A 57,671-nucleotide genomic window follows, 5' to 3' on the forward strand; every position below is an offset into this window, starting at 1 on the left:
TTTATTCCCTTCGAAGATTACCCGTTGCTGCGCCATCGCATGCTGGAACCGCAGCGACTTGGTTGGAAATACAACCAACAGTGGGTCGAGGAACATCAACAGGAAATCACTGACCTGCTGCAACACATCTCCGCCAATGGTCCGGTGCGAGCCGCTGATTTCAGTAATGATAAACAGACCAAACCGGGCTGGTGGGCGTGGAAACCGCATAAGCGTCATCTAGAGAATTTGTTCAGCGCCGGTCAGTTGATGGTGGTGGAGCGGCGTAACTTCCAGCGGGTTTACGATCTGCACAGCCGTGTAATGCCAGAATGGATTGATGAACAGCATGCGCTGAGTGAAGACGAAGCGGTGATACAGATGTTGAGTCACAGCGCGCGCAGCCTCGGCATTTTCCGTGGCAGTTGGTTAGCCGATTATTACCGGCTCAAACGCGCACCGCTCAAGTCATGGCTTGAGGATGCGGCTGCGCGCGGAGAAATTGTGCGTGTTGAGGTCGAGCAACTGGGCGAAATGTGGTTACACCACGCATTATTGCCGCTGCTGGAAAAGCCACTCTCGGCCACGCATACCGTGCTGTTGTCACCCTTTGATCCGGTGGTATGGGATCGTCGTCGCGCGCTGGAGCTGTTTAATTTTGATTATCGTATTGAGTGCTACACGCCAGCGGAGAAGCGCAAATATGGTTACTTTGTCCTGCCTGTCCTACATCGCGGCTTATTGAAAGCGCGCATCGACGCCAAAATGGAGCGTCAGGCGCAGCAATTAGTGATTCGTGCATTCTGGCTGGAAGAAAGCACACGCGTCAGTAACGCTTTCCTTAGTGACGTTCAAAAAGCCATTAATCGCTTTGCTGCGTGGCAAGGTGCCAATGAAGTGATTATCGAAAATGCGCCGGCAGAACTGCTGGCTGCCTGGTCAAATCGCTGGTCGATTGGTGAATAAAGCCGCCATTTTTCTGGCTTGAGTGCGCCATTCACGCGCACGCTATTATGATATGCTAACCGCCTGAAGCGGTCCTGAATGGAGAAGATTATGGATCACCGTTTACTCGAAATCGTTGCCTGCCCGGTATGCAACGGAAAACTCTATTTCAACAAAGAGCAGCAAGAGCTGATCTGTAAACCGGATGGCCTGGCTTACCCGGTACGTGACGGTATTCCAGTGCTGCTGGAAGTGGAAGCGCGTACGCTGTCTGTTGAAGAGATCCATCCATGAGTTTTGTTGCCATTATTCCTGCACGTTATGCTTCAACCCGTCTGCCCGGCAAACCGCTGGTGGATATTCAGGGTAAACCGATGGTGCTGCACGTTATGGAACGCGCCCGTGAATCGGGTGCCGATCGCGTAATTGTCGCCACCGATCATCCGGATGTGGCTGCGGCGGTAACGGCGGCTGGCGGCGAAGTGTGCATGACGCGGGTCGATCATCAGTCCGGTACTGAGCGTTTGGCCGAAGTGATCGAAAAGTATCAGTTTGCCGACGACACCATCATCGTTAACGTGCAGGGCGACGAGCCGATGATCCCGGCGGAGATTGTACGTCAGGTGGCAGGTAATCTGGCGCAATCTGAAGCCGGGATGGCGACGCTGGCGGTGCCGATCACCGATGCAGAAGAAGCCTTTAACCCGAACGCGGTGAAAGTGGTGATGGACGCCAAAGGTTATGCGCTCTACTTCTCACGCGCCACCATTCCCTGGGATCGCGAGCGTTATGCGCGTTCGCGCGAGCAGATTGGCGACACGCTGCTCCGCCACATTGGTATCTACGCCTATCGCGCCGGTTTCATCCGTCGCTACATTGCGTGGGAACCTTGCCCGCTGGAGCACATTGAGTTGCTCGAACAGCTGCGCGTGCTGTGGTACGGTGAAAAGATTCACGTCGCGGTGGCAAAAACTATCCCAAGTGTTGGGGTGGATACGCCGGAAGACCTTGAGCGGGTTCGTCTCGCTATGCAGGGTTAATCTCCGACCGGCCAGCGGCTCTCGCTGGCCTTAAAGTTTGATCTGGCGCTAAGCTTTGCGCCGCCATCACCTCCAGCATATTCCAGCCCTTTGACTTCGGAGGATATTGCATGGAACAGCTCCGTTCAGAACTCGCGTTGGTGCTTGGTGAAAGCATCAGTCGTCTCGAAACCATTAGCGAGCAGGCGCACACGCGGCTGTATGCGCTTTACGATAACGCCGGTAAACCGATGCCGCTGGTGGCGAAATATTTTCGCCATCAGGGACGCGCTGCGCTGGAAGCCAAAAAACTTACCATGCTCGGTCATGATGGCTTGATCGCCGTGCCCGCCGTGTTTGGTCTGGTGCTTAGCCAGCAAAAGCCGGTACATGAAATGTTGCTGATGGCACGCTTTAACGGTGTTTCTGCGGAAGCTCCGGCCCGCAGCGCAGCACGCTGGGAACAGCTGTGCGAACAGATCGTCGAAGGCGTGCTAGCGTGGCATCGTATCGACAGCCATGGCTTAGTCGGCAGCGTGGACAGCGTGCAGGAAAATAACTGGCCCGCATGGTATCGCCAGCGAGTGGATGTGTTGTGGTCAACGCTGGGTTATTTGTCACCGCCGTTTTTTACACTGGAAGATCGTCAGATTCTGTTTCGCAGCCGTCAGCTATTACCGCGTCTGTTCAACGGATTTGAAGATCCCTGCGTATTGATGCACGGCAACCTGCGCTTAGCCAGTATGTTAAAAGATGCGCACAGCGATCAGCTTATTGCCATGATGCAGCCGGGTAACATTCTCTGGGCTCCGCGCGAATACGATCTGATGCGCCTGGCGGATAGCGGCGCAGAAGCTTCACTGCTGCAGCACTATCTACAGCGCGCGCCCGTGGCGGAAGGTTTCCTCTGGCGGCGCTGGTTGTATCAGCTGTGGGATTGCGTCGACACGTTGGTCAGCAGCGGACAGTTTGACCGTCCGCGCTTCGATCACGCCCGCGCGCAATTACTCCCCTGGCTGGGTTGAGGTGAGATCGTCACCGCGCAGCTTCTGCCAGGTTTGTCCCAGCGTTTCATAGATCGCGCGCTCACTGTGTGCCAGCCACAGCGGTGACGGAATAGCGCGTTCCCACCAGTTTAGCGGCGAGGTCACCGCCAACTGATTCGCCGGTGCGGCCAGCGGATTCATGCCGGCACTTTGAAAGAAATGCATGGCCCGCGGCAGATGGTTGGCGGAAGTCACCAGTAAAAACGGATGTTCGCCAATCGTCTGTTTCACCGCGCGAGCTTCGCCAATCGTATCCCTTGGTTGATCCAACTGAATAATCGCTGCTGATGGCACGCCCAGACTTTCCGCCACTTCGGCCGCCACGCTGGCGCTGCTGCGTGGGTTTTCGCCGGCTGCTGCGCCAGTAAAGATCATTTTGGCCTGCGGATAGCGCCGCCACTGACGCACACCTTCGGCCACGCGCGGCAGACTGTTATTAATCAAGTTTGAACTCGGTGCCCAATTCGGATTGAAGGTATAGCCGCCGCCGAGCACCACGATATAATCGACCGGCTCGTTACCGCTCCAGGTGGGATAATGATTTTCCAGCGGTGACAGCAGGCGATCGGCAACCGGCTGCAGGCTCAAAATCAGCAGCAGCAGCCAGCTGCAAGAGATGAGGATTTTGCCGCTTTTTTGCCAGCGGCTGAACCAGAGCAGCAAAAGTCCTGCCGCCATCAGTAATAACAGCAGCGGCAAGGGAAGCAACATCCCGCCAATGACTTTTTTAAATGCGAAAAACATCGAATATGGCCTCTTTTGTCCAAAAAAACAGCTGCCAGACGGTTACTGCGGCATGAAAGGTTCATTCTTGTTGAGCCTGTGACAAAATAGCACAAGTTGAATGCAGCAAAGCGGAGCCATCATCATGCAGGATCGTAACTTTGACGATCTGGCGGACAAATTCTCACAGAACATTTATGGCACGCGCAAAGGGCAAGTGCGCCAGGCAATTGTCTGGGACGAACTGGAAGCTCTGTTACCGACATTGCCTGCCGGATCCTTGAAGGTGCTGGATGCCGGCGGCGGCGTGGGACAAGTCTCAAGCGGCCTGGCGGCGCGCGGTCATCAGGTTGTGCTGTGCGATCTCTCTACTGAGATGCTGAAGCTGGCGGAAGCCCATGCGCTTGCCGCGGGTGTGAGCCACAACATGCAATTCAAACAAATTAGCGCCCAGCAGGTGGGCGAACATTTGGATACGCAGGTTGATCTGGTATTGTTTCACGCGGTGTTGGAATGGGTCGCGCATCCGGAAGAGGTGCTGCAAGCGCTGTGGCACACGCTCAAGCCCGGCGGCGTGCTGTCGTTGATGTTTTACAACGCGCACGGCTTAACCTTCCGCACCCTGACGCTTGGCAACTTCGGCTATATGCGCGCCAATATGAGCAAACGTAAAAAGCGCACGCTGTCGCCCGATTTCCCGCGTGATCCGGATGATGTGACGCGTTGGCTGACAAACTGCGGATTTGAAATTGAACGGCGTGCGGGTATTCGCGTCTTCTGTGATTACATGAAGCCGCAACCCGGCGCAGGGAAGAGCGTTGAGGAAATCATTGAGATGGAACGGCGTTTCTGTCGCCAGGAGCCCTTTTTAAGCTTAGGGCGCTATATCCACGTGACCGCGCGCAAACCCAGCCAGAAGGATCAACTATGAGCGAATTTTCCCAGACGGTCCCCGAATTGGTGGCATGGGCGCGCAAGAACGATTTTTCGCTTGCGCTGCCGGTAGAACGTCTGGCCTTTTTGCTGGCCATCGCCACCTTAAACGGTGAGCGCATGGACGGCGAGATGAGTGAAGGCGAGCTGATTGACGCGTTTCGTCACGTTAGCAAAGCATTCGAACAAACCCACGAAACCGTGCAGGTCCGTGCCAATAACGCCATTAATGACATGGTGCGTCAGCGCTTGCTGAACCGCTTTACCAGCGAGCTGACGGAAGGGCACGCCATCTATCGCCTGACGCCACTCGCCATCGGCATTACCGACTATTACATCCGCCAGCGCGAGTTCTCCACGCTGCGCCTGTCGATGCAGCTGTCGATTGTGGCGCAGGAGTTGAAACGTGCCGCAGATGCCGCCGAAGAAGACGGTGACGAATTCCACTGGCATCGCAACGTGTTTGCGCCACTGAAATATTCGGTAGCGGAAATCTTCGATAGCATCGACATGACGCAGCGTCTGATGGATGAGCAGCAGCAAGCGGTGAAAACCGATATTGCCGATCTGCTTAACAAAGACTGGCGCGCGGCGATCTCCAGCTGTGAAATGTTGCTGTCGGAAACGTCCGGTACGCTGCGTGAACTGCAGGATACGCTGGAGGCGGCCGGCGATAAGCTGCAGGCCAACCTGCTGCGCATCCAGGATGCGACGCTGAGCAGCCCGGATCTGGGCTTTGTCGATAAGCTGGTGTTTGACCTGCAAAACAAGCTCGATCGCATCATCAGCTGGGGCCAGCAGGCTATCGATCTGTGGATCGGCTACGACCGCCACGTACACAAGTTTATTCGTACCGCCATCGACATGGATAAGAACCGCGTGTTTGCGCAGCGTTTACGCCTGTCGGTGCAAAACTATTTCGATCAGCCGTGGGCGCTGACCTACGCCAATGCCGATCGTCTTTACGATATGCGCGATGAAGAGATGACGCTGCGTAATGACGAGGTGATGGGCGAGCTGCCGCCGGAAATGGAATACGAAGAGTTTAATGAGATTCGCGAGCAGCTGGCCGCGATGATCGAAGAGGCGCTGCAGATTTATAAGCAGGAGCAGAAGCCGCTCCATCTGGCCACGGTGATGCGCGAATATCTGTCGCAGTATCCGCGCGCGCGCCACTTTGATCTGGCGCGTATCGTCATCGATCAAGCGGTGCGACTCGGCGTGGCCGAAGCTGATTTAGCCGGTCTGCCTGCGCAATGGCAGGCCATTAATGATTACGGAGCCAAGGTGCAGGCACATGTCATCGACAAATATTGAACAAGTGATGCCAGTCAAACTGGCATTGGCTCTGGCAAACCCGATTTTCCCGGCGCTCGATAGCCAGTTACGCGCGGGTCGCCACGTTGGCATTGAAGAGCTGGATAATCACGCCTTCCTGATGGATTACCAGGAATATCTCGAAGAGTTTTACGCGCGCTACAACGTTGAGCTGATCCGCGCGCCGGAAGGCTTCTTCTATCTGCGTCCGCGTTCAACCACTTTGATTCCGCGCTCGGTGTTGTCCGAGCTGGATATGATGGTGGGCAAAATTCTTTGCTATCTCTATCTCAGCCCGGAACGTCTGGCGAATGAAGGGATTTTTACCCAGCAAGAGCTGTACGACGAACTGCTGTCGCTGGCCGATGAGAGCAAGCTGCTCAAGCTGGTCAATCAGCGTTCCACCGGTTCCGATCTTGATCGCGCCAAGCTGCAGGAAAAAATGCGTGCGTCGCTGAGCCGCCTGCGCCGTCTCGGCATGGTGTGGTTTATGGGCAACGACAGCAGCAAATTCCGCATCACCGAATCAGTGTTCCGCTTTGGCGCCGACGTGCGCAGCGGTGACGATGCGCGTGAAGCGCAGCTGCGCCTGATACGTGACGGTGAAGCGATGACGCTGGAAAGTGCGCCGGCTGCGACTGAGAACGATGAAGCAGATAACGATATTGACGCTGAAAGCGACGCGAGTGATAACGCGGAGGATGAACAAGCATGATTGAACGCGGTAAATTTCGTTCGCTAACGCTGATCAACTGGAACGGCTTCTTTGCCCGTACTTTTGATCTTGATGAACTGGTCACCACGCTTTCGGGCGGTAACGGTGCGGGTAAATCCACCACCATGGCCGCCTTCGTGACGGCGATGATCCCTGACTTAACCTTGCTGCACTTCCGTAACACCACCGAAGCCGGTGCAACTTCCGGTTCGCGTGATAAAGGTTTGCACGGCAAGCTACGCGCCGGCGTCTGTTATTCGGTGCTGGATGTGGTCAACTCACGCCATCAGCGCGTGATCGTTGGTGTACGTCTGCAGCAGGTGGCGGGACGCGATAAAAAGGTCGATATCAAACCATTCAGTATTCACGGCTTGCCGAGCGATTCACAGGCGACCGATATGCTGACCGAAATCCTTAATAACCGTCAGGCGCGCGTGTTGCCGCTGACGGAAGTGAAGGAGCGTGTGGAAGCGCAGGAAGGCGTGCAATTCAAACAGTACAACTCGGTCACCGATTACCATGCGGTGCTGTTCGAGCTCGGCGTGGTGCCGCGTCGTCTGCGTAACGCCAGCGATCGCAGTAAGTTTTATCGCCTGATTGAAGCTTCGCTGTACGGCGGTATCTCTAGCGCTATCACCCGTTCACTGCGCGATTACCTGCTGCCAGAAAACGGCGGTGTGCGTAAAGCCTTCCAGGATATGGAAGCCGCGCTGCGGGAAAACCGCATGACGCTGGAAGCGATTCGCGTCACCCAATCCGATCGCGACCTGTTTAAGCATCTGATCTCGGAAGCTACCAACTACGTTTCCGCTGACTACATGCGCCACGCCAACGAGCGTCGTATTCACCTCGACGGCGCGCTGCAGCTGCGTAATGAGCTGTTTACCAGCCGCAACCAACTGATTTCCGAACAGTATCGCCACATTGAAATGGCGCGCGAGTTGTCCGAGCACAGCGGTGCTGAGAGCGATCTGGAAAGCGATTATCAGGGCGCCAGCGACCATCTGAATCTGGTGCAAACCGCCATGCGCCAGCAGGAAAAAATCGAGCGTTACGATGCCGATCTGGAAGAGCTGACCTATCGCCTCGAAGAGCAGAACGAAGTGGTTGCCGAAGCGCGCGAAGTGCAGGAAGAGAATGAAGCACGTGCCGAAGCAGCTGAGGTGGAAGTCGATGAGCTGAAAAGCCAACTCGCCGATTTCCAGCAGGCGCTCGACGTGCAACAGACGCGGGCAATCCAGTATCAGCAAGCCTTGCAGGCGTTGGAAAAGGCGCGTACGCAGTGTCAGCTGCCTGATTTAACTATCGATAACGCGGCCGAATGGCAGGAAACCTTCCAGGCGCGTGAAGAGGAAGCCACCGAGCGCCTGCTGCGTCTGGAACAGAAACTGAGCGTCGCCGAAGCGGCACACAGCCAGTTTGAGCAAGCGTTAGCGTTAGTTACCAGCATCGCCGGTGACGTCAGTCGTCAGGATGCGTGGCAAGTGGGGCGCGAATTACTGCGCGACGCTGGCAATCAGCGCCACCAGGCCGAACAGCTTTCCTCGCTGCGTCTGCGCCTCAATGAATTAGAAACCCGTCTGCGTGAGCAGCATGATGCTGAGCGTTTGCTGGCGGATTTCTGCAAACGTCAGGGCCAGCAATACGATGCGGATGCGCTGGACGGCTTGCAGCGAGAACTCGAAGCGCAGATTGAGCAACTGAATAGCAGCGTTGCCGATGCCGGTGAACGCCGCATGTTGATGCGTCAGGAGCTGGAGCAGCTGCGTGAACGCATTACTGCGCTGACCGCGCGTGCGCCACACTGGCTGGCGGCGCAGGAAATCCTGACGCAGCTGAGCGAGCAAACTGGTCAGGCGCTGACCAGCAGCCAGCAAATCACCGAATTTATGCAGCAACTGCTGGAGCGCGAGCGTGAAACCACCGTTGAGCGCGACGAGCTGGCCGCGCGTAAACGCGAAGTTGAGCAGCAGATTGAACGTCTGAGCCAACCGGGCGGCGCGGAAGATGCGCGCCTGACGCAGCTGGCGGAACGTTTTGGCGGCGTGCTGCTGTCGGAAATTTATGATGACGTTACGCTGGATGACGCGCCGTACTTCTCAGCGTTATACGGTCCATCGCGTCACGCCATCGTGGTGCCGGATCTGTCGCTGGTGCGCGACCTGCTCGACGGTTTAGACGAGTGCCCGGAAGATCTCTATCTGATTGAAGGCGATCCGCAAGCCTTTGACGACAGCGTATTTAGCGTTGAAGAGCTGGAAAAAGCGGTGGTGGTGAAAGTGGCTGAGCGTCAGTGGCGCTACTCCCGCTTCCCAAAAGTGCCGCTGTTTGGTCGCGCGGCGCGTGAAAACCAGCTTGAGTTGCTGAACAACGAACGTGAACAGCTGGCTGAACGTTATGCCACGCTGTCGTTTGATGTGCAGAAAACTCAGCGTCTGCATCAATCCTTTAGCCGCTTCATCGGCAGCCATTTAGCGGTGGCGTTTGATGAAGATCCAGAAGCGCAGATTCGTCAGCTTAATAGCCGTCGTGGCGAGCTTGAGCGGGAGCTGGCGCAGCATGAGAATGACAATCAGCAGCAGCGCGCGCAGTTTGAGCAGGCAAAAGAGGGCGTCAGCCAGCTGAACCGCCTGTTGCCACGCGTTAATCTGCTGCTCGACGACACGCTCGGCGATCGCTGTGAAGAGATCCGCGAGCGCGTTGAAGAAGCACAGGAAGCCGCGCGTTTCCTGCATCAGCACGGCAGCAAACTCAGCAAGCTGGAACCGCTGATTGCGGTACTGCAAAGCGATCCGCAGCAGCACGATCAGCTGCAGCGCGACTATCAGCAGGCACAGCAGCAGCAGCGTGATGCGCGTCAGCAAGCCTTTGCACTGACCGAAGTGGTGCAGCGCCGCGCGCACTTCAACTATGAAAGTTCGGCTGGCATGTTGGGTGGCAACAGCGATCTCAATGAGCAGTTGCGTCAGCGTCTGGAGCAGGCGGAAGGCGAGCGCAGCCGCGCGCGCGAACGTCTTCGTGGACATCAGGCGCAGCTGACGCAGTATTCGCAGGTGTTGGCTTCGCTGAAAAGTTCTTACGATGCCAAACGCGACATGCTGAAAGAGTTGCAGCAAGAGATGCAGGATATCGGCGTGCATGCCGATGCCAGCGCAGAAGAGCGCGCGCGCATTCGTCGTGACGAGCTGTATAGCGCGCTAAGCCACAACCGTGCGCGTCGCAACCAGCTGGAAAAACAGATCACCTTCTGTGAAGCCGAAATGGACAGCCTGCAGAAGAAACTGCGCAAGCTGGAGCGCGATTATCATCAGATTCGTGAGCAGGTGGTCAGCGCGAAAGCGGGCTGGTGCACGGTGTTGCGCCTGGTTAGAGAGAATGGCGTCGAGCGTCGTCTGCATCGTCGCGAGCTGGCCTATCTCAGCGGCGATGAGCTGCGTTCCATGTCGGATAAGGCGCTGGGTGCGCTGCGTCTGGCGGTAGCGGATAACGAGCATCTGCGCGATGTGCTGCGTATGTCCGAAGATCCGAAACGTCCGGAACGTAAGATTCAGTTCTTTATCGCGGTGTATCAGCATCTGCGCGAACGTATCCGCCAGGACATCATTCGTACCGACGATCCGGTTGAAGCCATCGAACAGATGGAGATTGAGCTGAATCGTCTGACCGAAGAGCTGACGGCGCGTGAACAGACGCTGGCAATCAGCTCGCGCAGTGCGGCGAACATCATTCGCAAAACCATCCAGCGCGAGCAGAACCGTATTCGCCAGCTGAACCAGGGTTTGCAGGCGGTGAGCTTTGGTCAGGTGCGCAGCGTGCGCCTTAACGTGAACGTGCGTGAAGCGCACTCAACGCTGCTGGATACGCTGTCGGAAGAGCATGAACAGCATCAGGATCTGTTTACCAGCAACCGCTTAACCTTCTCGGAAGCGCTGGCGAAACTCTATCAGCGCCTGAATCCGCAGATCGATATGGGCCAGCGCACGCCGCAAACCATCGGTGAAGAGCTGCTCGACTACCGCAACTATCTTGAGATGGAAGTGGAAGTGAACCGTGGTACTGACGGCTGGCTGCGTGCGGAGAGTGGCGCGCTTTCGACGGGTGAAGCGATCGGTACCGGGATGTCGATTCTGGTGATGGTGGTACAGAGCTGGGAAGAGGAATCACGTCGTCTGCGCGGCAAAGATATTTCGCCGTGTCGTCTGCTGTTCCTTGATGAAGCGGCACGTCTTGATGCGCGTTCGATCGCCACACTGTTTGAGCTGTGCGAACGTCTGGAGATGCAGCTGATCATCGCGGCGCCAGAGAACATCAGCCCGGAAAAAGGCACCACCTACAAACTGGTGCGTAAAATGTTCAATAACACCGAACATGTGCATGTGGTTGGGCTGCGCGGCTTCTCGGCAGATCCTGCACCGAGCAAGGATCAAAGTCCTAAGGTCGGTCTTGAATATGAGAATTCATAGCGCTTAATCTGGTTAAAAAACAGCACTACGTTTAATCTGTATGCGGCATCTGCACTGAGAGGCAGATGCCGTTTTTTATTCGTATACTCAACATTATGAGTATGGCTGTACATGGCGATCACAGGGCGCTATGTCATTGGTGAGAAGGGGGCAGGGATGTTGCTAAACAATAAGAGCAAAATGAGTCGTGCTGCAGTAGCACTCGGTTTGTCACTGGTACTATCGCCGCTGGCTGTGAGCCATGCGGCCATCACCTCCACGCTACCCAATTCAACGCACCACAGTTCGATGTCGGTTGCTGCCAGCCAGCAGCAGATTCAGCAGGCGTTCAGCGCCACTGAACAACCTTTCTATTTGCCCGGTTTAGCCGGTATTTATGCGTCGCGCGATATGGCTCCGCTATGGCAAGACCCGCAAGCGGTGCAGGCTTTCCAGCAGCAATTGGCGGAAGTGGCGCTCTCTGGCGTGCAGCCGCAATTCACCCGCTGGGTTGAGCGTCTGACCAATCCGAACATCAAAGGCCTGGCGCGCGACATCGTGCTCAGTGATGCGATGCTTGGCTATCTGCAGTTTGTTGCCAATGTGCCGACACAGGGCGAAACCTGGCTCTACAGCAATGTGCCTTACAAGCTGACCATGCCATCTCTCACGGCCATCAATCAGTGGCAAAATGCGGTGAACGGCGGCGGCAGCCGGACTTTTGTGGTCTCGTTGCAACCGCAGCATCCGCAATATGCGCCAATGCATAATGCGCTGAAAACGCTACTCACCGACGATCGCCCGTGGCCACAGCTGCGTGATACCGTTACGCTACGCCCAGGGCAGATCAGTAATGATGTGCCTGCGCTGCGTGAGATTCTGCAACGCACCGGCATGTTGACCGCCAGCCATAGTACTACGCCAACGCCGGCGGAAGACGCGGTGCCAACTGCGCCGGTTCCGGTGAGCCAAAGCAATCAGCCGGTGGCGGTGAGCCCGTCTGCGGCAAACTTTGATGATATTGATGCGGCTCCGGCACTCGCTGCGACGCCTGAAGTGGCCAATAATGTGGCTGCTAATCCGACGGCAACCGGACCCAACGTGTATGACGCTGCGCTGGTGGAGGGCGTTAAACGCTTCCAGCACTGGCAGGGACTGGCCGATGACGGCGCAATTGGTCCGCGTACCCGTGAATGGCTGAATGTGCCACCGCAGATGCGTGCTTCGCTGCTGGCGCTCAACATACAGCGCCTGCGTCTGCTACCGGATGATATGCATAACGGCATCATGGTGAACATTCCCAACTATTCGCTGACTTACTACAACAACGGCGCAACCATTTTGTCATCACGCGTGATTGTGGGTCGTCCTGACCGCAAAACGCCGCTGATGCGTAGCGCGCTGAATAATGTGGTGCTCAATCCACCGTGGAACGTGCCAACCACGCTGGTGCGCCAGGATATTGTGCCGAAGGTGAAACAGGATCCGACTTATCTGTATAAGCACGGTTATACGCTGTTGTCGGGCTGGAGTGCGGATGCGGAAGTGATCGATCCTTCGATGATTGACTGGCGTATGGTGTCGGCCGCGAGCTTCCCGTATCGCATTCGACAGGCGCCGGGCGCAACCAACTCACTGGGTCGCTACAAATTCAACATGCCGAGTTCGGATGCGATTTATCTGCACGATACGCCGAACCATAACCTGTTCCAGCGCGATATTCGTGCGCTCAGTTCGGGCTGTGTGCGCGTGAATAAAGCCTCAGAACTGGCCGATCTGCTGTTGCAGGATGTGGGCTGGAACGACGGCCGTATCTCAGACACCTTGAAAGAGGGAAATACCCGTTACGTGCCGATTCGCCATCGTATTCCTGTGAACCTTTACTATTTAACCGCATGGGTCGCAGATGACGGCCAGCCGCAATATCGTACAGATATTTACAATTATGATAATCCCGCCCGTTCCGGTAGTCAGGTACTGCATAAAGCCGGTCAGTTGTTACTCTAGTAATTGATTTGGCTGTTTTCTCTTCACATGAATTTAACCAAGACCAGTCTCGAAAATTTGATTTTGAGCTGGTTTTGGTCTTCTGCAACATATTCTGGGTTGACTGAGTCTTAGGCGGACGTTAATGTTCGGCCTTGTGTACTTTTCGCACATATTTTATCCGCTTTAGATTAGGTAACCTCGCTTCATGGCTAATATTGATTCTCAACGTCGTCGATTACTCTTGATTGGAGGCGCAGCAGCAGGATTATCACTGCTTCCTGGCTCCGCTCTGGCTTCGCTTTCCACCGCCCGCCCACGAGTATTGACGCTTAGTAACCTTCACACCGGTGAAACCCTTAAAACAGAGTTTTTTAACGGTAAGCGTTATGACAAGGATGAGTTAGCCCGCTTAAATCACTTCTTCCGTGATTACCGCGCCAATCAGGTGAAGACCATCGATCCCCATCTTTTTGACCAGCTTTACCGCCTGCAAACATTGCTGGATACGCGTAAGCCGGTGCAGTTGATCTCGGGTTACCGCACCTTAGCCACCAACACCATGCTGCGTGAATCGGGCCCGGGCGTGGCGAAAAAAAGCTATCACACTAAAGGACAAGCGATGGATTTCCACATTGAGGGAATTTCGTTGAGCAATGTTCGCAAAGCGGCGTTATCTATGCGCGCCGGTGGTGTAGGATATTACCCGCGCAGCAACTTCGTACACATAGATACCGGGCCCGCAAGGCACTGGTCCTGATACCGGCAGCGCTGCGTGTGTCGGTCATGGAGCGCTATGAACTACCAAATTATTCCGGTTACGGCTTTTTCCCAAAACTGTTCAGTTATATGGGATGACGAAACCCAACAAGCCGCATTGGTCGATCCTGGCGGCGATGCGGAAACCATCAAAGCCGTACTGGCAGAGCGTGGTCTAACGCCGTCGCAGATCCTGCTCACGCATGGACATCTTGATCACGTTGGTGCCGCTGCGGAACTTGCGTCACATTATCAGGTGCCCATTGTCGGTCCGCATCCGCTCGATGCTTTCTGGTTAGATAATCTGCCCACACAAAGCCGTATGTTCGGTTTGCCCGAGTGTGCGCCGCTCACGCCCGATCGCTGGCTGGAAGAGGGTGAAACTGTGCAGGTTGGCAATGTCACGCTGGAAGTGCTGCTTTGTCCGGGCCATACGCCGGGACATATCGTGTTCTTTGATCGGGCTGGGCGTCTTCTGATTTCGGGAGATGTGATTTTCAACGGTGGCGTTGGACGCACCGATTTCCCGCAGGGCAGCCACAGCGACCTGATCGATGCGATTAAAACCAAGCTGTTGCCGCTAGGCGGTGATGTGACTTTCGTGCCGGGTCACGGTCCTATCTCTACGCTAGGCCGCGAACGCATCAGCAATCCGTTCCTGCAAGAATAAAAAAATGGGCCCTTTTGGCCCATTTGTCGTTATTTGCCGCCTGATTTATAAAACTGCGACAATCGCCTCACACAGCGCCGACATATTATCTGGCGTCATGCCTGCCACATTAACGCGACCCGAGTTCACCGCATATACGCCAAACTCCTCACGCAGACGCACTACCTGATCTTTGGTCAGGCCGCTGAATGAGAACATGCCGTTCTGCTTGATGATGAAGCTAAAGTCTTGATTAGCGCCTTTCTCCGCCAGTGTGTTCACAAACAGCTGACGCATGCGCTGGATGCGCTGACGCATATCGGCCAGCTCCTGAATCCAGATGGTGCGCAGCGCGTCATTGCTGAGGATGGTGGCGACGACCGCCGCGCCGTGTGACGGCGGGTTAGAGTAGTTGGCGCGAATGGTGTATTTCACCTGGCTAAACGCAGTTTTGGCCACGTCGCTGCTCGCTGCAACCAGCGTTAATGCACCTACACGCTCATTATACAAACCAAAGTTCTTCGAGTAAGAGCTGGCAACAATCAGTTCCTGATGTGAAGCGGCAAAAATACGCAGCCCTTGCGCATCTTCATCCAGACCGCGAGCAAAGCCTTGATAAGCGAAATCAAACAGCGGCAGCCATCCTTTCTCTAGCGACAGTTGCGCCAGCTGTTGCCATTGCTCTGCAGACGGATCAACGCCAGTTGGGTTGTGGCAGCAGCCGTGGAACAGCACTACATCGCCTGCTTTGGCTTCCTGCAGCGATGCCACCATGGCGTCGAAATCCAGGCTGTGGCTTGCGGCATCGTAATAATCGTAATCACACACTTCAAGGCCAGCAGCGTTGAAGACATTGTTATGGTTCGGCCAGCTTGGGTTGCTCACCCAAACGCGCTTGACGCTGGTCTGGTTTGCCAGAAAATCTGCTGCTACGCGCAGGGCGCCGGTGCCGCCTGGCGTTTGTGCGGTGCATGCGCGACCCGCAGAAATCAGCGCGCTCTCTTTGCCGAACAGCAACTCCTGCGTGCATCGTGCGAAATCCGCCAGACCATCAATGCTCAGGTAGTTCTTGGTGGTTTCATTTTCCAGCAAATACTGCTCAGCTTTTTTAACACTGGTGAGGACCGGCGTTTTACCGGTTTCATCTTTATAAACACCAATGCCAAGATTGATTTTATTCGGCCGGTCATCGGCACGAAAAAGGTCAGCCAGTCCCAGAATAGGATCGGCGGGTGCGGCAGAGATCGATTCAAACATGAGTCAGTTCCGTTTAGGTGAACTTTAGCGAAATGAGCTATCAGGTTAACGTCACTCGGCACGCTTGCCAACCGCTGATATAAAAAAGAAATATGTCGGTGAGATAAAGTAGAAAAGCTAATTGCGAAGCCGATCACTGAAATGCAAAACGGAGCCCGAGGGCTCCGTTTTTAGGTATTACGCAAATCTAATCGGGTGATTAGAACTGGTAAACCAGACCAACGCCAACGGTGTCATCAGTAGAGATGCCAGCCGCGCGGGTGAAGTCGTTTTCGTCCATCAGGTTGATTTGATAATCAACATAGGTAGACATGTTTTTGTTGAAATAGTAGTACGCACCAACAGAAACATATTTGTAGATGTCTTGATCACCCCAGGTCTCGATGTCCTTACCTTTAGACTGGACGTATGCCAGGGATGGACGCAGACCGAAGTCGAACTGGTACTGAGCAACTGCTTCAAACTTCTGCTCTTTGTTGATTGCGCCGCCTCGGGCTGGAGCAATATCGGTAGCATCAGTTGAAATCCAGGTTGAATTACGGGTTTCACCGTACATTGCTGCCAGGTACAGGTTGTTCGCATCATATTTCAGAGCGGTTGACCATGCGTCAGCTTTTTTGCTGCCGTTGCCATAGAAGGACGCTTCCTGGCCATTGGTACGGTCTGAAGAGGTGTATGCAGCAGAAACGCCAACACCGATGTCAGAGGTATAGGTCAGAGAAGAACCCCAACCGTCGCCATTGGCGCGACTCAGGCTGCGGCTGTTAGCGTTAGTGCCTTCTTCATTTTTACCCTGATACTGAACAGCAAACGCCAGTCCATCAACCAGACCGAAGAAATCGTTGTTACGATAAGTCGCCAGACCATTCGAACGACCAACCATGAAGTTATCAGAGTAACCAGAGTCACCACCGAATACTGGCAGAACGTCGGTCCATGCCAGCGGATCGTAACCTACACCGTAGTTACGGCCGTAGTCGAACGAACCGACATTGGCAATTTTCAGACCGGCAAAGCCCAGACGGGTTTTGTTGCCATTTTGAGCATCGCTAGCGCCTTCAGAGTTGTTAGCCTGAATGTTGTATTCCCACTGGCCGTAACCGGTCAGTTGGTCATTAATCTGAGTTTCACCCTTGAAGCCGAAACGCACATAAGTCTGGTCGCCGTCTGAACCTGAGTTATCAGAGAACTGATGACGCGCATCGACTTTACCGTACAGGTCCAGCTTGTTGCCGTCTTTATTATAAATTTCTGCTGCGTTTGCTGCACCAGCAGCCAACAGAGCTGGGATAACCACTGCAAGAATGTTGCGCTTCATCATTTTTTATTACCCTCATTGGAGTTATTTGGACATCTGCCACTGCTGCCAAGAAATCTTTACAGAACCTTGAAAGAAGTTTGATGTCTCCTGTGTCTGCACGCATCTTTCCATCACAGGGTTGCTAATTCTAGCCCGAAGATGATTCAAATCTCGCAATTAAGTATCAAAAGGAAAAATTGTATGACAATTTGTAAAAATTCGGGAACTTTGTGAGAGAACTCTAAATTTACAAAAATAAAAAAAGGCCGGCTAGGCCGACCTCTTTATATATATGAATTACTTATAATTAATCGCTAAATTTAGAAATTCGCGTTGCGAGGGGTACGTGGGAAGGGGATAACATCCCTTACATTTTGTACGCCGGTGACATAGGCGATTAATCGTTCGAAACCTAATCCAAAGCCGGCATGTGGCACGGTGCCGTAACGACGCAGGTCACGATACCACCAATAATCTTCTTTATTGAGGCCCATTTCTGCCAGACGTGCATCCAGCACATCCAGACGCTCTTCACGCTGTGACCCCCCGATGATTTCGCCGATGCCCGGCGCGAGAACATCCATCGCCGCTACGGTTTTGCCATCTTCGTTCATGCGCATATAGAAGGCTTTAATGTCTTTCGGGTAGTTTTTCACTACCACCGGCGCCTTGAAGTGCTGCTCTGCGAGATAACGCTCGTGTTCGGATGAGAGATCCACGCCCCAGGAAACCGGGTTCTCGAAGCTCTGGCCGCTTTTCAGCAGAATATCAACCGCATCGGTGTAATCCACCTGAGCAAAGTCGGTAGTCACGAAACGCTCGAGACGCGCAATCGCATCTTTATCCACGCGCTCAGCAAAGAAGGCCATGTCATCAGCACGCTCGTTGAGAACGGCCTGGAACACGTATTTCAGCATAGATTCTGCCAAAGCGGCCGCATCATCCAGCGTCGCGAACGCCACTTCCGGCTCCAGCATCCAGAATTCCGCCAGGTGACGGCTGGTGTTGGAATTTTCGGCGCGGAAAGTGGGACCAAAGGTGTATACCTTTGACAGCGCACAAGCGTAAGTCTCGGCGTTGAGCTGGCCGGATACGGTCAGGAAGGCTTCTTTACCGAAGAAGTCTTTATCGAAATCGATTTTGCCCTGCGGATCGCGCGGCAGGTTTTCCAGGTCCAGCGTCGAAACGCGGAACATCTCGCCGGCACCTTCAGTATCCGAAGCGGTGATCAGCGGAGTAGAGACCCAGAAATAGCCGTTTTCGTGGAAGAAGCGATGCAGCGCTTGCGCCAGCGTATGACGCACACGCGCCACGGCGCCTACAAGGTTGGTACGCGGACGCAGATGCGCCACTTCTCGCAAATATTCGATGCTGTGACGTTTCGCCGCCATCGGATAGGTATCCGGATCGTCAACCCAACCGGTAACTTCAACGTTAGTCGCCTGCAGCTCGAAAGCCTGGCCTTCGCCCGGCGATTCGACCACTTTACCGGTAATGATTACCGAGCAACCGGTGGTCAGACGCAGCACTTCATCCTGATAATTATTCAGAGAGTTATTGACGACGGCCTGAACGGGATTAAAGCAGGAACCGTCGTAAACGGCGATAAAGGAAAGACCAGCTTTGGAATCTCTTCGGGTACGCACCCAACCACGTACGGTGACTTCACTGTCAACCGCGACACGGCCGTGCAGTACATCCGCTACAGGCACAACGCTCATAAAGTTCTCTCTATATATAAAAGAAGGTGGATAAAAGCCCTTATTCAGGGTTTTGCTATGTTACTTGCGAGCCCACAGGAAACAAGCAAAATTGCCGGGTTAATCGGAGATTTGTTGCGTGAAAGCAGGGTGCAAGCACCCTGCAATAAGAATCAGCTGGCTCTTTTGACCAGCGGCAGATCGAAGGCTTTGCGTAAGGCGCGCACGAAGGCTTTATCCTGGCAAATGGTTTTGCCGGGACTGTCGGAAAGTTTTGCCACCGGTTTGCCATTGCAGCTCACCAGTTTGATCACGATATTCAGCGGCGTAACGCCCGGAATATCACAGGACAAGCGCGTTCCGATACCGAACACCACGTTGGCACGTTGGCCAAAGTGACGATAGAGCGCCAGCGCTTTGTCCAGATTGAGGTTATCCGAGAAAACCAGCGTTTTGCTTTTCGGATCGATATCCAGCCGCTGATAGTGCGCAATGGCTTTTTCACCCCATTCCAGCGGATCGCCGGAGTCATGACGCAGGCCTTGGTAACGATGCGCAAAGCCCGGACCAAAGTCGCGCAGGAAAGCATCCATGGTAATGCAGTCGGTTAAAGCAATACCTAACTGATTGTCATACTCGTCCAGCCAGGATTGCAGCGCCGCACGTTGGCTGTTCGCCAACACCGGGCTGATTTGCTGGTGCGCCTGGAACCATTCATGCGCTTGTGTACCCACCGGATTAAGCTGCAGGCGACGCGCCAAATCGTAGTTGCTGGTGCCCACCAGCCACGGAAACTCCGCTTTAAGCGTAGCGACAATTGCTTCCTGTACCGCTTTGGAGTAGCGGCGACGCGTGCCGAAATCCATTAGCTGGAAGCGCGACATATCCCAATCGCCGACCTGCTGACGGAAATTCGTAAGCTTGTGCTGCAAGTGCGCAACCGCCTGAGCCACCCCCATCTGCGGCGTGCGATGGCGATGCACCACTTCACTGATCAGCGCCAGCAACGGCACTTCCCACAAAATCACTTCACGCCACGGCCCGCTGATCTGAATGGTCAGATGGCCGTTGTTGTTACGCACGTTGACTTGTGAGGGATCGAGGCGGAACTGGCGCAGCCAGTCAAGGTAATCGCGTTGGAAGAAAGGCAGCCCGCTGAGGTAGTGATACTCATCGTCGCTCAGGGCGAGCGTTTGCAGGGTTTCAATTTGTGCGCGGATCTCGTCCGCATAAATACCGAGCAGTTCGTCGCCACGGCAGCGAAATTCCGCCGTAACCGGGACATCATAATAGCGATGATAGACGGCCTGCTGCATGTGAAGCTTATACGCATCGGTATCAAGCAGCGTGGTCAAAATCGGGGAAGCATGTCCAGTCATGGTGCGTTTCAGCATCCTCTTCCGCGGAGCAGAGCCCGGTGTTCAACAAAGTCATAAAGACGCAGGAGTATAAAACAGTAATGACCGCGATCACACCATAATTGCGGGTGGCAGGTCGAGGGTCATTTGTGCCATTGTTAATGAATTGTAGCCTTTTCAACGAACGCACGCATTGACCGTGGCAACAGAGGCGCAACCCGCTTAGACTTTGACGGGTCAACATATTAACGATTTAACGATGCGAGAAGGACTCATGACGCAACAGCCGCAAATTAAATATCGCCACGATTACCGTGCGCCGGACTACACCATTACCGATATCGACCTGACTTTTGATCTGGATGCGGCTTCGACGCGCGTCACGGCGGTCAGTCAGGTGAAGCGTCTGGGCGCTACCGATGCGGAACTGCGTTTAGATGGCGAAGATCTCACGCTGGTATCGCTGGCGGTGGATGGCAATCCGTGGTCGCATTACCGAGAAGAAGAGGGCGCGTTGTTCATCAGCCAGTTACCGGACAACTTCACTCTGACCATCATTAATGACATTCACCCGGATAAAAACACCGCGCTGGAAGGGTTATACCAATCCGGCGATGCGCTTTGTACCCAATGTGAAGCCGAAGGTTTCCGCCACATAACGTGGTATCTCGATCGCCCGGACGTGCTGGCGCGCTTCACCACCACCATTATTGCCGATGCCGCGCGTTATCCTTATTTACTCTCCAACGGTAACAAGCTGGAGAGCGGTCGCCACGAAGATGGTCGCCATTGGGTGAAGTGGCAAGATCCGTTCCCGAAACCCTGCTACCTGTTTGCGTTGGTGGCCGGTGATTTCGACGTATTACGTGATAGTTTTACCACGCGTTCTGGCCGCGATGTAGCGCTGGAAATCTTTGTCGATCGCGGCAACCTCGATCGTGCTGATTGGGCGATGACCTCGCTGAAAGCCAGCATGAAGTGGGATGAAGAGCGCTTTAACCTTGAGTACGACCTCGACATCTTTATGATCGTCGCGGTGGATTTCTTCAATATGGGCGCGATGGAGAACAAAGGCCTCAACGTCTTCAACTCCAAATATGTGCTGGCAAAAGCCGAAACCGCCACCGACAAAGATTACCTCGGCATTGAAGCGGTTATCGGTCACGAATATTTCCACAACTGGACCGGCAACCGCGTCACCTGCCGCGACTGGTTCCAGCTCAGCCTGAAAGAGGGTCTGACGGTGTTCCGCGATCAGGAGTTCAGCTCCGATCTCGGTTCGCGCGCGGTGAACCGTATCGATAACGTACGCGTGATGCGCGGCGCGCAGTTCGCGGAAGACGCCAGCCCAATGGCGCACCCGATCCGTCCGGATCAGGTGATCGAAATGAACAACTTCTACACCTTAACGGTGTATGAGAAAGGTTCAGAAGTGATCCGCATGATGCACACTTTGCTGGGCGAAGAGAATTTCCAGAAAGGCATGCAACTCTACTTCGAACGTCACGATGGCAGCGCCGCCACCTGCGATGATTTCGTGCAGGCGATGGAAGATGCCTCGAACGTCGATCTGTCGCAGTTCCGCCGCTGGTACAGCCAGGCGGGCACGCCGATCCTGACGGTGCGCGATGATTATAATCCAGAGCTGGAACAGTACACGCTGCACGTCACTCAGCGCACGCCGGCCACCGCCGAGCAGAAAGAGAAGCTGCCGCTGCACATTCCGCTGGATATCGAACTGTACGATAACGAAGGCAAGGTGATCCGGCTGCAGCATAACGGTCATCCGGTGCATCACGTGCTGAACGTCACCGAAGAGTTCCAGACCTTTATTTTCGATAACGTTTACTTCCAGCCGGTGCCATCGCTGCTGCGTGAATTCTCTGCGCCCGTGAAGCTCGACTACAAATGGAGCGATGCGCAACTCACCTTCCTGATGCGTCACGCACGTAATGACTTCGCGCGCTGGGATGCGGCACAAAGCCTGCTGGCAACCTACATTCGCCTCAACGTCGCACGTCATCAGCAGGGCCAGCCGCTGTCGCTGCCGCTGCATGTGGCTGATGCCTTCCGCGCAGTATTGCTGGATGAGCAGGGCGATCCGGCGCTGAAAGCGTTGATTCTCTCGCTGCCGTCTGAGAATGAAATCGCCGAACTGTTTGATGTTATCGATCCGCTGGCGATCTCAGCGGTGCGCGATGCGCTGGTACGTACGCTGGCTAAAGAGCTGAGTGATGAATTCTTCGCGCTCTATCTGGCCAACCAAAGCAGCGAATACAAAATTGAGCACGTGGAGATTGGCAAGCGCACGCTCAAAAACGTCTGCCTCGGTTATCTGGCCTTCGCCGATGCGGCACAGGCGGACAAGCTGGTGCAGGCGCAATATCAGCAGGCAAACAACATGACCGATGCGTTAGCGGCGCTGTCTGCAGCGGTGGCGGCGAACCTGCCATGTCGCGATACGCTGCTGGCGGCCTATGATGAGCGCTGGCATCAGGATGGTCTGGTGATGGATAAATGGTTTGTGCTGCAAGCCACCAGTCCAGCGGCGGACGTGCTGAGCAACGTGCGTAAGCTGCTGAATCACCGTTCGTTCACCATGGGCAACCCGAACCGTATCCGTTCACTGATTGGAGCGTTTGCCTCAGGCAATCCCGCGGCGTTCCACGCCAAAGATGGCAGCGGTTATCAGTTCCTGGTGGAGATGTTGACCGATCTCAACACGCGCAACCCGCAAGTGGCTGCACGCATCATCGAGCCGCTGATTCGCCTGAAACGTTACGATGCCGATCGTCAGGCGCTGATGCGTAAAGCGCTGGAATCGTTGAAAGGGCTGGATAAGCTGTCGGGCGATCTGTACGAGAAGATCACCAAGGCGTTGAACGCGTAAGAAAACCATGCGCAATAAATTGCGCCGCTACGAATAAATGTATGCATTCGTAGCGGCGCGATTTATCGCGCGTCTTTAATTAACTCTGCTGCGCAAACTTCAACGGCTGTTCTGACGAGCCGCGCTTCATCACCCGATCCAGCACTTCCGCTTCCAGCTCTGCCAGACGTGCCGATCCGCGACGGCGTGGGCGCGGTAAGTCGACGATCAAATCCAGGCCAATCTGGCCTTCCTCAATCAACAATACGCGATCGGCAATAGCCACCGCTTCGCTGACATCGTGCGTCACCAGCAGCACGGTGAAGTTATGCTGCTGCCACAGCGACTCAATCAATCCCTGCATTTCGATACGCGTCAACGCATCCAGCGCCCCGAGCGGCTCATCGAGCAGCAGCAAACCTGGGCGGTGAATCAGCGCACGCGCCAGCGCCACGCGCTGTTTCTGCCCGCCAGACAATGCGGCAGGCCACTCGTTGGCGCGATCTGCCAATCCCACCGCTTCGAGTGCTTCCAGCGCGGCGGCGCGCCATTCGCGGCCTTTCAGTCCCAGCCCGACGTTATCAATCACCTTTTTCCACGGCAGTAAGCGTGAATCCTGGAACATCAAACGCGTATCTTCGCGTGCCTCGGATAACGGCGCATTGCCTGCCAGCAACGCCCCGCGCGTGGTGGATTCCAGACCCGCCAGCAGACGCAGCAAGGTACTTTTCCCGCAACCGCTACGGCCGACCACGGCGACGAACTGCCCGGAAGGAATATGCAGATCGATATTATTCAGGATGGTGCGATCGCCATATTGCTTGCTGACGCCATTCACGCCAACCGGCGTACCGCGATTTAAGCGCGCCGGATTTAGGGTTGCGTTGCTCATGCGTTCTCCTTCAATTGGTAGGCCGGATGCCAGCGCAGCCAGACGCGCTCCAGCAGTTGTGCCGCGACGTCGGCGAGTTTGCCGAGCAGGGCATAGAGAATGATGGCCACCACTACCACGTCGGTTTGCAGGAATTCACGGGCGTTCATCGCCAGATAACCAATGCCAGAGTTAGCGGAAATGGTTTCGGCGACAATCAGCGTCAGCCACATCAGCCCAAGGGCAAAACGTACGCCAACCATAATCGAAGGCAGCGCACCCGGCAGAATCACCTGAATGAACAGGCTCCAGCCAGACAAGCCGTAGCTGCGCGCCATCTCGACTAAACCCCGATCAATGTTACGAATGCCGTGATAAGTATTCAGGTAAATCGGGAACAAGGTGCCCAGCGCCACGAGGAAAATCTTGGCGGATTCGTCGATGCCGAACCACAAAATCACCAGCGGAATCAGCGCCAGATGCGGCACGTTACGCAGCATCTGCACCGAGGTATCCAGCAAGCGTTCGCCGACGCGCGAGGTGCCGGTAATCAAACCCAGAATCAAACCAATCGAGCCACCAATAGAGAAACCGATGGCGGCACGCCAGCTGCTGATCGCCAGGTTTTGCCACAGTTCTCCGCTCACCGTCAGCTTCCAGAAGGTGATGAGGATGTTTTCCGGCGACGGCAAAATGCGCGTCGACAGCCAACCCACTTGCGATGCCAGTTGCCACAGCGCAATCAGCACCACCGGTAAAACCCACGGCAGTACAGCATTCGTTAGCTGTTTTTTAACGTTCGCCATCATCTGCTCCTTTAGCTCTGCGACACTTTTTGCGGCGTGAAATCGTTGGCCACCGCTTCACCGTGCGCTTGCACCACGCGCGGCTTCGGCACTTCCGGAATCGCCAAATCGAGGTGCGGGAACAGCAACTCACCTACGCGATAAGCCTCTTCCAGATGCGGATAGCCGGAGAGAATAAAGGTCTCGATGCCGAGATCCTGATACTCCTGCATACGTGCCGCCACGGTTGGGCCATCGCCCACTAACGCGGTGCCTGCACCGCCGCGAACCAGACCGACACCGGCCCACAGATTCGGGCTGATCTCCAGCTTGTCGCGACGTCCTCCGTGCAGTGCGGCCATACGCTGCTGGCCCACCGAATCGGTGCGCGCAAACGCGGCCTGCGCTTTGGCAATGGTGGCATCGTCGAGATGGGCAATCAGGCGATCCGCCGCTTGCCACGCTTCTTCATTGGTTTCGCGCACAATCACATGCAGACGAATCCCGAAGCGCACGGTGCGGCCTTGTGCCGCCGCTTTGGCGCGCACTTGCTCAATCTTCTCTTTAACTAACGCCGGCGGTTCGCCCCAGGTGAGATAGACATCGACCTGTTCAGCGGCCAGATCCTGCGCGGCATCTGATGATCCGCCAAACCACAGCGGCGGACGCGGTTCCTGCACCGCTTTAAACATCAGACGCGCACCGCGCACCTTCACATGCTTGCCTTCGTAATCGACGGTTTCGCCTTCGCTTACCCGCCGCCAGACGCGGGTAAACTCAGCGGACTCTTCATAGCGTTCACGGTGATCGAGGAACACGCCATCGCCAGCTAACTCTTCCGGATCGCCGCCGGTGACCAGATTAAACAGCGCACGACCATTCGACAGACGGTCCAGCGTGGCGGCCTGACGCGCCGCCTGCGTAGGCGAAATCACGCCCGGACGCAGTGCGACGAGGAAACGCAGACGCTGCGTAACCGGAATCAATGACGCCGCCACCAGCCAGGCATCTTCACAGGAGCGGCCGGTGGGGATCAGCACGCCGCCGAAGCCAAGGCGATCCGCTGCCTGTGCAATCTGTTGCAGGTAACCATGATCAACCGGGCGCGAACCTTCCGCCGTGCCGAGATAGTGACCATCGCCGTGCGTCGGGAGAAACCAAAATACGGATACGCTCATGATTAATTTCCTTTTGGCTGGGCGGATTGTGGATGCCAGATGCGGTCAGCGATATTCACTTTTACCGGCATCAGATGATTGGCATAAAACAGATCGGCCGTTTGCTGTTGGGCCTGCGCAGTATGGGCGCTGACCGGCGTAATGGTGGTCGGTGGACGATGGTCGAGATAGCTGGCAATCACCGGTTTCGGTAAGCCCATCGCGTTCGCCAGCAGATCGATACTCTGGTCACGCTGGCTGCGCGTTAACGCATCAGCGTCGCTGAAGGTGTTCAGTACCTGCTGCACAAATGCGCCGTTAGCCTCGGTGTATTTGCGCGTGGCTAAATAGAAGGAGCCGGTTTGATTGAGTTTGCTGCCGTCGGCCAGCACGCGCACGTTGCCTTGCAGCAGGGCGGCAGAGTAGTAAGGATCCCAAATCGCCCAGGCATCAACGTCACCTTGCTGGAACGCGGCGCGCGCATCGGCGGGCGTCAGATAGGTTGGCTGAATGTCTTTAAAACTCAGCCCGGCCTGTTCCAGCGCACGCAACAGCAAGTTGTGCGAGCTGGAGCCTTTCTGGAACGCCACTTTATGGCCTTTCAGTTCGGCCACGCTGTGAATCGGGCTGTCTTTCGGCACCAGAATCACTTCGGCTTGCGGCTTGGGTGGCTCCGAGCCGACATACAGCAGATCGGCCCCCGCGGCCTGCGCAAACAGCGGCGGGATGTCGCCGGTGCTGCCTAAATCGATGCTATCGACGTTAAGCGCTTCGAGCATCTGCGGGCCCGCCGGGAATTCCACCCACTTTATGTTGGTATGCGGGAAGCGCTGCTCCAGCAGCTTGTGGGTTTTCGCCAATACCATGCTCACCGAACCTTTCTGGTAACCGATACGCAACTGTTCTGGTGCGTCGGCGGCCTGCGCGCTCACGCTCAAGGTGAGCAGCGCCGCGACGGCTGGCATGAGTAAACCCGTCAATATCCTTTTCATCTCTCTTCCTTTATACCGCTTGAGCGTAAGGTGGGTGGCGACGATGCAGCGCGTGCCAGAAGGTATCCAGCGCTTCATCAATGCGTTGCGACAGCAGCGGATCGAGCAGCGGCTGGCGATCGTAATCCGTAATCTGGCCGTCAGTGGCGAACACGCCGTGCAACACTTCCTGCGCCTTCAGCGCGTTAAGTACCGGCTTCAACGCGTAATCCACCGCCAATAGATGTGAAGCGCTGCCGCCGCTGGCCAGTGGCAGCACCACTTTGTGTTCCAGCGCGCGCTCGGGCAGCAGATCGAGCAGGGTTTTCAGTGCGCCGGAAAACGAAGCCTTATAAATAGGTGTGGCGACAATCACGCCATCCGCCAGCGCCAAATCGGCTTTCAACGCGGCTAACGCGGGAGAATCGAAGCGTGCATAGAGCAAATCTTCAGGCTGGAAGTTGTGAATATTCCACGGAATCACTTCGACACCGCGTGCTTCCAGCGCGTGCTGGCACAGGCTCAGCAGCGCAGTAGAGCGTGAAGGGAAGCGAGGGCTGCCCGCCAGCGTAATAACCCGCATGGTCACTCCTTATAACTGAAAGTTATTGATTATCTGATATTCAGAACTGATGTGTTCAATACTGTCAGAGCAGGCAGCGAGGCTTAAATGATTTATCTGGTAATCCTAAGTCGCAAAATGGGATAGCCAGTGACATATAAAGGAAGGATGAGAAGGCAGGCTTTAGAAGCTTAGGCATAATCTGAAAAGCGCTGCTGCAAGGGTGCGGTTATATAAATCCTGAGGCCCATTTGAGTGGGGTTAATGATTAAAGCGCATTATGCATGGGTAAAACAGAGTGGTAACTAAAGAAATATATTTATACAGAGCGCGCCGTTACCGATTACATACCGTGCTTGGTATTGAAAATTATGGGGAAAAGATAAACCATTCCCCTCTATTCATTTCTCCATGAATCGGATTAAACTTAGCAAGTAGCGACTATTTCCTAATATAGCGTGGTTTTTATTTCACAAAATTCATGTCTAAACGCGAATAAAGGTTAATAAAATACGCGCTATTCATCTCGCTTGTTACAACTCATGCAAATTTTCGCTGATCAACTTCACACTTCATGCAGCCGCGCTGAACAATCAATCTCTTAAGTTACGTGGTAATGCTAATCGTGGTTGGAATTAGAATTCCAGGCCTGTTTATAATTGGTTGAGCTAATTTCCGCTAGAACACGATAACGATATTTCACTTATTTATTTACGCCCGCGTTTTGTGGCGTGAACTGCCGTTGCGGCAAGCCAATTTATTCTTAGGGAGATATATATGGGTAGTTCTTCATTTGCTCAGGATTTAACTGAGCAGCAGGTCGCGCCTGCCACCTTCAATCGCATCTCACCCTCGCCGAAAGCTGAAGAAGAGCTGGTCTGTTATTGGCTGCAACCCGATGCCGCGGGAGCGCATCTCACCTCATCATTGCTGCCGACCTTTCCGCACAGCACGCCGGCTGAAGATGATTTCCTGCTGTTCAGCGCCGAACGCAGCGCCTTGCCGGCCAGCCTGCTGCAGGACGTGGCGAAGCTCAGTGACCAGCGTCCCGAGCTGAACTGTTTTGTGGTCTCACTGGCGAAGCGCGAGCTGGCGAACGGTTTACACTCTTCTCTGCAGCTGTTTCAGCAACTGCATGCGCAGCGCTGGTGGCAGCAGGGCGGCTTTGCAGTGATCTTGCGGGCTGGCCTGGCCCGCGCGGGTGGGCCGCTGACGCGTATTCAGGATGTGATGCTGGCCGGATTACTGCATACACAAACGGCGTGGGTGCTCGATTACGCCAGTGAAGCGTCGCTGACCACTCGGGTAGAAGCCTCGCCGCGCTTAACCTATCAGCAATTTATTACCGATTATGAAAAACTCACGCGATTGTCACACTATATTCCGGAGCGAAACCGCTATCGGGAAAGTTATTTACGCAGCGGCTTATTACAATTAGTCCAGCACGAGTTAAGTGGTGCCGATAAATTCTCAGATAATACCCGCCATGCATTAACCTACTTTGCGGAAAACTTCCCGGCCAAAGGTGCAATGGAAAAACTTATGTTGAAACAACCTGACATCTATTTCTCCATGATGAAAATGAGAAAAAAGCTGGGCGCTTAGCACCAACGTTAATTTTAAGAATAACTCCGGTGTGCGCGTGAATACTTTTATGTCACGCTTAAGGCCACTGAGATAATCCCCAGATGCCAAAACACCTATGTCTATAAAACGTAACGCGATTGCCAACTATGTTGGTCAAATCTATCTGACGCTGTCAGGTATTTTGGTTGTACCACTTTATATTCAACACTTAGGTATGGAAGCCTACGGTTTAGTGGGCTTCTTTTCGATCTTATTAACCTGGCTGCAATTACTCGATGCCGGTGTTTCGACCACCTTGATGCGGGAAGCGGCGCGCTATCGTGCTAATCAGGCGGAATTTGTCTGGTTCCCGGCGCTGTTTGCCACGCTGACCAAATTCTTCTTGTTCTCCACGATTGTGCTGGTGGTGTTGGGTTGGCTGGCGACGCCGTGGATTGCCACGCACTGGCTGGATGCGCGTCATCTTCCGGCGGGCGATGTGGTGATTGCCGTGGCGATTATGGTGATCACTGCGGCGATACGCTGGCGCACCAGTCCGTATCGCAGCGTGATTGTGGGCTTCGAACATCAGGTGTGGCTGAACGGCGTCAACCTGATTATCACCACCTTGCGCACCTTTGGCGCGGTGCTGGTGATTCAATTCTTCTCTAATGCGGTATTGGCGTTCTTTGTCTGGCAGTTGCTGGTGTCGATTGCCGAAGCGGCCTGCTGTATCTACAAATCCTGTCAGCTGATCCCCAAAGCGGCGCGCAAAGAGAAGCGCGGCGATCTGAAAGAGGTGCTGAAACCCTTTATTCGTTTTGCGCTCAGCGCGGCATTTTCCAGTGCGGTGTGGACCTTTATTTCGCAAATTGACCGACTGGTGCTCTCCAAGACGCTGCCGCTGAGCGAATACGGTTCGTTTACCGTGGTGGCAACCGCCGCGACCGGCATTCTGCTGCTCAGCAGCCCAATCATGCAGGCGATTGTGCCACGTATGACCGGCATGAAAACCCGTAAAGAGGGCGATGCAGAGTCGCTGAAACTTTACCGCTACACCACGCAGGCGGTGGCGATCTTTATGGCGCCGCTCAGTATTACCATCGCCTGTTACGCCGGCCCGCTGCTGTGGGCGTGGACGCAGAAGAGCCAAATCGTTGATGAGATGTCATTTGTCCTCAGCCTGTATGCGTTGGGCAGCGGCATTCAGGCCATCTGCGGTTTGCTCTATCACCTGCAATACATCAACGGCAACCTCAAGCTGCACATGAAAGGCTTCACCTGTTTTGCCGTGCTGCTGGTGCCGCTCAACATCTGGTGTGCCATTCACTACGGCGCACTGGGCACCGGTTGGCTATGGCTGGGGCAGAACATCTTCTATCTGGTGGGCTGGGCGTGGCTGGTGCATCGCCGCTTTGCGCCGGGCATTCATTTCACCTGGTTAACCCGCGACGTGATGCTGATTTGGGCGGTTTCTGCGGCTGTCGCCTGGCTGAGCACCTTGCTGCCGATCGAGTGGAACCAAAATCGCTGGCTCAACCTGCTGTGGCTTGGCTTGATTGGCGCGTTCAATCTCGGCGTCTGCTGTCTGCTGCACAGTGTGGTGTTGAAGCGTCTCAGAATTCCGTTGTTTAACGTTGAGGAAAGAGGATGAGCATGATGTCATCTCACCGTATCCCTACGGTTTCGGTCATCATACCGAACTGGAATTGCGCGCCCTGGCTGCCAGAAGCGATGGGTTCATTGCTGCGTCAGTCATCGCCGCCGGAACAGATCATTGTTATCGACGATGGTTCCAGTGACAGCAGCGTAGCCTGGCTCACGGCGTTTGCGGCTCAGCATCCGCAGGTAATCCTGCTAAGCGGTGAGCGCGGCGGCGTCAGCGCCGCGCGTATGAAAGGGCTCTCTGTCGCAACCGGTGATTTTGTTTACTTCATGGATGCGGATGATTTTGTCTCCACCGATTTGTTCGCCGACTTCCGTCGCGTGCAGGCGCGCCATGAAGATATCGATCTGTTCTGCTTTGGCGCGAAAATGTTTTTTGATGTGCCTGCCGCGCAGCGCCACTATCAAACCATTCACCAGCGTCATGTCAGTGGATTGCTGCCCGGCGGCAGCACCAGTTTACGTACGCTGATGCAGCATCAGTCGGCGCATCGCGTCGTGTGGAGCAGCATCATTTCGCGTCGCTTGATTGATCAACTGGCGCTGCAGTTTCTGCCGATTCAAAACCATGAAGATGCGCCTTACATGTTTGCGCTCTATCTGCAGGCGCGTAACATTTATTGCACCAGCCAAAGCTACTACTACAAACGCTTTATGCTGACGTCGCTGTCGCAAAGCACGCGCGATTTTTCCTATGTGAAAAATTACTTTATTGCGCGTGAAAGCAGCGAACAGTTCCTGCGCGATCGGCAACTGCCAGTGGATGCGGCGTTGCTGGATAGCTATTACCAAACGGTGATGCACAGCTGCCTGGCGCAGATGCGCAAAAATCACATGGTGATCCCAACGGATTGGCAGCCGCAGGTGAATCAGCTGGTGCGCAATGTGTTGCAGCATAGCGCGCGTCTGAAGCTAATGTGGTATTGCCCGACGATTTACAGTGGCTTGCAGGCGTGTCGCGAACAGCTTGGCCGCTATTCTGCACGACGCTGATAACGATCAAATTGTGATGCAGTAGAACAATTTACTTTTGCGCCAGCGCACCTTACCATTCTGGCGCACATTTTCCCGTGCACCCCGACTTCCCTGGTTTCCGTCATTGAGGAGAGTGCATGTTATATCCTATCGTCCGGCCAGCGCTGTTTAAGCTTGATCCTGAGCGTGCGCACGAACTCACCTTTCAACAACTGCGTTTTATTAGCGGCACCCCGCTGGAAGGGCTGATTCGCCAGTCGCTGCCATCACGTCCGGTAACCTGCATGGGATTAACCTTCCCTAATGCGCTCGGCTTAGCGGCCGGTCTCGATAAGAATGCCGAGTGCATTGATGCCTTCGGCGCGATGGGCTTTGGTTTTGTCGAAGTGGGAACGGTAACGCCGCTGGCGCAACCGGGAAATGATAAACCGCGTATGTTCCGCTTAGTGCCTGCCGAAGGGATTATTAACCGCATGGGGTTTAATAATCTCGGCGTTGATCATCTGATTGCCAACGTTAAAAAGTCGCGCTTTAAGGGCATTCTCGGCATCAATATTGGCAAAAATAAAGATACGCCGGTCGAGAAAGGCAAAGACGATTATCTGATCTGCATGGAAAAGGTATATGCCCACGCCGGTTATATCGCCATCAATATTTCGTCACCCAACACGCCAGGATTACGCACGTTGCAATATGGCGAAGCGCTGGACGATCTTCTTTCTGCCATCAAATTAAAACAGCAAGAACTCCAGGCAAGGCACCTTAAATATGTGCCGGTGGCGGTAAAGATCGCGCCGGATCTGACTGAAGAAGAATTGATCCAGGTTGCCGACAGTTTGGTGCGTCACAATATTGATGGTGTGATTGCCACCAATACCACGCTTGATCGTTCGCTGGTGACCGGCCTTAAATATGCCGAAGAAATGGGCGGATTAAGTGGTCGTCCGGTGCAGTCACGCAGCACCGAAGTGATTCGCCGCCTGGCGCAAGAGCTGCAGGGCCGCTTACCTATTATCGGCGTCGGTGGTATTGATTCGCTGGTTTCTGCGCGTGAGAAAATTACCGCGGGCGCAACATTAGTGCAGATATACTCTGGATTTATTTATAAAGGCCCGGGCTTAATTAAAGATATCGTGACCCACCTCTAAGACATTTCCCACTTTACTGCGCCGAGGGGTTTATTTATCCCTTCGGCTCGTTTATATTTTGTCCTGCTGATGCATTTTTCAGCTTTTTCTCAGATTTATTTTTTTAATTAAGCGCCGTTTAGCGCAGCGATAAACCACAGGGCAGATCATGAAAATCAAACCTGATGACAACTGGCGTTGGTATTTCGACGCTGATCATGACCGCATGATGCTGGATTTAGCCGACGGCATGTTATTTCGCTCGCGCTTCTCGCGCAAAATGCTGACGCCTGATGCCTTTAATGTCAGCGGTTTTTGCGTTGATGACGCCGCGCTCTATTTTAGCTTTGAAGAACGTTGCCGTCAGAGTGGATTAAAAGGCGATCAGCGTGCGGAGTTAGTGTTAAACGCGCTGGTGGCCAGTCGTTTTCTCAAACCCCTGATGCCAAAAAGCTGGCACTTCACCAATCACGCGCACAGCTGGCAGCCCGCTGCGGGCGATATGGTGGCGGTGACGCTGGCTGATAGCGGCGAACAGGCGCAACTGTTTGTGGTTGAAAGCGGTGAAAATGCCGCGCTGTGCTTATTAGCGCAAAACGCGCTAACCGTGGCGGGTAAAGGTATGCAGTTGGGTGATGCGATTAAGATCATGAACGATCGTCTGCGTCCGCAGCAGCAGGAACAAACCGCCCACTTTGCGCGGGCGGTGTAATCGGCTTACGCCAGTTCGATATCGCCTGCCGGAATACAGCTGCAGCTTAAGATGGTACCATCGGCGCGCACCGCGCTTTTCTTCAGTGCTTTCACTTCACCCGCCACCAACGTCACTTTGCAGCTGCCACAAATCCCGGCACGGCACGAGTAGGGAATGCGGAAACCCTGCATTTCCAACTGTTCCAGCAGCACTTGCTGATTGTCGCCGCTAAAGCTCGTCCCCTGATAATCGATGCTCACCGCGCTGTGGCTGCTAGCGGCTGGCGCCAGCGTTTCGACCACGGCGCCCGCACCGTAAGCGCGTGGGGTTTGCTTCTCGAGAATGGTCACCGCATCGCCGACGCGAATAATGCCGCTATTAAGGGCGATCAAATTCAGGCCGAAATCGATATCGCCGCTGCCATCCTGCGCGCTGCGAAAACCCTGCAAGGTCGAGAGCGGTTCGCCATCAGGATGCTTACGGCCGCTTTCGGTACCGACGGTGGTAAACACGCAGCGGCTGCACGGTTTCGGCATCTCAAAGGTGATCTCGCCAATTTGCAGGCGTTTCCAGCTATCTTCTTCCCAGGCGGCCGCGCCGCTCACCACCAAATTGGGACGGAACTGCTCAACGCGCACGCTGGCTGGACAGCGCTGTTGCAGATCCTGCAACGAGGCCATATTCACCAGCAGGTAAGGAAAACCGTCGGCGAAACTCAGTGGCACATGATCAAAACGCTTCACGCGGCGCGTCGGTTGCAAGCCGGTCCAGCGCAGCTGCACCGGACGTGGGAAGAAGGTGCTTAACCAGCTGTTGATCGCGTCAGGTGCAACGCACGCGGTGAAATGGTTGCCCCAGACTTCGGTGGGTGACTGCTCAGCGGTGAAATCAGCGAAGCGGATCAGCGCCTGCGAACCATCCGGTGCCTGCAGAAACAGCCCGTCCGGCAGCAGCGCCGGGGTAAAGCGCACCATTTCCGGAAACTGGCGGGCGGTCACGAACGTGCCGTCCCGTTCGGTCACCATAAAGATGCGATCAAAGCCCAGACCGCTTTCCAGCACCTGCGCATGTGACAGTTGCAGACCGCGCATAGATTTAACGGGATGGATGTAAAGGCGTGAAAGCGTAATCATCACCACTCCAAAAAAGGGGTCATAAGTTTTAAAGAAGCTAACTTTATGACATAGCACGCTGATTCGCTATAATGCGCAGCAATTTAAGCAAGAGTAAAAAGTGACGATATGAATTCTCTGTTTGCCAGTACGGCGCGTGGGCTCGAAGAGCTGTTGAAAAGTGAGCTAGACGCGCTGGGTGCGCAGGATTTGCAGGTGGTGCAGGGCGGCGTCCACTTCCAGGCCGACGACCATGTAATGTACCAAAGCCTGCTGTGGAGCCGTCTGGCTTCGCGCATTTTGCTGCCGCTGGGAGAATTTGGCGTCTGGAGCGATCTCGATCTTTACGTGGGTGCGCAAAGTATCCCGTGGACCGAGATGTTCGACAGCAACACCAGTTTTGCCATCCATTTTAGCGGCACCAACGAGGTGATCCGCAACAGCCAGTTCGGTGCGCTGCGCATTAAAGATGCCATCGTCGATAGTTTTACCCGCCAGAATCTGGAGCGCCCGAACGTTGATCGTGAACAACCGGGCATCCGCATCAATGCGTGGCTCAACAAAGATCGCGTTAGCATCGCGCTGGATCTAAGCGGTGATTCACTGCATCAGCGCGGCTATCGCCAGCAAACCGGCGCAGCACCGCTAAAAGAAACCTTAGCGGCAGCCATCGTGATGCGTTCCGGTTGGCAGAGCAGTACGCCGCTGGTCGATCCGATGTGTGGTTCCGGTACGCTGCTGCTGGAAGCGGCGTTGATCGCCTGCGATCGCGCGCCTGGCCTGCTGCGTACCCATTGGGGCTTCAATCGCTGGAAGAAACACAATCAGGCTGCGTGGCAGGAAGTTTATGCTGCCGCGAAAGAGCGCGCGCGCGTGGGTACCGCCGCTGCGACCGCCCGTTTCTTTGGCTACGATAATGACAGCCGCGTGCTGGAATCAGCGCGCGCCAACGCCCGTCGTGCAGGCGTGTTCGAGCTGTTCACTTTTGCCCAGCAGGATGTGATTAAGCTGAAGAATCCGCTGGCGGGCAAAGAGATTACCGGCACGGTATTGAGCAATCCGCCGTACGGTGAGCGTCTGGAAAGCGAACCGGCGCTGATTGCGCTGCACAGCCAGCTGGGCCGCATCATGAAGCAGAACTTTGGCGGCTGGAATCTGTCGCTGTTCAGCGCCTCGCCAGAGCTGCTGAGCTGCTTGCAACTGCGTGCCGATCGCCAGTTCAAAGCTAAAAATGGTCCGCTGGAGTGCGTGCAGAAAAACTATCAGCTGGCTGCGACCAGCGCAGAAGGCGGCGCGCAGATCGCCGAAGATTTTGCTAACCGCCTGCGCAAGAATCTGAAGAAGCTGGAGAAATGGGCGCGTCAGTCGAATATCGATTGCTATCGTCTGTATGACGCCGATCTGCCTGAATACAACGTAGCGGTCGATCGTTACGCTGATTGGGTGGTGATTCAGGAGTATGCGCCGCCGAAAACCGTGGACGCTAACAAAGCGCGTCAGCGTCTGTTCGATGTGATCAGCGCTACGCTGAGCGTGCTGGAGATCCCGGCCAATCGTCTGGTAATGAAGACCCGCGAGCGCCAAAAAGGCAAAAGCCAGTATCAAAAGCTGGGCGAGAAGGGCGATTTCTTCGAAGTGCAGGAATTTGATGCGCGCCTGCTGGTGAATCTCACCGATTATCTGGATACTGGTTTGTTCCTCGATCACCGTATCGCGCGCCAGATGCTGGGCAAAATGAGCGCAGGCAAAGATTTCCTCAATCTGTTTGCGTATACCGGCACCGCCAGCGTACACGCCGGTTTGGGTGGCGCGAAAACTACCACCACGGTGGATATGTCGCGTACTTATCTGGAGTGGGCCGAGCGCAACCTGCGCCTTAACGGTTTAACCGGCCGTAATCATCGCCTGATGCACGCCGATTGCCTGAGCTGGTTGCGTGAGAGTGACGAACAGTTTGATTTGATCTTTATCGATCCGCCGACGTTCTCTAACTCTAAGCGCATGGAAGACGATTTCGACGTGCAGCGCGATCACATGATGCTGATGCAGAACCTGAAACGTTTGCTGCGTCGCGGTGGCACCATTATGTTCTCCAACAACAAGCGCGGCTTCAAAATGGATCTCGACGGCTTAGAACGTCTGGGTCTGCAGGCGCAGGAAATTACCCAAAAAACGCTGTCGCAGGATTTCGCGCGCAACCGTCAAATTCACAACTGCTGGCTGGTTAGCCACGCCGGTAAGGAATAAGTTTTATGTCACTGATTAGTATCCATGGCGCTTACCTCTCGTTCAGCGATGCGCCGCTGTTGGATAACACCGAACTGCATATCGAAGAGGGCGAACGCGTCTGTCTGGTTGGCCGTAACGGCGCCGGTAAATCGACGCTGATGAAAATCATCAACGGCGAACAGCCGCTGGATGACGGCCGCATCATTTATGAGCAGGATTTGGTGGTGGCGCGTCTGCAACAGGATCCGCCACGCAACATTACCGGTTCTGTTTATGACTTCGTTGCCGAAGGCGTGGCCGAGCAGGCGGAGCATCTCAAGGCTTATCACGCGATTTCCCATCTGGTGATGGAAGATCCGAGCGAGAAGAACCTGAACGAGATGGGTCGTTTGCAAACCATCCTTGACCATCAGAATCTGTGGCAGCTGGATAGCCGCATCAACGACGTGCTGCAGCAGATTGGTCTGGATGCGGATACCGAGTTGTCTTCGCTGTCTGGCGGCTGGCTGCGTAAAGCGGCGTTGGGCCGCGCGCTGGTGAGCAACCCGCGCGTACTGATGCTCGACGAACCGACCAACCACCTTGATATCGAAACCATTGATTGGCTGGAAACGTTCCTCAAGACATTCACCGGCAGCATCATCTTCATTTCGCATGACCGTTCGTTTATTCGCAACATGGCGACGCGCATTGTCGATCTTGATCGCGGCAAGCTGGTTTCCTGGCCGGGCAACTACGATTTGTTCCTGACCGGCAAAGAAGAAGCGCTGCGTGTCGAAGAGATGCAGAACGCCGAGTTTGACCGCAAGCTGGCGCAGGAAGAAGTGTGGATCCGTCAGGGCATCAAAGCGCGCCGCACGCGTAACGAAGGCCGTGTACGTGCCTTGAAAGCGCTGCGTAACGAGCGCTCTGCACGTCGTGAAGTGATGGGCAAAGCCAATATGCAAGTCGGCGAAGCGGCACGTTCAGGCAAAATCGTGTTTGAGATGGAAGATGTCAATTACAGCGTGGGTGGCAAAACCCTGGTGAAAGACTTCTCCACTCAGGTGCAGCGCGGCGACAAAATCGCCCTGATTGGCCCAAACGGTTGTGGTAAAACCACCTTGCTGCGTCTGATGCTGGATCAGCTAAAAGCCGACAGCGGCCGCGTGCATTGCGGTACCAAGCTGGAAATCGCTTACTTCGATCAGCACCGCGCTGAGCTGGATCCGGATCGTACCGTGATGGATAACCTCGCTGAAGGTAAACAGGAAGTGATGGTTAACGGCAAACCGCGCCACGTGCTCGGTTATCTGCAGGACTTCCTGTTCCATCCGAAACGCGCCATGACGCCGGTGCGCGCCTTGTCCGGCGGTGAGCGTAACCGCCTGCTGCTGGCGCGTCTGTTCCTCAAGCCAAGCAACCTGCTGATTCTCGATGAACCGACCAACGACCTCGACGTTGAAACGCTGGAATTGCTGGAAGAGCTGGTGGATGGTTATCAGGGCACTGTGATGCTGGTGAGCCACGACCGTCAATTCGTCGACAACACCGTGACCGAGTGCTGGATCTTTGAAGGCAACGGCGAAATCGGCACCTTTGTCGGTGGCTATCACGATGCTCAGCAGCAGCGCGCAGCCTATAAGCAGGGCAAAGCCTCGCAGGCTAAACCGGCTACACCAGTGAAAACCGCTGAGAAAAGTGACGCCGCCAAACGTCCGGCCAACAAGCTAAGCTATAACCTGGCACGTGAGCTGGAACTGCTGCCACAAAAACTGGAGCAGCTGGAAACCCGCATCGGTGAGTTGCAGGCTAAAATGAGTCATCCAGATTTCTTCAGCCAGCCACACGATAAAACCCAGCCGGTTCTGGATGCGTTAGCGCAAACCGAGCAGGAGCTGGAAGTGGCGTTCGAACGCTGGGAAGAGCTGGAAGCACTGAAAAACGGCGCGTAATCGGAAGGAGTCAGCATGTGTGCAGCGGATCAAGCGCATCAGTGGAGTCTTTGTCCACAGTGTGATTTAACAGTAAAGCTGCCCGCTGTACCGGTTGGCAGCCGTGCGCGTTGCCCGCGTTGTCACACCACGCTGCAAGCCAACTGGCAGGAGCCGCGTCGACGTCCGACCGGCTACGCCTTTTCGGCCCTGTTCATGCTGGTGCTGGCCAATCTGTTTCCTTTCATCAATATGCACGTCGCGGGATTGAGCAGCCAGATATCGCTGCTCGAAATCCCCCAGGTGATGGATCGCGAAGATTACCGCAGCCTGGCAACGCTGTTTCTGCTGTTTGTGCAGGGCATTCCTGCCTTCTGCATGATCACCATTATTCTGCTGGTCAATAACGTCCGCATGCCGCACAGCCTGCGGCTTGGGTTGGCGCGCGTGCTGTTTCAGCTGCGTAGCTGGGGCATGGCGGAAATTTTTATGGCTGGCGTGCTGGTCAGTTTCGTTAAGCTGATGGCGTATGGTGAGATTGGCCTCGGCAGCAGTTTCTGGCCGTGGTGTCTGTTCTGCGTGTTGCAATTGCGCGCATTTCAGTGTGTTGATCGCCGTTGGGTGTGGCACCGCATCAATCCGTTACCGCCGCTGCCGAAAACGCCGCTGGCCGGTGTTAGCGGCCTGAAGCAAGGTTTGCGTAGCTGTCCGTGTTGTACCGCGATTCTGCCCGCTGACCAACTGGCGTGCCCGCGTTGTGGTGTGAAGGCGCATGCGCGCCGCAAGCACAGTTTGCAATGGACGCTGGCGCTGCTGATCACCTCGGTGATGCTCTACATTCCCTCAAATATCATGCCGATCATGGTGACCGAAACGCTCGGTTCGCAATATCCTTCGAACATTATGGCCGGAGTAATTTTGCTATGGAGCGACGGTTCGTGGCCGGTGGCGCTGGTGATCTTCATCGCCAGTATCATGGTGCCTTCGCTGAAAATGCTGGCGATTGCCTGGCTGTGCTGGCACGGCAGCGGACGCGGTGGGCGCGATGATGAAAAGATGCACGTGGTTTATGAGGTGGTTGAATTTGTTGGCCGTTGGTCAATGATTGATGTGTTTGTAATCGCCGTTCTCTCTGCGCTGGTGCGGATGGGGCGGCTGATGAGTGTGTATCCTGCGCCGGGCGCGCTGCTGTTTGCCATGGTGGTCATCCTCACCATGTTTGCCGCAATGACCTTTGATCCGCGCCTGCTGTGGGATCGACAACGAGAAACTGAACGTAAGGAGCCGCGTCTTGACGGACAACCATCACGGGACTGCTAAGGTCGACCAGATTAAACGCTGGTCGCCGGTCTGGATTGTACCTATCGTCACGCTGTTAATCGGCGGATGGATTCTTTTTTATCACTTCAGCCATCAGGGCCCGGAAGTGACGCTGATTACCGAAAATGCGGAAGGCATCGAAGCCGGTAAAACCACCATTAAGAGCCGCAGCGTCAACGTCGGTGTGGTGGAAAGCGCGGTTCTGACCGACGATTTGCACCATGTAGAAATTAAAGCGCGTCTTAATTCGGGCATGGAAAAGTTGCTACAGGGCGACAGCGCATTTTGGGTGGTGAAACCGCAAATTGGTCGCGAAGGCATTACCGGATTGGGCACGCTGCTTTCCGGTGCCTATATCGAGCTGCAGCCGGGCGCGAAGGGCGATAAGCCGGAACGTTATCAACTGCTGGATGCACCGCCGCTGGCGCCGCCGGATGCCAAAGGCATTCGCATAACGCTCGACAGCAAAAAAGCCGGTCAGCTTAATGCGGGCGATCCGGTGCTGTTCCGCGGTTATCGCGTAGGTTCAGTGGAAACCAGCAACTTTGATACCGATAAACGCATGATGACTTATCAGCTGTTTATCTCGGCGCCTTACGATCGCCTGATCACCACCAACGTGCGTTTCTGGAAAGACAGCGGTATTGCTGTCGATATGTCTGCATCAGGCATGCGCGTAGAGATGGGATCGCTCACTACGCTCTTCAGCGGCGGCGTCAGCTTTGATGTGCCGGACGGCGCTGAGCTGGGCCGGGCGGCGGAGAACAAGGCGGAATACCATCTGTACGACGATCAGCGCAGCATCCAGGATTCGCTCTACAGTGCTCATACTGATTTCCTGCTGTTCTTCACCGATTCGATTCGCGGCTTGCAGGTTGGCGCACCGGTTGAGTTCCGCGGCATTCGTTTGGGTACGGTGTCACAAGTGCCTTATATGATTCCGGGCGTGAATCAGGCGCTGAATACGGATTATCGTGTGCCGGTGCTGATTCGCATTGAGCCGGATCGGTTTGTTAATCGCCTGGGCGGAGATTTCAATCTTGAGCAGCATCTGCAGGATGGCAAAAAACGCGGTCTGCGTGCGACGCTGAAAACCGGCAACCTGCTGTCTGGCGCGCTATTTATCGACCTCGATTTCTACGATAACGCACCGGCGTATCAAGGCCCGAATCAGGTGGCTGGCCTGGAAGTGATTCCAACCGTCAGCGGCGGCCTGGCGCAGATTCAGCAGAAACTGATGGCGGCGCTGGATAAGATCAACGGCTTGCCACTTAATCCAGTGCTGAATGAAGCCACAGGTACCTTGAAAGAGAGCCAGCGCACCCTGCAGCGGCTGCAGAAAACGCTGGATAACCTTAATCAGGTCACGGCGAATCCGGCGATGAAAAGCCTGCCTTCAGACATGCAGCAAACCCTGCGCGAACTGAACCGCAGCATGAAAGGGCTGCAGCCAGGTTCACCGGCTTACAGCAAGCTGGTGGGCGATATGCAGCGGCTTGATCAGGTATTGCGAGAACTGCAGCCAGTGCTGAAAACGCTGAATAGCAAAAGTAATGCGCTGGTGTTTGAGGCCAAGCCGGGCCAGGATCCACAGCCAAAGAGGGCGAAACAGTGAAAAAAGGGCTAATTATCGGGGCGCTGTTGCTGCTGGCAGGCTGCAGCAGCACCATTGAAAATACCTATTATCAGCTGCCTGCGGGCAGCAATGTGGCGCGCGTTGAAAGTGCCGCGGGCACTGGCCAACCGATGATTTGGGTTGAGCAAGTGACGGTACCGGATTACATGGCGGGCAACGGCCTGGTCTATCAGACCAGCGATGTGAAGTACGTGATTGCAGCTAATAACCTGTGGGCCAGTCCGCTCGATCAACAGTTGCAGCAAACGTTGATCAGTAATCTCAGTAAAGCGCTACCTGGCCGCCTGGTTGCCGGTGCGCCGCTGGGCGACACGCACGATACGCTGTCGGTAAACGTTACCGGTTTCCAGGGACGCTACGATGGACAAGTGGTGGTGAGTGGCGAATGGTTACTGCAGCATCAAGGACGCCTAATCAAACATGGCTTTAATCTGACGCTGCCGCAAACCGAAGATGGCTATGATGCGCTGGTACGTACTCTGGCTCTCGGTTGGCAGCAAACCGCACAACAAATCGCAAATAGTGTGGTTTCGCTAAATTAAGATTTGTTCGATGCTTATGCTAAGTCCTTGATTTACTGTAGTGTGATCGCAGTCAAATCAGGGGCTTTTTTTATTGCCTAATCAGCCAGATAGACAATCAACTGACAATTCTACATGGCACTTTAACGTCAAAAACATGACATTGGCGTGAATTTTGCGCATTGACCTTTCTTCTGCATCGGGTTAGAACATTACTGTGGTTGAACATTATATCGCCACTCTTTCTTTCCACCCAGATTCCACCAGACCTGAAATGAGGGAAACGAGGCATGAAGAGACAGAAGAGAGACCGCCTGGAACGAGCACATTCACGAGGCTACCAAGCCGGTATTACGGGCCGCTCGAAAGAGATATGCCCTTATCAATTGATCGATGCACGGTCTCACTGGTTGGGAGGTTGGCGTCAAGCCATGGAGGACAGGTCAGCGGTGGCCTAGCACTGCTGGATGTCTAACATTATGGAAGAAACCTCCGCTGCGTGCGGAGGTTTTCATTTGGAAGGATTAGAAAGCTGAGGTGTCTTTGAACAGACCCACTTTCAAATCGGTCGCAGAGTAAATCAGGTTCCCGTCAACGAAGACTTCGCCATCTGCCACGCCCATCACCAGTTTACGGTTAATCACACGTTTGAAGTGAATTTTATAGGTCACTTTTTTGGCGGTAGGCAGGACTTGTCCAGTGAACTTCACTTCACCCACGCCCAACGCGCGGCCTTTACCTTCTGCGCCCAGCCAGCCGAGGTAGAAACCTACCAGCTGCCACATCGCATCGAGGCCGAGGCAACCCGGCATTACCGGATCGCCAATGAAGTGGCAGTCAAAGAACCACAGGTCAGGGCGGATATCCAGTTCGGCTTCGACGAAACCTTTATCGAATTTACCGCCGTCTTCGGTCATTTTGACCACGCGGTCCATCATCAACATGTTGTTGGATGGAAGCGGCGGTCCATTTTCGCCAAACAGTTCGCCGCGACCCGAGGCAATCAGGTCTTCTTTACTATAGGATTCGCGTTTATCTACCATGTTCTCAATATGCCTTCTTTTAGTGAAGCCCGAATATTAGCGAACAGTTGTACGCTGAGCAATGTTATCAGCTGTGGTTGAACCAGTTGAGCCAACGTAGTGGCCACGGACGCAGGCGAGCTTCCTGCTGGTTCAGCTGGGTAATACGTTCCTGAATGGTGCTAAGCAGAGATTCGCCGCTTTCACTCTGCCAGGCAATGCCGGTCAGCAGCGGCAACGCTTCATCTACGCTCTCAATGGCCCAAAGATGGAATTGTCCGGCCTTAACCGCTTCCACAACATCCTGATTCAGACTGAGATGACGCGCGTTACTGGCAGGGAAAATGACACCTTGCTTGCCGGTCAATTCACGTGAATGACAGATTTGGAAGAAGCCTTCAATTTTTTCGTTCAGGCCGCCGACGGGCTGCACGTTACCAAACTGATCAACTGAGCCGGTCACCGCAATCTGCTGGTTAACCGGCTGATTAGCCAGCGCACTGATTAACGCACAGAGCTCGGCCAGCGAGGCGCTGTCGCCATCCACTTCGGAATAGGATTGTTCAAACACCAGTGAAGCGGAGAAGGGCAGCTGTTGCTCTAGCTCCAGCTCGGCAATCAGGTACGCTTGCATAATCATCATGCCTTTCGCATGGATGTTGCCACCTAATTCGGCTTTGCGCTCCACATCGGTGAACTCGCCATCGCCCGGATGTACCACACAGGTAATGCGCGAAGGTTCTCCCCACGGACGCGGATGGCCTGGGAACTCAACCACCGAAAGGCCGTTGATTTGCCCAACCACTTCGCCTTCGGTTTCAATCATGATCTGATTAAGCAGGATTTCATCACGCATGCGATCGGCGAGGAAGCCTTCACGCCATTGGCGCGCTTCCAGCGCTTCTTTCAACGCTTCGCCATTGATGCTGTCGCCATGCAGCGCCGCTTCTTGCAGCTGGCGACGAAGCCAGCGCGGGCAAAGCGGCAACGTGTCTTGATCACCGGTCATGCGTGCTGCTTCGGTGATCAACAATGGCCAGAAATCGGCTTCAGGCTGCGCTAATCCGGCTTGTTCGGCTTGCGTTAGCGTCCACTGGCACCATGACGTCATGTCATCTTCGTCGAGAATTTGTAAGCTCTCTTCGAATTCGCTATACAGCGCCATCTCATGAACTTCGACGTCCATTTCCTGGAAAGCGGCCAGTGCATCACGGTCGCCACACAGTACCAGACGCAGTTGCAGCGGTAGCGGGGGAATGGCGACAGGCAATGGTTGACGCTCATCCTGTGAATACCAATCGAAGCGACCTTGCTCAATACACTTACGCAAACGCAGCCACAGCAGCGGCTGTGCCAGTAAAGTGTTGACCGCAAGAATTAACGTACCGCCATTGGCGCGATGCAGTAAGCCCGGTTCAGGCTGCACACGGTCTTTATATTGACGTACGCAACCGAACAACTGTTCAGCTTCAATCCAGTCGGCGAAATGCACGCCGCCCTGGCTGGTGAAGGGGCGATTGATATCGGTTGGCGGTAGAAGACTGACGGTATCGCCCATCACATGATAGTCGCCACCGTAAAGAGAAATCTCATCCGGCTGGAAACGTTGCGCCGCATCGGCGATGCAGGCCAGGTAATCGCTGTTTTCCTGACTGCGTAACAGCAGCAGCGGAAAACCCAGGGTTTGATGATGCAAATGCGCCAGCGCATTCAGCAGACGCGGCTGAACCGCGGCAAGACTATCGCAATCTTCCAGTGAGACGTTCGAGAAAATGGATTGGTAGCGGTCGCTATCCGGCTGCAGGGCTTGCCACGTAATTTGAGTGCTGGTCAAAATATTCGCATTAGTCTGATTTAGGAAAAGCGCGATTATACAGGAATCAACCTGGTTAATCACGGCGGAGTTCCGGCCCGGATTGTGACGGCTGCAACATGTTTTTCCTTGCTGCATCCAGGAAAAAAGCTGTTATTCTTAGTTTGTTACGTGATCACGATGAGATTCCGATGAAATACCAGCAACTCGAAAATCTTGAAAGTGGATGGAAGTGGAAATACCTGGTGAAAAAGCATCGGGAGGGTGAACTGATCACCCGTCATCTTGAGCTTAGTGCGGCGCAAGCTGCGGTCGATACATTGTTGTCGATGGAAAACAGCCCGGTTGAGGTTAACGAGTGGATCGCCCAGCACATTCATCCCGATTTGGAGAATCGTCTCAAGCAGACGATACGTGCACGTCGTAAACGTCACTTTAATGCTGAGCATCAGCACACGCGTAAGAAATCGATCGATCTGGAATATCTGGTGTGGCAGCGTCTGGCAGGATTGGCGCAGCGTCGCAGTAATACGCTGTCAGAAACCATAGTTCAGTTAATTGAAGATGCTGAACGCAAAGAGAAGTACGCCAGCCAGATGTCTACGCTGAAGCAAGATCTGCAGGCGATCCTCGGAAATGGTGGCTCGGAAAAAGAGTAGAATCCTTTTCGTTCTCATTACATTCAGCCATAAAAAAACCCCGCCTTAGCGGGGTTTTTTACTGCGTGATAACTTAAGCCTGTGGCTGAGTTACAACGTCTTTGATACCTTTCACGTCGATTTCAACGCGACGGTCTGGCGCCAGGCAGTCGATCAGGGCATTGCGGCCTTTCACGCTGTCACAGGTGTTGCCAGTAACTGGGTTGGATTCGCCCATACCGCGTGCAGAGATCTTGTTAGAAGGGATACCTTTAGATACCAGGTAATCAACTACAGATTGCGCGCGCTTCTCAGACAGTTTCTGGTTGTACTGCTCTGAACCGATGCGATCGGTGAAGCCCAGTACTACAACAGAGCCGTCTTTCGGATCCATTGAGCTCAGCTGGCTGTACAGCTGATCAAGAGCCTGCTGACCTTCTGGCTTCAGAGTAGATTTGTTGAAGGTGAACAGAACGTCAGACTTCAGAGTGAAACGCTTGGTTTCAACAACTGGAGCTGGGGCCGGAGCCGGAGCTACAACTGGCGCTGCATCTTCATCCTGACCGAAACGGTAAGACAGGCCTACGCTCAGCATGCTGTTGTCTGGACGTGCACCAACGGTACCTGCGTCACCGATGTTGTTAACCCACTGGTAGTCCAGGCGAGTTGCCCAGTTTTTGGTCAGTGCGTATTCAACACCAACAGCAGCCAGCGGAGAAACGCCGGTGTCGTGGTCGCTGATGCGATTGCCAGTGTTGCTGTTAAACTGGGTAGAATCAGCACGCCATACCATACCACCCAGACGGGTGTAGACGTCGAAGTCTTCGGTAATTGGGTAGCTCAGTTTAGCAGCCAGCTGAACGCCTTGTGCTTTGAACGCGCCGTTTACTTCGTTGCCTTTGTTAGGCATACGGCCCAACCAGTCGTAGCCCAGCTCAAAGCCCAGATACGGGTTAGCCTGATAACCCAGGAAAGCACCAGCACCCAGCTGAGATTCGTGAGTTGGACCGTCGTTATTCACGTAGTCGTTACCGTAGTAACCAGTATCATGATACTGAGACCAGCCCAGTTTAGCACCGGTGTACCAGGTGTTATCTTTTGGTGCGGCCTGCGCTACGGTAGCGAAGCCAGCCAGTGCCACTGCAATTGCGATAGCTGTCTTTTTCATTTTTGCGCCTCGTTATCATCCAAATAGGCAATGAGCAAAAAGGTTGCTCTTTGTGTTAATCCTTCGCCGGGTCTAAACGCTCGCTTTTGACTCTACCGAAAAAACGGAGGTTATTGAGCACCCTGGCGAGCTAAAGTCTACAACGAGATTGGAAACTTACAAGTATGATGTGACGCCGGGCAGCAAAAAAACAGCGATTTATACACACATTTTAACAAATCATATGGCTAAATCTTCGGTATTAGAAAACAAAAAAGCGTCTAAGCCATTGTCATAGCTGGCGGGAAAAGAATCAGTAGCTTAGATGCAACTTTTGCAAAAAAAATGCTGAGAAAATTCCTGGATTTACTTAATGAAACAAATCTGAGGGAATTTTTGTCGCATTGGGTTGTCTGGAATGAGCATATTGACGTCCCTGCGGACGCAAAATCAGACCGAGCGCTTCACCTTCCGCCGCTGCTTGTTCTAATTCTAAACGCTCTTCATCGCTCAATTCGTACGGAATCCAGGCAAGAACGACGCTGTAATTACCTGTACGTAATGCCTTCACCATACTTTCAACGGTGTTAAAACGCTCAGATTCGGTGATATGCATACTCTTTTCTAACGGTAATCCCGACTGCTGCATCCAGCTACGATTGAGCTTATGAGCCGGAGTGAGCCACAGCTGCCAGCGCGATTGCTCGCTCAGCTGTTTTAGTACCGGGAGCAGCATAAGTTGCATCATTTCGGGTTGTTCGCTGGAGCGCAGTTCTGTGATTCCACCCAGCGAAGGTTGCGCTAAGCCAGGTGAAGCGAAACGATGTGAACGATCAGCAGGGCCAGAGAAATGAGTACGCATAATTTAATCACTCAGTAATGAACTGTATGGATGTACAGTAATGGCTTCCTGGATAAAGATCAACCTCAATTTCTGAAAACGCCTCGCAATTTCTGCACAAGATCCCGCACTCCTGCTTTTATTCATTGAACAGCTAAATCGTTTTTTTTATCTTCTAACCAGATGAATCTGCGAGCTTTTATAGGAAATTTCCCGCGCATGGAATCCATTGGAGGGGGCGTTATGAAGAGATATAACCCGGTAGTTGAGCAATCGAAAGCGCAGTTGGCGGCATTAGGTAAAATTGAATCACGCACGCAATTTGGGGGGTATGCGCTTACTATTGAGAAGGTGATTTTTGCTTATATCAATGAAGATGCGCTTTATCTCCGAGCCAGCGAGGCGCTTCACATCTATAACGCACAGCGTTCACTGGAACCGCTGATTTACCGCAAGCGTGGTGTGCCGGTGACCTTAAGCTACTTCAAAGTAGATACACAGTTATGGCAAAACCCTGATCAATTATTGCAGTTATCAGCCAGCTCATTGCGCGCCGCACAGGACGAAGCGGCTACCAGACTTGTCTCGCTGCGTTTGAAAGATCTGCCGAATTTAAGCCTGCGATTGGAGCTGATGCTGCATAAGGTGGGGATCAGTTCTGTGCGGCTGCTGTGTGAAACAGGATCGCGCCAAAGCTGGCTGAAACTGCGCGCGGTGAATAAGCACATTGGGTTAAAAACGCTGTTGGCGCTGGAAGGTGCAATAACAGGGCATCATGAAGCGGCGTTACCTAGCGCCATCAGGCAAGAGCTCTATGCCTGGTATCTAAAAATGCTCCGCCAGCATGCGGCGGCGGAGCATCAGCAGCCTTAATCGTTGACGAGGATGCGGCGTAGACGGGCAATTTCGGGCAGCAGCGCGACCAACAATCCCAATTGCTGAATCACTAATGGTGCGCGTGTATCCGGGCTGTTTTTCATCTCGCTCATGCGCTGCATTAGCGCCTGCTGCATCTCTGTGGCTTGCGTATCCGTAACCTGATCGATCTGCAGCACATCTTCTATGAAGCAGACCGCGTCATCCAGTAAGGTCAGCAAGGTACTATCTGCCAGCTGTTCGCGATGCGCTCCCAGCGCCGAGATATAGCTGAGGAAAGAGTGGTTCAGGCACAGTAGTCGAAACGCATTCTCACGCAGCGGTTGTTGTAGCTTGAGTTCGCCACTGATGTTGGACACCACCGACGCCAGCTCTGCATCGGCGTTGTGCGCATCGCGACGTGCCACGCGATAAGCTAGACGATTGTCCTTGCCTTGGTGGTATTGCTCCATAATCGCATCCAGATAGCGGCAGTTGGCATCCAGTGTTCGATCGGCAACAGCGGTGATTTTGCGAAAACGCCAGTCGGGCCAGACAAAAGCCACGGCTAGCCATGCCAGGCCACAGCCAAGCAAGGTATCCACCACGCGCGGTAGCGCCACTTCAAAGCCTTCGCCAAGCAAATTGAAGCACAGCAGAACCAGCAAGGTGATAAACAACGTGGCTTGCGCATATTGAATCTGGCGGAATGCGAAGAACAGCACGCCGCTCAGCACAATCAGCACCAGCTGACCTTCAATCGAGGGCACCAGCCACAAGACCGGCAGGCCGATGGCGATGCCGGCTAAGGTACCGCCGATACGCAAGGCGAGGCGGCGTCGAGTGGCGTTGTAATTGGGCTGGCAGACGAACAGGCTGGTCAGCAAGATCCAGTAACCGCGATCGACGCCGGTGATTTGAATAAAGGCGTAGCCAACGCACAGCACCAACGACATACGCACTGCATGGCGGAACAGGGCCGATTGTGGACTGAGATGGCGACTCAGGCGTAAGCGGATATCCGCCCAGCCGCTGAGCCCTTCGCGTGACAGATGGTGATCGCTCTGCGGGGACGGTTCGGCCAGCATCTGCTCTGACTCAATCGATGCCAGTTGCGCATCAATGGCACGCAGATTACGCAGCAGCCAAAACAGTGCATGAATGTGTGGATCCTGCGGCTCGTTCTGCTGAAGGCGTTGCAGCGCGGTTTCCAGCCGTTCAAAGGTACGTTCAAAATGGCTGTCGTGATGCCACGGCTGACGCAGCAAAATGGTCTCCGCCAGTTGCCGACACGCGCGCGCTTGCATGTTCATCAGACGCTGGAAACGGAACAGCACTTCGTTGTAACGCCAGTTATCACGCAGCAAATGGTATTGCAGATGCGAGGAGCTGGCGCGTTCATGGATATCCTGCGCGACAAAATAGTAGTGCAGGCTGCGACGCGTGCTGCGTGAACCGCGGTCGCCACGCAAACGACTTTGAATGGTGCTTTTAGTGAGATTGAGCTGGGCCACCAACTGGCTGTTGACCATCGCCGTGGCAACCAGCGTAGCGTCATCCTGATCGTCGCCATCGGGATCAAACAGGTTTGCTTTGGCTTCAAGATAGCGCGCCAGCTGGGAAAAACTGCCTGCCAGCTGTTCCTGCACCGGGCGCACCGGAAACATCAAATGACCAACAAAGGTCAGCAAGTTGTACCAAAGGGCACCGATCAACAGCAGCGCTGGCTGCATCCACCACTGTGGGAACAAGCCGATGCCCAGCATGGTGTAAACCGCAATCAGCAGCGCACCAAAGGCGATGGTAGCATAACGCTGTCCCAGCGCACCGAGCAAAATAAAGCCCCAGCTGGAAAGCGCCAGGCCCAAACCAAATCCCCACGGATGGGGGAACAACAGTTCAACCGACACCGACGCGATACAGAAACATACCAGCGTGATCAACAGGTTGCGCACGCGCCCAATCCAGCGATCGTCGAGATCCGCCAGCGCCGCGGCGACCACGCCAAGCGTCAGCGGAATGGTCCACTCGATTTGGTGCAGCCACCACGGCACCGCCGCGCATCCGGTTAAGGCAAAGAAGATGCGCAGCAAATAGCGTAGGCTGCTGTTAAACAGATAACGTCGCCAGCCTGGCAAGGCGTCATGAATCATTGAACGGCCTCAGTAGCGGCGACGCGTATTGGCTTCACGCGCGGCCTGCGCTTCTTCAACGGAGACCACGCGACGGCCGACCGGCCACAGCGCAATCGCGGCAATTTTGAAGTTGGCGATGCCAACAGGAATGCCGATGATGGTCAGACACTGCACGATACCGGCCGAGATATGCGCCAGACACAGCCACCAGCCGAACAGTATCAGCCAGAAGATGTTGAGGAAGGTGCCGCCGGTATTCATCACATGGCTTTTACTGTCGGGGCGCAGCACATCGACATGCACCGCTTCGTTGCCAAAGGGCAGCAGAGACAGTTTGGTGATTTCCCAGCAGGAGCGCGTTAACGGCAGCGTAAAAATCAGCACGATGCTCACCAGCGTGGCAAACAGCCAGCTGAGGGTGGTGAAAAATCCGCCGAGAATGAAATTCAGAATATTAAGTACGGTACGCATAAACGTGTTTTTCCTTTTGCAATCCGCAATATGTGGCGCCAAGTTTAGCTCTTTTTAAGGCTGGAGCGCCAAGAGTCTGACAGGTAAACTGCGCGATATCGAATTCCACATGACGGTGCGGACATGGAACTGAAAGCAACATCAATGGGTAAACGTCTGGCACAGCATCCCTATAATCGGGTGCGCTTGCTGGCCGCCGGCGTGGAAGTCAGTGGCGATCGCCATGAATATCTGATTCCGTTTAACCAGTTGCTCAACATTGCCTGTAAACGCGGCATGGTATGGGGCGAACTGGAGTTTCTGCTGCCAGACGAGAAAGTTGTGCGCTTGCATGGCACCGAATGGCAGGAAACGCAGCGCTTTTTCCACTATTTGCAGCACGCCTGGCAGCAGTGGAGCCAGGAGATGAGCGAGGTAAGCGCCGAGGTGCTGGTCGCGCTGGAGCAGGAAATCCTCGCCTTCACCCAGCAGGATCGCTGGTTGAAACGCAGTGAGCTGAGTGCGGTAAAAGAGAGTATTACACGCCAGTTTTCAGCCTTGCCGTTACCTCTCGCGCGTATTGCCGAGTTTGAAAACTGTCGTGAGCGCTGGGAATTCTGCCTGCAATGGCTGGAACAGGGCGAAGCGGCCATCCGCCAACGTAATCGCCAATGGACCAGCAAGATCCTTAGCGATTATCACGAATTCTTCTCCACGATTGAAACCACGCCGCTCAATCCATCGCAATGCGAAGCCGTAGTGAATGGCGAAGATGCGCTGCTGGTGCTGGCGGGTGCGGGTAGCGGCAAAACCTCGGTGCTGGTGGCGCGCGCGGGTTGGCTGCTGAAACGCAAGCTGGCGCAAGCGGATCAAATTCTGCTGCTGGCGTTTGGTCGTCAGGCGGCAGAAGAGATGAATGACCGCATTCAAACGCGTCTTGGCGAGAGCGCGATTCAGGCTCGTACCTTTCATGCGCTGGCGCTGCATATCATCCGCGAAGGCAGTAACAAACAGCCGGTGATCAGCAAACTGGAAAGCGACAGCAAGTCGCGGCGGCAGTTGCTGATTGAGACCTGGCGTGAGCAGTGCAATAGCAAGAAAGCGCAGGCCAGCGGCTGGCGTCAATGGTTGCAGGATGAGCTTGAGTGGGAGATTCCCGAAGGTCCGTTTTGGCAGGATGACAAATTGGCGCAGCGTATCGCATCGCGCATGGAGCGCTGGCTGGGTTTGATGCGCATGCACGGCGGCGCGCAGGCGGCAATGATCGCGGATGTGGCAGAAGCGCAGCGCGATAATTTCAGCAAGCGTGTCAAACTGATGGCGCCACTGTTAAAGGCATGGAAAAGCGCGCTGAAAGAGGAGGGCGCGGTCGATTTCTCCGGGCTGATTCATCAGGCGATTGCCATTCTGGAGAAAGGGCGTTTTATCAGCCCGTGGAAGCATATTCTGGTCGATGAGTTTCAGGACATATCACCGCAGCGAGCCGCACTGCTGACGGCGCTGCGTCAGCAAAACAAGCGAACCAGCCTGTACGCGGTGGGCGATGACTGGCAGGCAATTTATCGCTTCAGCGGTGCCGAAATGAGTTTGACCACCGCGTTCCATCACTATTTCGGCGATGGCGATCGATGCGTGCTGGATACCACCTATCGTTTTAACGATCGCATCGGTGAGATTGCCAATCGCTTTGTGCAGCAAAACCCGCATCAGCTGCGCAAGCCCTTGAACAGCTTGAGTAAAGGCAATAAAAAATCGGTGACTTTGCTGCCGCAGGATCAATTGGAAGCGTTGTTCGATAAACTGAGCGGCTATGCCAAACCCGATGAGCGCGTGCTGCTGCTGGCGCGTTACCACCATTTGCGGCCAGCAATCCTCGATAAAGCTAAAACGCGCTGGCCCAAGTTAAAGCTGGATTTCATGACGATTCATGCCAGTAAAGGACAGCAGGCGGATTTCGTGATTGTGTTGGGACTGCATCAGGGACGCGACGGTTTCCCGGCAGAAGCGCGGGAATCTATCATGGAAGAGGGTTTGCTGCCGCAGCCGGAAGATTTCCCGGATGCGGAGGAGCGACGGTTGGCATATGTGGCGATGACGCGCGCGCGCCAGCAGGTGTGGCTGATGTTCGATAAAGATCGGCCTTCGGTATTTGTCGAACACCTGCGCGAATTGGGTGTGCCGCAAAGCCGTAAGGCCTGATGATTAAGGTTTCAGGCGATCGGCGAGATAACGCTGATAATCTGGAATCTGAATCTCAATCTGCTGGGCAAACTTCGGTGACTGGATAATAAAATCTGCGGTGGTGCGGTTATTAGCCACCGGGATATTCCACACCGTGGCGAGGCGCAGCAGCGCTTTGACATCCGGATCGTGTGGCACCGCATTCAGCGGATCCCAGAAGAAAATCAGCACATCAATTTTACCTTCCGAAATCAACGCGCCCACTTGCTGATCGCCGCCCATCGGGCCGCTCAGCATGGCGTTAACATCCAATCCGGTATGACGATTAATGAGATTGCCGGTGGTGCCGGTAGCATACAGCACATGTTGTTGCAGCGTGCTTTGGTTGATTTGCACCCACTCCAGCAGCGAGGCTTTACAGTGGTCGTGTGCAACGAGGGCGATATGTTTCTGAACCTGAAGGGTACGAACGGTCTGCTCCATAGGGCTTCCTGTTTCTTCTCATGCATTATGTGTTAATGCAGGAGTTTACCCTTGGCGTTTCATCACTATCAACTTGTGCGTAAGGTTTTCATCCAGCTAATAAAACGCAGACGTGTGGCGGCATCAAAACGCTTGAACCAGCCTTGCAAAGAGGGGAGATCGCTAACATCCTGCCAGGCGTAATCCAGATTCAACTGCGCCTCGCTGGCGCTCAGCGAATGTAAGGCAAAGCGCGGAACCGAAGCGGCGTGGGCATCACGATTATAAGTCACCATCGCCTTTTCGAAATCGTTATCACCTGGCTTTGGCAAATGGTCGCGCAGACTGGTGATTTCGATTCCGCGCTCATCAATCAGTTGAAAGTTGAGGGTTTTGTCAAAGGTGGTACGTTCGCGACGATTAGTGAGCGCGGGCAAGCGAATCGCCACCGAATGAGCATTGGCGCTAAAAGTGACAATCATCGGCACCGATTGAAAGTGCGCGGCGTCAGCGCCCGGTTTTTCCACACGAAACAGAAATTGATGCTGCCCACGATCCAACTCAAGGCTGCCAGCGCCTTTCAGCAGTGAGCCAGAGATTTTACGCCCGTCCAGCACCAGCAGTTCGATCTCGGGATCGAGCTTGAGAGTGATGGCCTGGCATGAGGCTGATACGAGCAAAAGCAGTAAACCCGTAGCAGTTAAAGACAGCTTCATTTCAACTCCCGGTAGAAGGGGGTAAATCGATTATGTGTAGCAAAGTATTACATTATGGCAGTAAATTTACATTTTTACATATTTATTCGTGCTGCTGCGCAAAGTTCTGGTGCCCGGTAGTTGCAGCCTAATGCGCAATGCCATCTACACTTAAGCGAATGAACCAGGAGAAAAAAGATGAATGATCAAACGATTCGCGATGTGCTGACTAAAACCAAACGTATCGCGTTAGTGGGCGCCAGCGATCGTCCCGATCGCCCGAGCTATGGCGTAATGAAATACTTGCTCGATCAGGGATACGAGGTGATTCCGGTGAGTCCTAAATTGGCGGGACAGCAACTTCTTGGCCAAACCGCCTATGCCACGCTGGCGGATGTACCCGGAAAAGTGGATATGGTGGATGTGTTTCGCAACGCCGAAGCGGCGTGGGGCGTAGCGCAGGAAGCGATCGCCATTGGTGCGGATACGTTGTGGTTACAGCTGGGCGTGATTAATGAGCAGGCGGCGGTGCTGGCACAAGATGCGGGTATGACCGTGATAATGGATCGCTGTCCAAAAATTGAAATTCCTCGGCTGGGGATTAGGCACTAAAACAGAAACGGCGACCTGAGTCGCCGTTTGATTAATGTCTCAGGCTGGGTGCCTGCAGCTGTTGCCGAATTGACGCGGCCAGCTCATCCATTGAAGGTTGTTCGGGGTGTTCGAAGGAGGTTTCCCCCGCCAGCTGAACTTCAGCGACATAGGTATGTACCTGATCGCCTTCTTCATCTTCCATCACCACATGATACCAGGGCGCGGCGCGCAGCGTTTCGCTGGCAGCGACATCATCAACTTCTGGCTCATCAAGCGAAAACTCCGGATCGACATCCACGATAACGCCGAGCACCCCGGAGAGACGATGTCGGACCTGCTGTCCAATTCCAAATTTAGTCGTAATCATTGTGACCTCCCAAAAGACTGCCCTGCATCCAATATGGAGGCAGGGACAGCGTTTTCAAGTCACAGCACGCGGCAGGCAAAACCTTTCAGATAAAGCCCTTCAGGATAGCTGGCGATCACTGGATGGTCGGCTGCCTGACGGAACTGCTCTATAAATTGTACATCACGACCGGCATCCACGGCGGCATCAGCGATGATTTTCTGGAACAAATCGGTTGGCATCAGGCCAGAACAGGAGAAGGTCAGCAACACGCCGCCCGGATTCAACAGCTGAATGGCCAGCATATTGATATCTTTATAGCCGCGACACGCGCCCATCAACTGGTTCTTGTTCTCAACGAACTTCGGCGGATCCATGACGATCAGGTCGAACTTTTCGCCGCTGTCGCGATAACGACGCAGCAGTTTGAACACATCATCACGCACGAACTGGGCGCGCGACACATCAAGACCATTAAGCTCAACGTTCTGTTTCGCCACGTCGAGTGCGTCCTGCGAAGTATCAACGCTGATCACTTCACGGCAGCCGCCCATCAAGGCAGAAACCGCAAAACCACCAGTGTAAGAGAAGCAGTTCAGCACGCGTGCATTTTCTGAGTAGCCACGCGTGGCAAAACGGCTGTCACGCTGATCAAGGTAATAACCGGTTTTATGACCGCCCTGAATATCCACCAGCAGCTTCATGCCGTGTTCAGTAATCGGCAGCAACGGTGGCGGCAGTTCACCCGAAACCGGGCCTTGCGCCAGCTCCAGTCCCTCTTTTTTACGTACCGCCACGTCTGAGCGATCGTAAATAGCACAATCCGGGAAACACTGCTGTAAGGCGGAGACGATGGCCGGACGCTGATATTCGGCACCGGCAGACAAAAGCTGCATCACCAGGAAGTTGCCGAAGCGATCGATGGTGACGCCCGGCATGCCATCGGACTCGCCAGCAATCAGGCGATAGCTGTCCAGCCCATCACGTTTTGCCAGCCAGTCACGCCACACCTGGGCTTGCTCAAAGCGGCGCACGAAGAAGGTGATGTCGATTGACTCATCATGTTGCCAGCTCCAGACGCGTGCGCGAATTTGTGATTGCGGAGAATACGCGGCGCGAGCCAGCCATTTGCCATTGCTGTCACAGACATCAATGGTTTCACCAGACTGGGCTTTACCTTCCATACGTGCAACGGCACCAGAGAACACCCACGGATGGCGGCGGAGCAGGGATTTTTCACGTCCCTTTGCGAGAATCAATCGAACGGTCATAGTTTGCTATGCTTACCTGAAAAAATGAGGCGCCATTTTCCGGCGGATGGCGGCAAATTGCAACGCAAGGTGATGGGAGAACGCAATGGCTACCACATGCTGCAAAATTTGGGTGCACGGCATCGTGCAGGGCGTGGGGTTTCGCTACCACACCCAAGCGCAGGCCAGAGAGTTGAATCTTAACGGTTATGCGCACAATCTGGCGGACGGCAGCGTTGAAGTGCTGGCGTCCGGTGAGGCGCAGCAGGTCGATGCATTGATCAGTTGGCTCAAAGCGGGTGGGCCGCGTAGCGCGCGGGTGGATAAAGTGCTAGTGGAGCCGCATCGGCCCACGCAAATGCCGACCCGATTCACTACCGGCTGATTACAAGCATTTCGCCGGTTTTGGCAATCCGGCAATTTTGGTCGCTTGCTTTGCCGGGCCTTCCGGGAACAGACGGAACAGATAGCGGCTGTTGCCTTTCTCCTCGCCATACTTTTGCGCCATGGCTTTCACCAGCATGCGCACCGCCGGCGACGTATTAAATTCCTGGTAAAAGTTGCGCACAAAGTGCACTACTTCCCAATGCGCGTCACTCATCACGATCGCTTCTTGCTCCGCGATGGCGGCGGCCAGCGGCTCGCTCCAGTCCGCGCTATTTTTCAGATAGCCTTCCGCATCGGTGGCAATCTCTTTACCAGCAAAATTCACAGTCATTCCTCATTGCGTTAATCGACACATTGTAAATTCGCCCGGCCATAAAAAGCAAAAACCCCGCCGAAGCGGGGTTTAATCACTATTGCAGCAGCTTAATCGCGGTTAGCGAAGCCCAGCAGGCTCAGCAGGCTAACAAAGATGTTATACAGCGAAACATACAGGCTCACGGTGGCGCGAATGTAGTTGGTTTCGCCGCCGTGAATGATGTTGCTGGTTTCCCACAGAATGGCACCGGCAGAGAACAGAATGAACAGGGCGCTAATCGCCAGATGCAGCGCAGGCAGTTGCAGGAAGATGTTGGCAACTACCGCCACCAGCAGCACCACAAAGCCGGCCATCATCATGCCACTCAGGAATGACATATCGCGGCGCGTGGTTAGCACATAGGCCGAGCAACCGAAGAACACCAGCGCGGTGCCGCCC

At 54.5% G+C, this 57,671-nt stretch carries 51 protein-coding genes (2 of these 51 only partly in view); 28 read left to right on the forward strand and 23 right to left on the reverse strand.

Annotation, left to right across the window (positions count from 1 at the left end):
* From K5Y32_RS02765 to K5Y32_RS02780, 4 genes are all read left to right on the forward strand, one after another.
* On the forward strand, nt 1-945 hold the 3' portion of the coding sequence (locus K5Y32_RS02765) for a winged helix-turn-helix domain-containing protein (protein WP_222181740.1). 273 nt of this gene lie to the left of the window's left edge; only the last 945 of its 1,218 coding nucleotides appear in the window; the start codon falls outside the window, past its left edge; its stop codon occupies nt 943-945.
* Between the two features lie 90 nt (nt 946-1,035).
* A complete protein-coding gene (locus K5Y32_RS02770) occupies nt 1,036-1,218 on the forward strand; it encodes a Trm112 family protein (protein WP_007887424.1) in 183 nt (60 codons plus the stop codon).
* Nucleotides 1,215-1,964, forward strand: a complete 750-nt coding sequence (gene kdsB / locus K5Y32_RS02775; RefSeq protein ID WP_049851021.1) for a 3-deoxy-manno-octulosonate cytidylyltransferase — start codon at nt 1,215-1,217, stop codon at nt 1,962-1,964. Before K5Y32_RS02770 ends, kdsB begins: the two co-directional genes overlap by 4 nt.
* Nucleotides 1,965-2,074: 110 nt before the next feature.
* On the forward strand, nt 2,075-2,968 hold the full coding sequence (locus K5Y32_RS02780; protein WP_222181741.1) for a YcbJ family phosphotransferase: 894 nt from the start codon (nt 2,075-2,077) through the stop codon (nt 2,966-2,968).
* Here K5Y32_RS02780 and elyC read toward each other — a convergent pair.
* Nucleotides 2,948-3,733 carry an envelope biogenesis factor ElyC gene (gene elyC / locus K5Y32_RS02785; RefSeq protein ID WP_222181742.1) on the reverse strand — a complete coding sequence of 262 codons (786 nt, stop codon included), beginning with the start codon at nt 3,731-3,733 and terminating at the stop codon, nt 2,948-2,950. The genes K5Y32_RS02780 and elyC overlap by 21 nt on opposite strands.
* Before the next feature lie 124 nt (nt 3,734-3,857).
* Between elyC and cmoM the strand changes: the two genes are divergently transcribed.
* From cmoM to K5Y32_RS02820, 7 genes are all read left to right on the forward strand, one after another.
* Nucleotides 3,858-4,643, forward strand: a complete 786-nt coding sequence (gene cmoM, locus K5Y32_RS02790; RefSeq protein WP_222181743.1) for a tRNA uridine 5-oxyacetic acid(34) methyltransferase CmoM — start codon at nt 3,858-3,860, stop codon at nt 4,641-4,643.
* Nucleotides 4,640-5,962: a chromosome partition protein MukF gene (gene mukF / locus K5Y32_RS02795; RefSeq protein WP_222181744.1), complete on the forward strand. Its 1,323-nt coding sequence runs from the start codon at nt 4,640-4,642 to the stop codon at nt 5,960-5,962. The genes cmoM and mukF overlap by 4 nt, the downstream gene beginning before the upstream one ends.
* Nucleotides 5,943-6,677: a chromosome partition protein MukE gene (gene mukE, locus K5Y32_RS02800; protein ID WP_222181745.1), complete on the forward strand. Its 735-nt coding sequence runs from the start codon at nt 5,943-5,945 to the stop codon at nt 6,675-6,677. Before mukF ends, mukE begins: the two co-directional genes overlap by 20 nt.
* Entirely contained in the window at nt 6,674-11,140 is a 4,467-nt protein-coding gene (gene mukB / locus K5Y32_RS02805; RefSeq protein WP_222181746.1) for a chromosome partition protein MukB, read from the forward strand. Before mukE ends, mukB begins: the two co-directional genes overlap by 4 nt.
* A gap of 156 nt (nt 11,141-11,296) precedes the next feature.
* Nucleotides 11,297-13,126, forward strand: a complete 1,830-nt coding sequence (gene ldtD, locus K5Y32_RS02810; RefSeq protein ID WP_222181747.1) for a L,D-transpeptidase — start codon at nt 11,297-11,299, stop codon at nt 13,124-13,126.
* 187 nt (nt 13,127-13,313) lie between these two features.
* Nucleotides 13,314-13,865 carry a YcbK family protein gene (locus tag K5Y32_RS02815; protein ID WP_101760946.1) on the forward strand — a complete coding sequence of 184 codons (552 nt, stop codon included), beginning with the start codon at nt 13,314-13,316 and terminating at the stop codon, nt 13,863-13,865.
* Between the two features lie 36 nt (nt 13,866-13,901).
* Nucleotides 13,902-14,534 carry an MBL fold metallo-hydrolase gene (locus K5Y32_RS02820; protein WP_222181748.1) on the forward strand — a complete coding sequence of 211 codons (633 nt, stop codon included), beginning with the start codon at nt 13,902-13,904 and terminating at the stop codon, nt 14,532-14,534.
* A 45-nt stretch (nt 14,535-14,579) separates the two neighbouring features.
* Here the strand turns inward: K5Y32_RS02820 and K5Y32_RS02825 are convergent, their stop codons facing one another.
* The 4 genes from K5Y32_RS02825 to pncB all read right to left on the reverse strand — a co-directional run bounded on the left by K5Y32_RS02825 (nt 14,580) and on the right by pncB (nt 20,164).
* Nucleotides 14,580-15,770, reverse strand: coding sequence for an amino acid aminotransferase (locus tag K5Y32_RS02825; protein ID WP_192413848.1), 1,191 nt, complete (start codon nt 15,768-15,770; stop codon nt 14,580-14,582).
* Nucleotides 15,771-15,969: 199 nt separating this feature from the next.
* Nucleotides 15,970-17,091 (reverse strand): porin OmpC, encoded by a 1,122-nt coding sequence (ompC, locus tag K5Y32_RS02830; protein WP_271459973.1) that lies wholly within the window; start codon nt 17,089-17,091, stop codon nt 15,970-15,972.
* Between the two features lie 299 nt (nt 17,092-17,390).
* A complete protein-coding gene (gene asnS, locus K5Y32_RS02835; protein ID WP_137385501.1) occupies nt 17,391-18,791 on the reverse strand; it encodes an asparagine--tRNA ligase in 1,401 nt (466 codons plus the stop codon).
* A 152-nt stretch (nt 18,792-18,943) separates the two neighbouring features.
* Nucleotides 18,944-20,164, reverse strand: a complete 1,221-nt coding sequence (gene pncB / locus K5Y32_RS02840) for a nicotinate phosphoribosyltransferase (protein WP_255602340.1) — start codon at nt 20,162-20,164, stop codon at nt 18,944-18,946.
* Nucleotides 20,165-20,402: 238 nt separating this feature from the next.
* Between pncB and pepN the strand changes: the two genes are divergently transcribed.
* The gene (gene pepN, locus K5Y32_RS02845; RefSeq protein WP_222181749.1) at nt 20,403-23,018 is read left to right on the forward strand and encodes an aminopeptidase N; all 2,616 of its coding nucleotides are present in this window, start codon (nt 20,403-20,405) and stop codon (nt 23,016-23,018) included.
* A gap of 79 nt (nt 23,019-23,097) precedes the next feature.
* Here pepN and ssuB read toward each other — a convergent pair whose 3' ends face one another.
* From ssuB to ssuE, 5 genes are read right to left on the reverse strand one after another with little or no spacing between them, the layout of a single operon-like run.
* Nucleotides 23,098-23,889, reverse strand: coding sequence for an aliphatic sulfonates ABC transporter ATP-binding protein (ssuB, locus tag K5Y32_RS02850; protein ID WP_101760939.1), 792 nt, complete (start codon nt 23,887-23,889; stop codon nt 23,098-23,100).
* Nucleotides 23,886-24,674 carry an aliphatic sulfonate ABC transporter permease SsuC gene (gene ssuC, locus K5Y32_RS02855; protein ID WP_176970861.1) on the reverse strand — a complete coding sequence of 263 codons (789 nt, stop codon included), beginning with the start codon at nt 24,672-24,674 and terminating at the stop codon, nt 23,886-23,888. The genes ssuB and ssuC overlap by 4 nt, the downstream gene beginning before the upstream one ends.
* 11 nt (nt 24,675-24,685) lie before the next feature.
* On the reverse strand, nt 24,686-25,831 hold the full coding sequence (ssuD, locus tag K5Y32_RS02860) for an FMNH2-dependent alkanesulfonate monooxygenase (RefSeq protein WP_008102354.1): 1,146 nt from the start codon (nt 25,829-25,831) through the stop codon (nt 24,686-24,688).
* A 2-nt stretch (nt 25,832-25,833) separates the two neighbouring features.
* Entirely contained in the window at nt 25,834-26,802 is a 969-nt protein-coding gene (locus tag K5Y32_RS02865) for a sulfonate ABC transporter substrate-binding protein (RefSeq protein ID WP_061717113.1), read from the reverse strand.
* 10 nt (nt 26,803-26,812) lie between these two features.
* Nucleotides 26,813-27,364, reverse strand: coding sequence for an NADPH-dependent FMN reductase (gene ssuE, locus K5Y32_RS02870; protein ID WP_110865858.1), 552 nt, complete (start codon nt 27,362-27,364; stop codon nt 26,813-26,815).
* A 756-nt stretch (nt 27,365-28,120) separates the two neighbouring features.
* On the opposite strand from ssuE, the gene K5Y32_RS02875 reads away from it, so the two are divergent.
* The 5 genes from K5Y32_RS02875 (at nt 28,121) to K5Y32_RS02895 (ending at nt 33,388) form a co-directional block, all read left to right on the forward strand.
* Nucleotides 28,121-28,948 (forward strand): hypothetical protein, encoded by an 828-nt coding sequence (locus tag K5Y32_RS02875; protein WP_222181750.1) that lies wholly within the window; start codon nt 28,121-28,123, stop codon nt 28,946-28,948.
* 97 nt (nt 28,949-29,045) lie between these two features.
* Complete coding sequence (locus tag K5Y32_RS02880; protein ID WP_137385508.1) at nt 29,046-30,563, forward strand: lipopolysaccharide biosynthesis protein; 1,518 nt, start codon at nt 29,046-29,048, stop codon at nt 30,561-30,563.
* A gap of 2 nt (nt 30,564-30,565) precedes the next feature.
* A complete protein-coding gene (locus tag K5Y32_RS02885) occupies nt 30,566-31,567 on the forward strand; it encodes a glycosyltransferase (RefSeq protein ID WP_225614528.1) in 1,002 nt (333 codons plus the stop codon).
* A 119-nt stretch (nt 31,568-31,686) separates the two neighbouring features.
* Complete coding sequence (gene pyrD / locus K5Y32_RS02890; RefSeq protein ID WP_210080565.1) at nt 31,687-32,697, forward strand: quinone-dependent dihydroorotate dehydrogenase; 1,011 nt, start codon at nt 31,687-31,689, stop codon at nt 32,695-32,697.
* 148 nt (nt 32,698-32,845) lie between these two features.
* Entirely contained in the window at nt 32,846-33,388 is a 543-nt protein-coding gene (locus K5Y32_RS02895) for a cell division protein ZapC (protein WP_101760931.1), read from the forward strand.
* A 5-nt stretch (nt 33,389-33,393) separates the two neighbouring features.
* Here K5Y32_RS02895 and K5Y32_RS02900 read toward each other — a convergent pair whose 3' ends face one another.
* Nucleotides 33,394-34,503: a YcbX family protein gene (locus tag K5Y32_RS02900; RefSeq protein WP_222181751.1), complete on the reverse strand. Its 1,110-nt coding sequence runs from the start codon at nt 34,501-34,503 to the stop codon at nt 33,394-33,396.
* A gap of 108 nt (nt 34,504-34,611) precedes the next feature.
* On the opposite strand from K5Y32_RS02900, the gene rlmKL reads away from it, so the two are divergent.
* From rlmKL to rmf, 6 genes are all read left to right on the forward strand, one after another.
* Complete coding sequence (rlmKL, locus tag K5Y32_RS02905) at nt 34,612-36,729, forward strand: bifunctional 23S rRNA (guanine(2069)-N(7))-methyltransferase RlmK/23S rRNA (guanine(2445)-N(2))-methyltransferase RlmL (protein WP_222181752.1); 2,118 nt, start codon at nt 34,612-34,614, stop codon at nt 36,727-36,729.
* 5 nt (nt 36,730-36,734) lie between these two features.
* A complete protein-coding gene (locus K5Y32_RS02910) occupies nt 36,735-38,645 on the forward strand; it encodes an ABC transporter ATP-binding protein (RefSeq protein WP_222181753.1) in 1,911 nt (636 codons plus the stop codon).
* Between the two features lie 15 nt (nt 38,646-38,660).
* Entirely contained in the window at nt 38,661-39,944 is a 1,284-nt protein-coding gene (gene pqiA / locus K5Y32_RS02915; RefSeq protein WP_192413834.1) for a membrane integrity-associated transporter subunit PqiA, read from the forward strand.
* Nucleotides 39,916-41,559, forward strand: coding sequence for an intermembrane transport protein PqiB (pqiB, locus tag K5Y32_RS02920; RefSeq protein WP_222181754.1), 1,644 nt, complete (start codon nt 39,916-39,918; stop codon nt 41,557-41,559). Before pqiA ends, pqiB begins: the two co-directional genes overlap by 29 nt.
* On the forward strand, nt 41,556-42,122 hold the full coding sequence (gene pqiC, locus K5Y32_RS02925; RefSeq protein ID WP_101760925.1) for a membrane integrity-associated transporter subunit PqiC: 567 nt from the start codon (nt 41,556-41,558) through the stop codon (nt 42,120-42,122). The genes pqiB and pqiC overlap by 4 nt, the downstream gene beginning before the upstream one ends.
* 269 nt (nt 42,123-42,391) lie before the next feature.
* Nucleotides 42,392-42,559 (forward strand): ribosome modulation factor, encoded by a 168-nt coding sequence (gene rmf, locus K5Y32_RS02930; protein WP_071531634.1) that lies wholly within the window; start codon nt 42,392-42,394, stop codon nt 42,557-42,559.
* A gap of 66 nt (nt 42,560-42,625) precedes the next feature.
* On the opposite strand, the gene fabA is transcribed toward rmf, so the two are convergent.
* Both fabA and K5Y32_RS02940 read right to left on the reverse strand, forming a co-directional pair.
* Nucleotides 42,626-43,144, reverse strand: a complete 519-nt coding sequence (fabA, locus tag K5Y32_RS02935) for a bifunctional 3-hydroxydecanoyl-ACP dehydratase/trans-2-decenoyl-ACP isomerase (RefSeq protein ID WP_101760924.1) — start codon at nt 43,142-43,144, stop codon at nt 42,626-42,628.
* Between the two features lie 67 nt (nt 43,145-43,211).
* Nucleotides 43,212-45,074 (reverse strand): Lon protease family protein, encoded by a 1,863-nt coding sequence (locus K5Y32_RS02940; RefSeq protein ID WP_137385516.1) that lies wholly within the window; start codon nt 45,072-45,074, stop codon nt 43,212-43,214.
* A 53-nt stretch (nt 45,075-45,127) separates the two neighbouring features.
* Between K5Y32_RS02940 and matP the strand changes: the two genes are divergently transcribed.
* Entirely contained in the window at nt 45,128-45,595 is a 468-nt protein-coding gene (gene matP / locus K5Y32_RS02945) for a macrodomain Ter protein MatP (protein WP_008101445.1), read from the forward strand.
* Between the two features lie 73 nt (nt 45,596-45,668).
* Here the strand turns inward: matP and ompA are convergent, their stop codons facing one another.
* Nucleotides 45,669-46,742, reverse strand: a complete 1,074-nt coding sequence (gene ompA, locus K5Y32_RS02950; protein WP_222181755.1) for a porin OmpA — start codon at nt 46,740-46,742, stop codon at nt 45,669-45,671.
* 349 nt (nt 46,743-47,091) lie between these two features.
* The gene (gene sulA, locus K5Y32_RS02955; RefSeq protein ID WP_176970844.1) at nt 47,092-47,583 is read right to left on the reverse strand and encodes an SOS-induced cell division inhibitor SulA; all 492 of its coding nucleotides are present in this window, start codon (nt 47,581-47,583) and stop codon (nt 47,092-47,094) included.
* A gap of 222 nt (nt 47,584-47,805) precedes the next feature.
* Between sulA and K5Y32_RS02960 the strand changes: the two genes are divergently transcribed.
* Nucleotides 47,806-48,435, forward strand: coding sequence for a TfoX/Sxy family DNA transformation protein (locus tag K5Y32_RS02960; RefSeq protein ID WP_222182877.1), 630 nt, complete (start codon nt 47,806-47,808; stop codon nt 48,433-48,435).
* Here K5Y32_RS02960 and yccS read toward each other — a convergent pair.
* On the reverse strand, nt 48,432-50,570 hold the full coding sequence (gene yccS / locus K5Y32_RS02965; protein WP_222181756.1) for a YccS family putative transporter: 2,139 nt from the start codon (nt 50,568-50,570) through the stop codon (nt 48,432-48,434). The genes K5Y32_RS02960 and yccS overlap by 4 nt on opposite strands.
* Before the next feature lie 9 nt (nt 50,571-50,579).
* A complete protein-coding gene (locus K5Y32_RS02970) occupies nt 50,580-51,023 on the reverse strand; it encodes a YccF domain-containing protein (RefSeq protein ID WP_222181757.1) in 444 nt (147 codons plus the stop codon).
* Between the two features lie 123 nt (nt 51,024-51,146).
* On the opposite strand from K5Y32_RS02970, the gene helD reads away from it, so the two are divergent.
* Complete coding sequence (helD, locus tag K5Y32_RS02975) at nt 51,147-53,201, forward strand: DNA helicase IV (protein ID WP_222181758.1); 2,055 nt, start codon at nt 51,147-51,149, stop codon at nt 53,199-53,201.
* A gap of 3 nt (nt 53,202-53,204) precedes the next feature.
* On the opposite strand, the gene K5Y32_RS02980 is transcribed toward helD, so the two are convergent.
* Both K5Y32_RS02980 and K5Y32_RS02985 read right to left on the reverse strand, forming a co-directional pair.
* Nucleotides 53,205-53,666, reverse strand: a complete 462-nt coding sequence (locus K5Y32_RS02980) for a methylglyoxal synthase (RefSeq protein WP_176970840.1) — start codon at nt 53,664-53,666, stop codon at nt 53,205-53,207.
* Between the two features lie 68 nt (nt 53,667-53,734).
* Nucleotides 53,735-54,361: a DUF2057 family protein gene (locus tag K5Y32_RS02985; RefSeq protein WP_222181759.1), complete on the reverse strand. Its 627-nt coding sequence runs from the start codon at nt 54,359-54,361 to the stop codon at nt 53,735-53,737.
* 177 nt (nt 54,362-54,538) lie between these two features.
* Here K5Y32_RS02985 and K5Y32_RS02990 point away from each other — a divergent pair, with 177 nt between their 5' ends.
* Entirely contained in the window at nt 54,539-54,952 is a 414-nt protein-coding gene (locus tag K5Y32_RS02990; RefSeq protein WP_101760915.1) for a CoA-binding protein, read from the forward strand.
* Nucleotides 54,953-54,983: 31 nt separating this feature from the next.
* On the opposite strand, the gene hspQ is transcribed toward K5Y32_RS02990, so the two are convergent.
* Entirely contained in the window at nt 54,984-55,301 is a 318-nt protein-coding gene (hspQ, locus tag K5Y32_RS02995; protein ID WP_008101422.1) for a heat shock protein HspQ, read from the reverse strand.
* 59 nt (nt 55,302-55,360) lie between these two features.
* Complete coding sequence (rlmI, locus tag K5Y32_RS03000; RefSeq protein WP_222181760.1) at nt 55,361-56,551, reverse strand: 23S rRNA (cytosine(1962)-C(5))-methyltransferase RlmI; 1,191 nt, start codon at nt 56,549-56,551, stop codon at nt 55,361-55,363.
* Nucleotides 56,552-56,636: 85 nt separating this feature from the next.
* On the opposite strand from rlmI, the gene yccX reads away from it, so the two are divergent.
* Complete coding sequence (yccX, locus tag K5Y32_RS03005; protein WP_222181761.1) at nt 56,637-56,915, forward strand: acylphosphatase; 279 nt, start codon at nt 56,637-56,639, stop codon at nt 56,913-56,915.
* Here yccX and tusE read toward each other — a convergent pair whose 3' ends face one another.
* Nucleotides 56,916-57,242 carry a sulfurtransferase TusE gene (tusE, locus tag K5Y32_RS03010; RefSeq protein ID WP_101761038.1) on the reverse strand — a complete coding sequence of 109 codons (327 nt, stop codon included), beginning with the start codon at nt 57,240-57,242 and terminating at the stop codon, nt 56,916-56,918.
* Nucleotides 57,243-57,340: 98 nt separating this feature from the next.
* Nucleotides 57,341-57,671, reverse strand: the 3' portion of a protein-coding gene (gene yccA, locus K5Y32_RS03015) for an FtsH protease modulator YccA (protein WP_007887332.1). 323 nt of this gene lie beyond the right edge of the window; only the last 331 of its 654 coding nucleotides appear in the window; its start codon lies beyond the right edge, outside the window; it ends in the stop codon at nt 57,341-57,343.

The organism is Pantoea sp. DY-15 (assembly GCF_019795935.1).
Classification (GTDB): domain Bacteria; phylum Pseudomonadota; class Gammaproteobacteria; order Enterobacterales; family Enterobacteriaceae; genus Pantoea; species Pantoea leporis.

Bases quoted from the DNA above. Each gene is read 5' to 3' on its own strand.
- K5Y32_RS02980 (WP_176970840.1), bottom strand. From the start codon at position 53,666: ATGGAGCAGACCGTTCGTACCCTTCAGGTTCAGAAACATATCGCCCTC.
- pqiA (WP_192413834.1), top strand. From the start codon at position 38,661: ATGTGTGCAGCGGATCAAGCGCATCAGTGGAGTCTTTGTCCACAGTGT.
- K5Y32_RS02985 (WP_222181759.1), bottom strand. From the start codon at position 54,361: ATGAAGCTGTCTTTAACTGCTACGGGTTTACTGCTTTTGCTCGTATCA.
- ompA (WP_222181755.1), bottom strand. From the start codon at position 46,742: ATGAAAAAGACAGCTATCGCAATTGCAGTGGCACTGGCTGGCTTCGCT.
- K5Y32_RS02970 (WP_222181757.1), bottom strand. From the start codon at position 51,023: ATGCGTACCGTACTTAATATTCTGAATTTCATTCTCGGCGGATTTTTC.
- K5Y32_RS02990 (WP_101760915.1), top strand. From the start codon at position 54,539: ATGAATGATCAAACGATTCGCGATGTGCTGACTAAAACCAAACGTATC.
- K5Y32_RS02895 (WP_101760931.1), top strand. From the start codon at position 32,846: ATGAAAATCAAACCTGATGACAACTGGCGTTGGTATTTCGACGCTGAT.
- pyrD (WP_210080565.1), top strand. From the start codon at position 31,687: ATGTTATATCCTATCGTCCGGCCAGCGCTGTTTAAGCTTGATCCTGAG.
- K5Y32_RS02815 (WP_101760946.1), top strand. From the start codon at position 13,314: ATGGCTAATATTGATTCTCAACGTCGTCGATTACTCTTGATTGGAGGC.
- kdsB (WP_049851021.1), top strand. From the start codon at position 1,215: ATGAGTTTTGTTGCCATTATTCCTGCACGTTATGCTTCAACCCGTCTG.
- rmf (WP_071531634.1), top strand. From the start codon at position 42,392: ATGAAGAGACAGAAGAGAGACCGCCTGGAACGAGCACATTCACGAGGC.
- mukB (WP_222181746.1), top strand. From the start codon at position 6,674: ATGATTGAACGCGGTAAATTTCGTTCGCTAACGCTGATCAACTGGAAC.
- K5Y32_RS02770 (WP_007887424.1), top strand. From the start codon at position 1,036: ATGGATCACCGTTTACTCGAAATCGTTGCCTGCCCGGTATGCAACGGA.
- K5Y32_RS02900 (WP_222181751.1), bottom strand. From the start codon at position 34,503: ATGATTACGCTTTCACGCCTTTACATCCATCCCGTTAAATCTATGCGC.
- cmoM (WP_222181743.1), top strand. From the start codon at position 3,858: ATGCAGGATCGTAACTTTGACGATCTGGCGGACAAATTCTCACAGAAC.
- K5Y32_RS02780 (WP_222181741.1), top strand. From the start codon at position 2,075: ATGGAACAGCTCCGTTCAGAACTCGCGTTGGTGCTTGGTGAAAGCATC.
- matP (WP_008101445.1), top strand. From the start codon at position 45,128: ATGAAATACCAGCAACTCGAAAATCTTGAAAGTGGATGGAAGTGGAAA.
- pncB (WP_255602340.1), bottom strand. From the start codon at position 20,164: ATGCTGAAACGCACCATGACTGGACATGCTTCCCCGATTTTGACCACG.
- helD (WP_222181758.1), top strand. From the start codon at position 51,147: ATGGAACTGAAAGCAACATCAATGGGTAAACGTCTGGCACAGCATCCC.
- yccS (WP_222181756.1), bottom strand. From the start codon at position 50,570: ATGATTCATGACGCCTTGCCAGGCTGGCGACGTTATCTGTTTAACAGC.
- asnS (WP_137385501.1), bottom strand. From the start codon at position 18,791: ATGAGCGTTGTGCCTGTAGCGGATGTACTGCACGGCCGTGTCGCGGTT.
- mukE (WP_222181745.1), top strand. From the start codon at position 5,943: ATGTCATCGACAAATATTGAACAAGTGATGCCAGTCAAACTGGCATTG.
- sulA (WP_176970844.1), bottom strand. From the start codon at position 47,583: ATGCGTACTCATTTCTCTGGCCCTGCTGATCGTTCACATCGTTTCGCT.
- yccX (WP_222181761.1), top strand. From the start codon at position 56,637: ATGGCTACCACATGCTGCAAAATTTGGGTGCACGGCATCGTGCAGGGC.
- mukF (WP_222181744.1), top strand. From the start codon at position 4,640: ATGAGCGAATTTTCCCAGACGGTCCCCGAATTGGTGGCATGGGCGCGC.
- ssuC (WP_176970861.1), bottom strand. From the start codon at position 24,674: ATGGCGAACGTTAAAAAACAGCTAACGAATGCTGTACTGCCGTGGGTT.
- ssuE (WP_110865858.1), bottom strand. From the start codon at position 27,364: ATGCGGGTTATTACGCTGGCGGGCAGCCCTCGCTTCCCTTCACGCTCT.
- ssuB (WP_101760939.1), bottom strand. From the start codon at position 23,889: ATGAGCAACGCAACCCTAAATCCGGCGCGCTTAAATCGCGGTACGCCG.
- pepN (WP_222181749.1), top strand. From the start codon at position 20,403: ATGACGCAACAGCCGCAAATTAAATATCGCCACGATTACCGTGCGCCG.
- ssuD (WP_008102354.1), bottom strand. From the start codon at position 25,831: ATGAGCGTATCCGTATTTTGGTTTCTCCCGACGCACGGCGATGGTCAC.
- ldtD (WP_222181747.1), top strand. From the start codon at position 11,297: ATGTTGCTAAACAATAAGAGCAAAATGAGTCGTGCTGCAGTAGCACTC.
- K5Y32_RS02880 (WP_137385508.1), top strand. From the start codon at position 29,046: ATGTCTATAAAACGTAACGCGATTGCCAACTATGTTGGTCAAATCTAT.
- K5Y32_RS02885 (WP_225614528.1), top strand. From the start codon at position 30,566: ATGATGTCATCTCACCGTATCCCTACGGTTTCGGTCATCATACCGAAC.
- rlmI (WP_222181760.1), bottom strand. From the start codon at position 56,551: ATGACCGTTCGATTGATTCTCGCAAAGGGACGTGAAAAATCCCTGCTC.
- fabA (WP_101760924.1), bottom strand. From the start codon at position 43,144: ATGGTAGATAAACGCGAATCCTATAGTAAAGAAGACCTGATTGCCTCG.
- K5Y32_RS02820 (WP_222181748.1), top strand. From the start codon at position 13,902: ATGAACTACCAAATTATTCCGGTTACGGCTTTTTCCCAAAACTGTTCA.
- hspQ (WP_008101422.1), bottom strand. From the start codon at position 55,301: ATGATTACGACTAAATTTGGAATTGGACAGCAGGTCCGACATCGTCTC.
- K5Y32_RS02960 (WP_222182877.1), top strand. From the start codon at position 47,806: ATGAAGAGATATAACCCGGTAGTTGAGCAATCGAAAGCGCAGTTGGCG.
- K5Y32_RS02875 (WP_222181750.1), top strand. From the start codon at position 28,121: ATGGGTAGTTCTTCATTTGCTCAGGATTTAACTGAGCAGCAGGTCGCG.
- elyC (WP_222181742.1), bottom strand. From the start codon at position 3,733: ATGTTTTTCGCATTTAAAAAAGTCATTGGCGGGATGTTGCTTCCCTTG.
- K5Y32_RS02940 (WP_137385516.1), bottom strand. From the start codon at position 45,074: ATGCAGCAAGGAAAAACATGTTGCAGCCGTCACAATCCGGGCCGGAAC.
- K5Y32_RS02865 (WP_061717113.1), bottom strand. From the start codon at position 26,802: ATGAAAAGGATATTGACGGGTTTACTCATGCCAGCCGTCGCGGCGCTG.
- rlmKL (WP_222181752.1), top strand. From the start codon at position 34,612: ATGAATTCTCTGTTTGCCAGTACGGCGCGTGGGCTCGAAGAGCTGTTG.
- K5Y32_RS02825 (WP_192413848.1), bottom strand. From the start codon at position 15,770: ATGTTTGAATCGATCTCTGCCGCACCCGCCGATCCTATTCTGGGACTG.
- ompC (WP_271459973.1), bottom strand. From the start codon at position 17,091: ATGATGAAGCGCAACATTCTTGCAGTGGTTATCCCAGCTCTGTTGGCT.
- K5Y32_RS02910 (WP_222181753.1), top strand. From the start codon at position 36,735: ATGTCACTGATTAGTATCCATGGCGCTTACCTCTCGTTCAGCGATGCG.